Below are 56,330 nucleotides of genomic sequence, written 5' to 3' on the forward strand. Positions count from 1 at the left end.
GCGCCCCGCCGCCCCCGGCGGTGGCGCCGCGCGGGGGGGGGTGTCTTTGGCCGTGTCGACTACCCCCCCCCCGCCCTCCGGGCAACGACGGGTGTGCGACGACAGGACCCAGGCGCCGTCGCCGGTCCTCAACGTGCCTCGGCGTACAGCTCCTCCACCAGCCGGGCGACCGTCTCCGGCTCGCGCAGCGTCGGGTAGTGGTCGGAGCCGGCGAGCCGGGCCAGGCGGCAGCCGGGGATGCGGGCGGCCATCCGTTCGTTGCAGCGGACCACCTCGGGGCGGTCCTGCTCGCCGAGGGCGAGCACGGTGGGGGCGGCGATCTCGCCCAGTCGGTCGTAGGCGGGCGGGTCCGGCTGCTGGTGGCCGATGTTGGCGAACCAGGCGGGCAGCACGGCCCGGAAGTGGGCGGCCGCCACGGGATCGGTCTCGGGACTGCCACCGGCGGCCCGCCCCCACAGGCCGAGACCGAACCGGACGATGCCCTCCATGTCGTCGGCCTTGGCGAGCCGTTCGACCTCCTGGTAGAGCTCGGTCTCGTCGAGGTCGTCGTATCCGGTGACCGCGGGCACGAAGAGCGCGAGGCCCGCGACGCGCTCGGGCTGGTCGAGCGTGAAGCTGATCGACGCGGCGCCGCCCATGCTGGAGGCGACGACGACCGCGCGGTCGAGGCCGAAATGGTCGAGCACGCCGGCGAGGTCGGCGGCGGGGCGGTACGGGGTCACGGGCGCGGGGGAGCGGCCGTAGCCCCGTGCGTCGTAACGGATCAACCGGTGTCGCCCGCCGAGCGCGGGCAGCACCGGGTCCCAGATCGTGGAGTCGCCGACGCCCGGGTGGACCAGGACCATCGGCAGCCCCTCCCCGCCCGTGTCGTCCGCCCAGAGCTCACCGCCGGCTACCGGCACCATGGTTTCCATGGGCCCAGTCTGGGCGGCGGGAGCCGCCGTGGGCCAGCGGGTTCGCGGCCGTGTCGGCGTCAAGTACCGGGTCGGGCCAACCTTCCTGACGCCTCGTCAGTAGTGGCGGGATTCGTACCTGGACACCCCTACCGGCCGGTTCTACTCTCAAGTCACTTTGCGCGTACCCCCCACCCCACGCGCCCGACCACGCGCACCGGCACCGCGTATCCGCTCCACGCATCCGCACCTCCTCGCTCCCCACACTCCGACACCGAGGAGATCCCCATGTCCAAGCTGCTCGTCTCCGCGACCGGCCTCGCCGCCGCCGCTGCCCTCACCCTCGGCGCCGCCGGCCCCCAGGCCGCGGAGCCGACCACGCTGCAGCCGGCCGGTCACTCCTTCTCCGCGCAGCTCACCGGCAAGGCGACCTTCGTCGCCGGCTCCACCACGATGACCTGTACCGTCTCCGCCTCCGTCCCCACGACGGGCGCCAACAACGTGGTCCCGGCGGCTCCCGCCAACCACAACGCCGCCGGGCCGGTCTCCGCCCCGATCAACCCGCCGACCTTCAGCGGCTGCACCACCAGCATCGTCGGGGTGAGCGTCACCGTCACGGCCAACTCCACCAACGGCGCCTGGACCCTCTCCGCCCAGAACGGCGCCCCCGCCACCGGCGGGTTCACCATCCCGAAGGGCGGCGTCGTCCTCAAGACCAGCGGCTTCGCCTCCTGCACCATCACCGCCTCGCCCACCGGCCCCACCGCCGTCAACGGCACCTGGACCAACGGCGCCCCGTCCACCCTCGCCCTCTCGGGCGCCCCCGTCCCGGCCACGGTCACGGGCGGCTTCCTCTGCCCGACGGGCAACCAGTCGGCCACCTTCACCGCCACCTACCGGATCACCGACACGACCGACTCGACCCAGCAGATCACCGTCACCGGCTGACCCGACTCCCGCGCGCCCACCGGGCCCGATCCGACCCGACCGGGCCCGATCCAACCCCACCTGGCCCGGCCCTATCCGGCCGGGTGCGACCGGGGGCCGGTCACCGCCCCGCCCGGCCCGGCACCGACCGTCCGTCCGCTCGCCCCCGGACGCCCGTCGGTGCCGGGCCGGTGACGGCTCGGCGCGCACTCGGTCTCAGCCCGCTCCCGCTGCCGCGACCAGGCCCTTGGTCTCCAGCGGCAGCTCGACCACCCGTTCGAGGGCCAGCCCCGAACGGCGCAGCAGGGCCCGGTAGTCGTCCAGGGAGCGCTCCCGGCCGCCCTCCACCACCAGCAGGTGCAGGTCCCACAGCGCGGCCAGCATTCCGGTGCCGTCGTCGGTCGGCATCCGGTCCAGGACGAACAGCCGGGCCTCCGGCTTGAGCTCGTCCCGCACCCGGCCGAGCAGGCGCACGCAGTGCTCGTCGTCCCAGCGGCCGAGCACCCGCGACAGCAGATACACGTCGCCTTCCGCCGGCAACGGCGCGTCGAACATGTCCTGGCCGAGCAGCTCCACCCGGTCGAGGCCGACGGTGGCGGCCAGATGGTCGCGGGCCGGCGGCAGGGTGTGCGGCAGGTCGACGAGCACCCCGCGGGCGTCCGGGGCGGCCGCGAGGACGGCGGCGAGCAGCCGCCCGTTGCCGCCCCCGACGTCCACCACCCGCTGCCGGCCGGACGGTCCGAGGGCGGCCGGGACCGCCTCGAAGACGGCGTTCCCCGCGTCTCCTATGGCCCGCTGGAAGCGCCCCGCCGTCTCCTCGTGGCCGGCCAGGTAGGCGAGGAGGGGCTCGCCGTGGGCCAGGTCGAAGCCGGGGGTGCCGGAGGTCAGCGATTCCTCGGCGTGCCCCCATGCCCGGTAGAACTCCTCGCCGTACAGCAGGCACGTGTCACGCATCGACCCGGGCCGGTCCCGCAGCAGCTCGCCGACCGGGGTGATGCGCCAGCCGCCGTCGCCGTCCGCCTCGAACACGCCGAGCAGCGCGAGGAGTCGCAGCAGACGGTGGACGACGTCCTCGTCCACGCCGGTGGCCGCGGCGAGACGCGCGGTGTCGTGGTGGCCTGCGGCCACCAGGTCGGGCAGCCGCAGCCGGGCCGCGACGTGGACGGCCTGGCTGCGCCAGGCGCCGGTGACGAGCTCGATCGCGGCCCGGAGGGCCTGCGGGTCGGCGGTCATGACGGGGTCTCCTTCTCGACCTGCGGTCTGCCGATGCCCAGGCAGTGCAGGTGCTCGGTGGGGCTGACGGGCGCTGAGCGGGGACTCACGCATCAGGGGTTCCTTTCGGTACGGGCAGGGCCCGGGGTCACGGCTGGAGGCGGCAGGTCCGCCAGCCCTCGGGGCCGCGTTCGTAGCGCAGCCGCTCGTGCAGCCGGTCGGTGCCGTCGGCCCAGAACTCCAGCCGCTCGACGCCGAGTTCGAGGGCGATGTACGCGGCGGGGCGCGGCTGCGCCCCGGCGGCGGCGAGCCGCTCGGCCCGGGCGCGCAGCGCCGCCACCTCGTCGAGGCCGCTCAGCGGGGCGCTCTGGCGGGAAGCCACGGTCATGGCGTGGGTGAGGACGGGCCGGGCCGCCCACAGGGCCTCCGCCTCGGCGTCGGGGAGCCGCCGCACCCGCCCGCTCACGCTGATCTGCCGGCTCGTCTCCCGCCAGTAGAGCAGCCCCGACGCCCACGGATTGGCCCGCAGTTCGCGTTCCTTGCGGCTGTCGTGGTGGGTGGCGAAGACCAGGCCGGTGGCGCGGGCCCGGGCCACGGCGACCATCCGGGTGGACGGCCGGCCCGCCGCGTCGGCCGTCGCGAGGGCGAGGGCCCGTGGCTCACGGACGCCCAGCGCCTCGGCCTCGGCGAGCCAGCGGCGCAGCAGCGCCACCGGATCGGCGGGCGGGGCCGCGTACTCCGGGAACGGCAGGGCGACCGTGCCGGTCAGGGTCTCCGACCGGGTGTGCGGCTGTTCAGACATGGATCCTCCCGTGGGCCACGGTGACGGCCGCGCCGCTCACCTCGACGGACGTGACGTCCTCCCCGGACCCCTCGGCCCGGGCGAGCATCAGGGAGTCGCGGCCCAGCTCGACCCCCTGCCGTATCCGCACCGACCGGCCGTACGGCACCCGCCCGTGCCGGGCCAGGTGAACGGCGAGCGGGCCGGCGGCCGAACCGGTGGCGGCGTCCTCGACCACTCCGTACGCGGGCGAGAACATCCGGCTGCGCCAGCGCGTGCCGGACCCGGCGAAGCAGTTCACGGCCAGGTCCTCGAAGGCGGCGAGCGCCCGGTGGTCGGGTCGCAGCGCCGACAGGGCGGGGACGCCGTCGACACCGACGAAGACGTGCCGGGGTCCGTTGCGGTAGACCTCCACCGGCAGGGTGGAGGCGGTCACACCGAGCGCCGCGAGCAGCTCCGCGGTCCGGTCGAAGAGCCGCCAGCGGGGTAGGGGCTGCCGCATCCGGGCCGCCACGACCCGGCCCGCCCGCCGCTGGAGGGCGAAGGGAACGGAACCCCTCGCGGTCTCCAGGACCAGCCGGTCGCCGCGTACGTACGAACCGAGCGCGACGGCGGTGCCGAGCAGCGGATGCCCGGCGAACGGCAGCTCGCCGACCGGGGTGAAGATGCGGACCAGGGCGTCCCCGCCGGCCCGCGGCGGCAGCACGAAGGTCACCTCCGACAGGTTCATCTCGCGGGCGATCCGCTGCATCAGATCGGACGTCAGGTCGGCGCAGTCGAAGAACACCGCCACCGGATTGCCCCGCAGCGGCTCCCGGGCGAAGGCGTCCACGACGACGTACGGGCGCATCAGGGACCTCCTCTCATCGGCCGCGGGAGCCGGTGGGCTCCCGCAGCGCCTGTCGCGCGGCGCGGGCGAGGATGCCCGGCCCGTCGCGGGTCAGCACGGACTCGGGATGGAACTGGAGCGTGGTGAAGCGCGGCCCGCGCAGGGCGTGCACCTCGCCGCTCGCCGGGTCCCGGCACAGCTCCACCGGGCCCACCCCGTCGACCACGGTCCGGTCGGCGGAGCCGCGCGCGGCGAACGTGTTGTAGAAGCCCACCCGTTCCCGCCGGCCGAAGAGGTCGATCTCCTTCTGCACCCCCTGGTGCGGCACGTCCTTGCGGACCAGCGGGAGGCCGAGCTCCAGGCTCACGATCTGATGACTCAGGCACACCGCGAGGAACGGACGCCGGCGCGTGAGCAGCCGGCGCGCCACCGCGCGGATCGTGTCCATCCGGGGGTGCCCGGCCTCCGCCGGGTCGCCGGGACCCGGTCCGAGGACCACCAGGTCGTAGGCCTCGGGGGCGTACTCCTCGTCGTACCGTCGCACCGTGACGTCGAGGCCGAGCGAGTCCAGTTGGTGCCCGATCATGGCGGTGAAGGTGTCCTCGGCGTCGACCACGAGCACCGTGGGCCCGGCGAGGCCGGGCGAGCCGGTGGTCCGCCCCGCGCCGAGCCAGAAGCCCGACAGGTCGGCGTTCCGCCGCTCCAGGGCGGCCCGCACCTCCGGGTGGGCGCCGAACGGACCCGGCCCGTCGTCCTCCAGGGCCGCGAGCAGACCGGCCGCCTTGGCCCGGGTCTCGGCCGCCTCGGCGTCGGGGTCGGAGTGCCGCACCACGGTGGCGCCCACCCCGACGCGCATCCCGCCGGCGGCGTCGATCTCGGCCGTACGGATGAGGATGGCGGAGTCCAGGGCGCGGCCGCCCCGCTCGTCCCGCCCGATCAGCGCCAGGACCCCGCTGTAGTAACCGCGGCCCGTCCCCTCGTAGCGGGCGATCACCCGGCAGGCGCTCTCCAGCGGGGAGCCGGTCACGGTCGGCGCGAACAGCGTCTCCCGCAGCACCTCCCGCACCTCGCGGTCGGTGCGGCCCTCGATCAGGTACTCGGTGTGCGCGAGCCGCGCCATCTCCCTGAGGTACGGCCCCACGACCCGGCCGCCGCCGGGACAGATCCGGGCCATCATCTTGAGCTCCTCGTCCACCACCATGGACAGTTCGTCGCGTTCCTTCGGGTCCGACAGGAACGCCATCACCCCGGGCAGGCTCGGCCCCTCCGGTGGATGCCGGTAGGTGCCGCTGATCGGGTTCATCACGGCCGTGCCGGCCCGCAGGCTGACGTGTCGCTCCGGCGACGCGCCCACGAAGGTGGCGGCCCCGGTGTGCACCAGGAACGTCCAGTACGCCCCGGACTCCCGTTCCAGCAGCCGCCGGAAGACGGCGAGCGCGGTGTCGGGGCCGTAGTCGCCGAACTCCGCGAGGAAGGTGCGCCGCAGCACGAAGTCGGCCCCGGCGCCCTCGCCGATCGCCTCGCGGACGACCCGGCCGACCGTGCGCGCGTAGGCCTCGTCGTCGAGGTCGAAGCGCCCGCCGGTGAGCGTCGTCGGCCCGCGCGGCAGCCGGGCCAGGGCCTCGCGCACCGGTACCGTCGACTGCTCCGTGACGGTCATGGCGATCAGCGGCGCCCCGTCGTCGGCGCAGCGGAAGCCCCGCTCGGTGATCTGCCGGTACGGCACGACCACCAGGGACTCGTGGTGCGCGCCCCGGCCCGGCGCCGGCGGCCCGTCCGGCAGCGGGATCCCGGCGAGCGTGGCGGGCAGCGACACCCGGCCGACGAGCACGTCGAGCACGTCGCCGACGCCCGCCGCGCCGGACGCGCAGCCCGCGCAGCCCGCGCCGCCTGTGCCGCCGGCACCCGGGCGGTGCAGCAGCGCGTACGCGGCGGGCCGGGGGCCCGGGCCGAGGATCGCTTCCAGAGGTTCGGTCATGACAGGACCTCCTCGGTGCTGACGACCATGGCGCAGCGCTCGGCGGCGTACCGCAGGGCGGCGTCGTGGTGCTCCCTGGAGAAGTCGCCGACCGCGTCGGCGACGAGGAAGACGCGGATGTCGTGGGTGAACGCCTCGACGGCCGTCGCCAGGACGCCGACGTGGCCGTAGACCCCGCACAGGACGAGCTGGTCGCGGCCCGCCTCCCGCATCCGGCCCAGCAGCCCGGAGCGGAAGAAGGCGCTGTAGCGGCGCTTGACCAGGATCCAGTCGTCGGCGGCCGGCGCGAGCTCCGGCACGACCTCCCGGTCCTCGGGGGCCGCCCTCATGCCCGGGCCCCAGAAGTCCCGCAGCAGCCCGCGTTCCCGACGGCTCATCGACCCGGGCTGCGCGGTGTAGGCGACCGGCATCCCGCGCCCGGCGCACCGGTCGCGCAACAGCGCGGCCCGGTGCACCAGCTCCCTCCGGGTCGGCCCCGGGAACGGGGCGAGAAAGTAGCGCTGCATGTCGTGGACGAGCAGCACCGCACGCCCCGGCGCGACCCGCCACCGGGCGGTGTTGGCGGGCAGTTCACCCGCCGACGGCAGGGGATAGGCGGGGATCACCGGGATGCCGGTCACGGCTCCTCCTTCCAGGCCCGGACCACGTCGAGCGCCTGCCACGGATTGAGCCGCGGATCGCAGAACGTGGTGTAGCGCTCCCCGACGCCGTCCAGGCCGTCGTGGTTTGAGGCGCACTCCGTCACCTCGTCCGGTGTGGTCTCCAGGTGCAGCCCGGCCGCCACGCCCCCGCCGGCCGTCACCGCCCGCCGGAAGAGGGCGACCTCGCGCCGGACCGTCGGCACGACCCGGGTCTTGGTGCCGTCGCCCGCCCGCGTGGTGTTGCCGTGCATCGGGTCGCACAGCCAGCTCACCGGATGACCCGCCGCCCTCGCCGCCGCGACCAGCGGCGGCAGCCGGTCGGCCACCAGATCCGCGCCCATGCGGGCGATCAGCGTGAGCCGTCCCGGCGTCCGCCCCGGGTCCAACCGCTCGCACAGAGCGAGGAGTTCGTCCCGGGACAGCTCGGCGTCGACCTTGCACGCCACCGGATTGGCGACCCGGGCGAGCAGCGCCACATGGGCGCCGTCGACCGCGCGGGTGCGCTTCCCGATCCACGGCCAGTGCGTGGTCCCCAGGTACAGCCGGCCCTCGTCGTCCCGGCGCAGCATCGGCACCTCGTAGTCGAGCAGCAGCGCCTCGTGGCTCGTCCACACCGGGGGCTCCAGGCCACGCGCGATCGGGTGCCCGTGCCAGCCCAGGTGCTCCATGACGTCCCCGGCCGCGAGATAGCCGAGGAGGAGGCGCAGCGGATCGGGCGTGCGGCTCTCCGCGTCCGGTTCCGGACCGTTGACCATGTGCCCCCGGTAGGCGGGGAGTTCGCGGCCGTCCACCCGCTCGTACGGGCTGGACCGCGGCTTGGCGTACTGCCCGGCGATCCGGCCCACCCGCAGCACCGGCCGGCGGCCGGCCGTGCGCAGCGCCCCGGCCAGCAGGTCGAGCACCGCGACCCGGCGCCCCACGCTCCCCGCCGTGCGCTCCTCCGGGTCCTGGGCGCAGTCACCGGCCTGGACGACCAGGGCCCGGCCCTCGGCCACCCGGCGGAGCAGCAGCCCGAGCGCCCGCAGGTCCTCGGACCGCACCAGCGGCGGCCGGCCCGCGAGGGCCGCCCGGACCCGCCGGGTCTGGTGCGGATCGGGCCATTCGGGCTGCTGCGCGGCGCCCCGCCCGTGGAACTCCCGCAGCAGCTCTTCCGCCACGGTGTGCGGCCTCATGGCAGTCATGTCGCTCACTTCGGCATCTCCTCGCGGCGGACCGTGGGCACCGGGATCCCCAGGGCGCGCAGTTGCGCGAACGGGTTCATGAACTCGCGGTTGCGCACGATCCGCCCGTCGGACAGTTCGAACGAGTGCAGGAAGTGGTTCTCGTAGAACCCCTCCGGATAGCCGGGGAAGCGGATCCGGCCGTGGCCGTCGCACTCCACCCAGAAGTGGTTCGGGTCCTGCGTCTCGAAGACGCGGACGCCGTACCACCGCCAGTCGGGGAAGCAGCGGAGCGACCACACGGCGTGCTCGGCGAGCCGGTCCCGGCCCCGGATCTCGATGGGGGTGCCGGTGTCGTTGGTCCACAGGCCGGCGCTGCCGTCCTTTGTGAACAGCTCGTGCCGGCGGAGCCGCTCCGAGCCGTAGGTCCCCATGTACGTCTCGACGGTGCGGCGGTTGCGGCGGCGCAGCTCGTCCGCGTCGGCGAAGCCCTGCTGCGGTTCGGTGCCGGCCATCTCGGGCCTCCAGTGGTGCGCGACGGTCGATGTCCGACACCCACCCTCCGCGTCCCGGGGACCCGGGCACCCGGTGCGCCGGCCCGGCTCCGGACCCGACCGCGACCGGGACGCCCGGCCCGCTTCCGACCGGGACACGAAGGGGCCGTCCGCCCCATGCGCCCGGTCCGCCGGGACGGCGAGGCTGGCTCCTCACAGGTCGTGAGCACAGCTACGAGCTCCCCGGCAGGGGCTACGGGCCCGGGCCGGCCTACGCGTCGGGAGGCGCCCCGCGGGTCACGCCGCGGGGCGGGCCTCGGGACGCGCCGTGAGAAGCGCCGCGAGGCGCGCCGTCAGACCGGTCGCGATCCGGAGGAGGCACCCCATGGGGCGCGGGTCAGTCGTGGCCGGGCGGGACCGCACCGTCGGTGCCCAGGCCCGCGTTGCGGGCCCGGACGATGGCCTGCGCCCGGTCGTTGACCTGGAGCTTGCTGAAGATGTTGGTCACGTGGTTGCGGACGGTCTTGTCCGAGATGGTCAGCCGCCGGGCGATCTGCCGGTAGTCGAGTCCGCTCGCGAGCAGGTCCAGCACCTCCAGCTCGCGCGGCGTCAGATCGGGGAACACCTCCCGTCCCGGCGCGGCCGCGAGCGCCCCGAAGAACGACTGCAGCCGCTCGGCGATCCGCGGCCCGAACACCGCGCCGCCGCCCGCCACCGTGCGGATCGCGCCGATGATCTCCTCGCGCCCCGCGCCCTTGACGAGATAGCCGCTCGCCCCCGCCCTTACCGCCGCCAGCAGATTGTCGTCGTCCTCGGACATGCTCAGGACGAGCACCCGTGTCTCCGGCCGGTCGCTGAGCACCCGCCGGGTGACCTCGATCCCGGAGGCGTCCGGCAGCCCCAGGTCCAGCACCACGACCTGCGGCGCGGTCCGCGCGCTCAGCGTCACCGCGTCCTCGCCCGACGACGCCTCGCCCACCACCCGGAACCCGTCCTCCGGCAGCAGCGCCCCGCGCAGACCGTCCAGGAACATCGGGTGGTCGTCCACCAGGAGCACCGTCACCGCGGACGCGGCCGAACCCTGGGAGCCTTCATCCATCATGTCGATTACTATAAGTAAGCATATGAACGCATGGAGTGAGAACGCGCCGTCGGGTTCCCGACGGACGGACGACGAGCGCCGGCTGGCCGCCGCCGCCCTGTGCGCCGCCGTCACCCTCGCCCTCAGCGGACTCTGGGTCTGCTACCTCCTCGTCAACCTGGGCTCGCCCGGGGTGTCGGAGAGCGCCCAGACCCTCCGCGTGCTCGTGTACGGGCTGCCCGCCGTGGCGGCCGGCGTCCTGATCCACGCGCACTGGCCCGGCCGCCCGGTCGGCTGGGTGCTCATCGTGTACGGGATGGCGGCGGTCCTGCCCTACGCCGTCGCCGCCCCGATGTGGCTGGAGCACCCCTCGGCGCCCGTACGGGCCGCCGCCCTGGGCCTCGAGGCGGCGGCCAACTGGGTGAAGATCACCCTCTGGTACTCCCTGCCGCTGTGGTTCCCCGACGGCCGGCTCACCCGCCGATGGCGGTGGTACGTGGCCGGCGTGGCCGTGTGGGTGGCACCCCAGGCGTTCTCCTACGCCGCCGCGCCCGAGCGGTTCGGCGCGCCGAACCCCCTGGCCTCCGGCTGGTGGGCCGAGACCGCCGCCCTGCTCGACGGCCACCTCGCCGGTGCCCAGAACATCAGTGACTTCGTCCTCACCGCCGTCGGCAGCGCCGTGCTGCTCCGCCGGATCCAGCGGGCCGGGCCCGGCCGCACGCGGCGGCTGCTCTCGCTGCTGCTGGGCACCTACCTCCTGTGGGCCGCCGCGCAGAGCGTCGCCTACTACCTCGACGAGCGGTGGCAGTGGCCGATGCTCTGGGTGAGGGTGGCGGCCTCGCTCGTCTGGCTGGCCTCGGTGAGCTACGTGGTGGTCCGCACCGGCACCTGGCGCATCGACCGCTCCGCGCGGCGCATCCTCGCCGGACTCCTCGTCGTGGCGCTGCTCACCGCCGCCGACGTGGGCCTGGTGGCCGCACTGGTCGGCGGGATCACCCCCGGCCGGTACGCCGACACCCTGCTCCTGGTGGCGCTCGCCTTCCTCATGGGGGCCGGGCTCCGCCGCCTGGTCGCCTGGGCCGTGGGCGTGATCGACCGGCTCTACTACGGGGACCGGGCCCACCCGTACCAGGTGCTGCACACCCTCGCCGAACGCATCAGCCACGCGGGCAGCGCCCAGGACATCCCGGCCACGCTGTGCGGCACCGTCGTGGAGACCCTGCGCCTGCCCGCCGCCGTCCTCGCCGTGCACACCCGTTCCGGGCCCCGGACCCTGGCCGCCGCGGGGCGCCTCGGGGAGCACCCGCACCACTTCGACATGCTCCACCACGGCACCGTCGTCGGCCGGCTCTCGGTGAGCCCCCGCGAGGGCCAGCGGTCGCTCGACGAGCAGGACACCCTCATCCTCTCCTCGCTCGCCAGCCAGGCCGCGCCCGCCGTCGCCTCCCTGCGGCTCCAGGAGGACCTGCGCAGCAGCCGGGAGCAGATCGTCACCGCCCGCGAGGAGGAGCGGCGCCGGCTGCGCCGGGACATCCACGACGGCCTGGGTCCCGCGCTCGCCGGGCTCCGGCTGCGGGTCGAGAACGCCACCGCCCGGCTGCCCGCCGAGGACACCCTGCGCGAGGCGCTGCGGGACGTCTCGGACGACCTCGGCATGGCCATCAAGGAGGTACGGCGGATCACCGACCGGCTCGGCCCCGCTCCCCTCGGCGAACTGGGCCTGGACGGCGCGCTGCGCCAGCTCGTCTCCTCCTTCGACAGCGCCAGGCCGACCGTGGGCGCCGTCCTCGAACCGTCGCCCCTGCCTCCGCTGCCGGCCGCCGTGGAGGTGGCCGCCTACCGGATCGCCGCCGAAGCCCTGAACAACGTCATGCGGCACGCCCGGGCCACCTGCGCCGAGGTCGGGGTGCGGGTCGACGGCGATGCGCTGATCCTCACCGTGGAGGACGACGGCGACGGCTTCGGCCAGGAGGCCGACCACCACGGGGTCGGCCTGCGCTCCATGGCCGAACGGGCCGCCGAGATCGGCGGCCGGTGCACCGTCGACACCCGCGTGCGCGGCGGCCGCGGCACCCGGGTCCGCGCCGTGCTGCCCCGGTCGGTCGCCGCCTCGGCGGAATCGCCCGCGACGCAGCTGCCGGCGCCCGGCTGACCGCACGGCGCGGCCGAGCGCACGAGAGAGCGCCCGCTGCCGGGTGACAGCGGGCGCCAGGGGTTTCGGCGAGGGGGACTAGGGCGGGCACCTCGGGCAGTCCCGGACCTGGTGCAGTGTGCAGGGCTGCCCGGTCCCGGCGGCCTTCGTCCCCCGCGCGGCCTTCGAGCCGAAGAGCGCGGCACTCGCGAGCGCCGCGAGGGCGAGCACCGATCCGATGATCTTGCGCTTCATCTCTGCTCTCTTCCTGCAGTCCTCCGCGGGTGCGGATTCCTGTTCCACTGTGACCTCGGAGGTGTCCCGGGCACATGAGGCGCCTGACCCACCCCGACCCCTTCCGCCCCGCCCCTCACGGGGGCGAGCGTCCGGCGGGTCAGGGCAGGCAGGCACCCTCACAGGGCGAGCGTCCGGCGGGTCAGGGCCGGCAGGTCGGCCGGGCTCTTCGCGCGGACCGGCGGCGGGACCGGGCGGCGCACGGTCACCCCGTACTCGTCACGCCACAGCTCGAACATCACGAGCGCCCAGACGGTGCTCGCGAGCCGCTCCGACGGCCGGGTCAGCTGGGCGGCGAGCAGCCGCTCCACCGAGCGCCGGCTCAGCAGTCCGGAGGCCCGGAGCCGGGACGGCGACAGCGTCTCGCGGACGAAGTCCATGAGCTCGCCACCCGGCACGAGCAGCCCGGAAAGCGCCCGGGCCGGTCCCGGACCCGTGGGGGCGACCGCGGCGGTGTACGGCTCGGCCGCCGACCACAGCCGGCGCGCCGGCCAGGGCAGGACGCCCCGGACGCCGTGCGCGCCGCCGAGATGGGCCGTGCGGCGCAGTCCGCGCGCCGGCAGCAGCTCGTCCAGCTCGAAGGCCGTCAGCGCCGCCCGGCGTGACCAGCGGTCCGCCGCCGCGCCGAGCCGCTCCGCCAGGCCCCGCGCCGCGTCGCCCCGGTCGGCGAGATATGCCGCGTAGTCACGGGTGTAGAGCCGGGTCCGGTGCACGGCGGGCACCGGCGCGAGGGCCTCGACATAGCGGGCCGCCCAGTCCTGGGCCGGGTCGGCGACCGCGGACTCCACCCGCAGCCGCCCGCCGACGACCCCGTCGGCGGCGTCCGAGGCGAGGACCGTAGCCAGCCCCTGGCGCCGCGCGGCGGCGTAGGCGGCGTGCGTGACGAGGACACCCGGGTCGGCCTCCGGCAACCCCAGCCGCCACGCGAGCGCGGGCAGCAGCTCGGGCAGGTCACGGGCCGCGCGCCGGGAGACCGGGTCACGGAAGCCGCGGTCGGCCGGCGCGCCACAGGGCGCGGGGGAGGGGGCGGGTCCCCTCCGCTCCCGTACGGCGTCCGCGGTGGGGCCGTACGGCGCCGGCCCGCCGCCCGGAAGACCGGAACCCGCCGGTTCCGGCGCCTCCGTTGCCCCGCCCGTCGACGCCCCGCCCGTCGACGCCCCGCCCGTCGACGGCCCGGCGGTCGGCGGCCCGGCGGTCGGCGGCTCCGGCCCAGCCAGCTCGCGCAGGAGGGCCGCGCCCGGGCCCGGCGTGCCCAGCAGCGCGTCCGCCGCGGGCCCGGCGCCCCGGTGCCGGGCCCGCTCCCCGAGGAGCTCGCGCCCCGGCGCGGGCGCGGGCACCTTCGGCGTCCCCGCCGGGGTGCGGCGGATCAGCCGGAGGTCGCGCCCCCGCTCGTACACGGCCGTCGTCGCCGGCGGCAGCATCCGCACGCCGTCGAGCACGGTGGCGCCGTCGAGCGGGGCGCCCACGGTGAGGTAGGCGTCGAGCCCCGGCTCCGCGAGCGAAGGGCGGTCGGGCAGCAGCGCGATCAGGGCCGGGAGCTCGGTCGCGAAGCGCAGCGCGCGGCGGACCGGGTCCCAGTGGTAGTAGAGCGGCACCGAACCGGCGTCGTCCGTCGCGAGCACGAGGAGCGGCGCGCCGCGCGTGTCGGCCACCGCCACGGCGTACCCGCCGCGCAGGCGCTCGGTGAGGCCGAGGCCGTCCGCCTCGTAGGCGGCCCGGATCAGGGCCGCGTGGTCGCGCTCGGCGACCGCGCGCCCCCGGGCCTCGATCCGGGACAGCAGCGGCAGCCGCACGTCGAGGGTGCCGGCGAGGACGGCCGCCACACCGCCGGCGGAGTTCGCCCGCCCTCCGGCGAGCGCCCAGCCGCCGCCGCGCAGTACGCGGCCGTCGGCCTCCGCGGGATCGGCCGCGGCCCGCAGGGTGGCGGGCGCGATGTCGGTTCCGAACTGGCCCAGGATCCGTGACATGGCGATCACGTTCCTTTCGCAGGGGGCTGATGAGATGCCCCTACGCTCGGCCGCCCGCCGTCCCGTCCACACGGGCACCCGGTCCGGTTCCGCACCCACCCGGTTCCCGGGACTCGTCGCGCGACCGGCCGATCTTGGGCATATTGGTGGCCTGAAGTAGGCCCCCGGAGGGGCGAGTCGGGGTGGGGAAGGGCAGGGGGGAGCCGTAGTCATGAGCGCGCGCGAACAGGCGGGGGAGCGGCGGACCGCGGAGACGAAGGCCGGGGAGATGAATACGGCCGGGTCGAAGGCCGCGGAGACGAACTCAGCGGGGCCGAAGGCCGCGGACGCGAGGGCCGCGGAGGGGTCCCGCCTGGAGACGCCCGGAGTGGAGACGCCCGGAGTGGAGACGCCCGGAGTGGAGACGCCCGGCGTGGAGGAGGCCGGGGCCGGGCTTCCCGCGCCCAGGACCGAATCCGCGGCCGCGGCCGCGGCCGAGGCGGAGCCGCGTGCGCCCGGTGCCGAGTCCCCGGCCCGGACCGAGGAGGCCCGGACCGAGAAAGCCCGGACCGAGAAGGCCGGGACCGAGGCCGAGCCCCCCGCCGATCCACCCGCCGAACCCCCGGTCGAGCCCGAAGTCGGGGCCGGGGCCCGGACCCCGAGGCGGCGGCGGCCCAAGGGGCGGACCGTGCTGCTCTCCGCCCTCGGTCTCTTCGTCACGGCGGTGCTCCTGACCGCCGGCGCCGGCTACTGGGCGTACCAGCACTACACCGGCCGCGTGCAGCGGATCCCGCAGACCTTCCCCACCAACGCGCCGGTGCCCGCCGCGTCCAAGGGCGGCCAGAACTTCCTGCTCATGGGGCTCGACTCGCGGTCGGACGTGCCCACGACCGGCAGCGACGCCAAGGGCCGGCTGTGGAAGTACGGCGACCAGCGCAGTGACGCGATGATGCTGGTGCACATCCCGGACGACCACTCCGCCGCGTATGTGGTGTCGCTGCCCCGCGACTCGTGGGTCGACATCCCCGGCCGGGGCCGGGCGAAGCTGAACGCGGCCTTCTCCTGGGGCGGGCCCCCGCTGCTGATCGACACGGTGCAGCGGCTCACCGACGTCCGCGTGGACCACTTCGCCGTCATCGACTGGAACGGCTTCCGCAAGCTCACCGACGCCGTCGGCGGCGTGGAGATCCTGATGGCGGACGGCGAGCGGCGGCACATGGACGGCGAGCAGGCCCTGGCCTACGTCGGCGAGCGCAAGAACCTGCCCAACGGCGACTTCGACCGCACGCACCGGCAGCAGAACTATCTGCGCACGCTGCTGGAGAAGGTGATGAGTTCCGCGTCCCTGAAGGACCCGCTGCAGCTGAAGAAGACCCTCGACATCTTCACCGAGACGGTGTCCGTCGACGAGCGCTTCGGCGACGACGAGATGCGCCAACTGGTCTGGAACATGCGCGAGGTCCGGGCAGGGGACATGACCTTCATGAACGCGCCCGTGAAGGGCACCGGAACGGAGCGCGGGCAGTCGGTGGTCCACCTCGACCGGGCGCGCTGCGCCGCCCTGTGGCAGGCCTTCAAGGACGACTCCCTCGGGCCGTACGTGGACACCCACCCCATCGACCGGCTGCGGCCCGCCACGAACTGAGCTTTGTGCCCGGGGTCTTGACGGAGGCATTGGTCCAGTCCAATCTGTGAGCGCTTCCCCCTCATCCCCCACTGGAGGCATGGTGCTCATCCGCAACCGCCTCGCGGCGTCGCTGAGCGCGGCGCTGCTCGGCGCGGCTGCCCTCGTCGCCGTACCCACCCCGGCACAGGCCGCCAATCTGCTGACCAACCCGGGCTTCGAGTCCGGCACCCTGTCCGGCTGGACCTGCACCGGCGGGCTCGGCTCGGTCGTGTCCAGCCCCGTCCACGGCGGCGCCAAGGCGCTGGCCGGCGCGGCGAGCGCGTCGGACAACGCCAAGTGCGCCCAGACGGTCTCCGTCCAGCCCAACACCACCTACACGCTGTCCGGCTGGGTCCGCGGCGCCTACGTCTACCTGGGCGTGGACGGCGGCGGCTCGGCCTGGACGCCGTCCGCCGCCTCGTACCAGCAGCTGTCGGTCAGCTTCACCACGGGCGCGTCGCAGACCAGCGCGACCGTCTACACCCACGGCTGGTACGGGCAGGGCACGTACTACGCCGACGACATCAGCCTCGACGGACCCGGCGGCGGTGGCGGCGACACCCAGGCGCCGTCCGCCCCGGCCAACCTGCAGTCCACCGGCCGGACCGCGTCCAGCGTGAGCCTGTCCTGGGGCGCCGCGAGCGACAACGTCGGCGTGACGGGCTACGACGTCTACCAGGGCGCCACGAAGGTCACCACCGTGACCGGGACCGGCGCCACCGTCGGCGGCCTCGCCGCGAGCACCGCGTACACCTTCACGGTGAAGGCCCGGGACGCCGCCGGCAACGTCTCCCCGGCCTCCAACGCCGTCACCGTCACCACCGAGGCCGGCGGAGGCGGCGGCACCGGCTTCAAGCAGGCCGCCCCCTACCTCTACCTCGGCTGGGGCGACCCGCCGTCCGCCACCTCGGTGATGAGCGCCACCGGCATCAAGACCTTCACCATGGCGTTCATCCTCTCGTCCGGCGGCTGCAACCCCGCCTGGGACGGCCAGCGGCCGCTCACCGGCGGCGTCGACCAGTCCACCATCACCGCCATCCGCAACGCGGGCGGCGACGTCGTCCCCTCCATCGGCGGCTGGCAGGGCAACAAGCTCGGCCCCAACTGCTCGACGCCGGAGGCCCTCGCCGGGGCTTACCAGAAGGTCATCGACGCCTACGGCCTCAAGTCGATCGACGTCGACATCGAGAACACCGACGAGTTCGAGAACGCCGTCGTCCAGGACCGCATCCTGAACGCCCTGAAGACCGTCAAGGCCAACAACCCCGGCCTGCGGACCATCCTCACCTTCGGCACCTCGACCACCGGCCCGACCTCCTGGGGCAACCGGCTCATCGAGCAGTCCAAGGCGCTGAACGCGAACATCGACGTGTTCACCATCATGCCCTTCGACTTCGGCGGCGGCGCCGACATGTACGGCAGCACCGTCAACGCGGCCAACGGCCTGAAGAACAAGCTGAAGGCGGTCTACGGCTGGGACGACGCCACCGCGTACGCCCACGTCGGCATCTCCGGGATGAACGGCCTCTCCGACCAGCAGGAGACCACCACCCCGGCCACCTGGACGCAGATCCGCGACTGGGCGAACACCCACCACATCGCCCGGCTCGCCTTCTGGTCCGTCAACCGCGACCGCGGCTGCCCCGGCGGCGGGGTCGTCGAGAACTGTTCCGGCATCAGCCAGACCGACTGGCAGTTCACGAGGATCACCGCCGGTTTCACCGGCTAGCCAGGAAGGTCCCGTCAGTCCGTCTCCGGGAAGTGGCAGGCCACCTCCCTCGCCTCCCCTGCCGCGGTGATCCGCAGCAGGGGAGGTTCCGTCCGGCAGATCTCCCGGGCCTTCGGGCAGCGTGGATGGAAGGTGCAGCCCGGCGGCGGCGCGGCCGGGCTCGGGGGATCGCCGAGCAGGGTGATCCGCTCCCGCGCCCGCTCGGCCGCCGGATCCGGCAGCGGTACGGCCGAGAGCAGCGCCCGCGTGTACGGGTGCGCGGGCGCCCCGTAGACCCGTTCCTTCGGCCCGATCTCCACGATCCGGCCCAGGTACATCACCGCGACCCGGTCGCACACCCGCTTCACCACCGACAGGTCGTGGGCGATGAAGAGATAGGCGAGTCCGAGCTCGTCCTGGAGGCGTTCCATCAGATTGACGATCTGCGCCTGCACCGACACGTCGAGCGCCGAGACCGGCTCGTCGGCGACGACCAGGCGCGGTCCGGTCGCCAAGGCCCGTGCGATGCCGATGCGTTGCGCCTGGCCGCCGGAGAACTCGTGCGGATAGCGGTCCAGATGCTCGGGGATCAGGCCCACCAGCTCCATCAGCTCGGCCGCCCGCTCACGCGCCGCGGTCGCCGAACTCCCCTGGATCAGCAGGGGATCCGCGATGATCCGGGCGACCGTCCGGCGCGGGTTGAGCGTGGAGTGCGGGTCCTGGAACACCATCTGGATCTCACGCCGCAGCGGCTTCAGCGCCCGCTGGGGGAGCCGGCCGATCTCGCGTCCGTCGTACGTGACGGAGCCGGAGGTCGGCTCGAGCAGCCGGACGATCATCCGGCCGGTCGTCGACTTGCCGCAGCCGGACTCGCCGACCAGGCCCAGGGTCTCGCCCCGCGCGATGTCGAAGGAGACGCCGTCGACGGCCCGCACCCGGGCCCCGCGACGGCCGCGCCCCGGGAACGTCATCGTGAGGTCCCGTACGGACAGGAGCGGAGAGGTGCTCCGTGGGGTCGGTGTGCCCGGGGTGCTCGTGGTGCCCGGTGTGGTCGGTGTGCCCGTGGTGCGCGGTGTGGTCGGGGTACGCGGTGTGGTCATCGGGGAGCGCCTTCGTACGCGGGGAAGTGGCAGGCCACCGGATGGGCGGCGGGGCCGGTGAGGACCGGGCGTTCACCCGCGCACCGCTCCCGCTCCGCCCCCGTGCCCAGGGCCGGACGCGGACAGCGGGGCGCGAACGCGCAGCCCGGCGCGGGGTCGAGCAGCGAGGGCGGGGAGCCGGGGATGGCCCGCAGCGGGACGTCGTCCCGGTCGTCGAGCCGGGGCAGCGAGTCGAGCAGCCCTCGGGTGTACGGGTGGGTGGGCGCGGCGAACAGCTCGTCCACCGGTGCCCGTTCGGCGGCGCGACCGCCGTACATCACCAGGACCTCGTGGGCCACCCGCGCCACCACCCCGAGATCATGGGTGATCATGACGACGCCGAGGCCGCGGTCCTGCTGCACCCGGGCGATCAGCTCCAGGATCTGCGCCTGGACGGTCACGTCGAGCGCCGTCGTCGGCTCGTCGGCGATGAGCAGCTCCGGTTCGCAGACCAGCGCCGTCGCGATCATCACGCGCTGCCTCATGCCGCCCGAGAACTGGTGCGGGTACTCGCCGGCCCGCCGCCGGGGTTCGGGGATGCCGACCTCGGCGAGCGCGTCCACCGCCAGCCGCCGGGCGACCGCCCGGCGGGAGCCGAAGTGCACCCGGTGGTGCTCGGCGATCTGCTCGCCGACGGTGTAGTACGGGTGCAGGCTGGACAGCGGGTCCTGGAAGATCATCGCCATCCGCCGGCCGCGCAGCCGGTTCAGCTCCCGCTCCGGCAGCCCGACCAGCTCCCGCCCGTCGAGCGTCACGGAGCCGGTCACCTCGGCCCCGGTGTGCAGTCCCATCACCGCGAGCGAGGTGACGGACTTCCCGGAGCCGGACTCGCCGACGATGCCGAGGGTGCGGCCCCGCGGCACGTCGAAGGAGAGCGCGTCCACGGCACGCACTGGGCCACGCCGGGTGGGGAAGACCACCGTCAGGTCCCGTACGGAGAGCAGCGGTTCGGTGGGCAGCGGTTCGGTGCCGGTCGGCCTAGCGTCGGGCATCAGTACCTCACTCGCGGGTCGACGACGGCGTAGAGCAGGTCGACGACCAGGTTGGCGACGACGATGAAGGCGGCCGCGAGCAGCGTCACGCCGAGGATCACCGGCTGGTCGCCGGTGGCGAGCGCCCCGTAGAAGAGCCGCCCGACGCCCGGGAGGCCGAAGATGGACTCGGTGATCACGGCGCCCGCGAGGAGACCGCCGAGGTCCATGCCGAAGATGGTGAGGATCGGCGTCATCCCGGCCCGCAGCCCGTGCTTGACCACCACGGTCCGCCGCGGCAGGCCCTTGGCGCGGGCGGTGCGGATGTACGGCTCCGCCATCGACTCGATCATCGAACTCCGGCTCTGCCGGGCGTACATGGCCGCGTACAGGACCGCGAGCGCCAGCCACGGCAGCAGCAGGTTCGACGCCCAGGACACCGGGTCGGTGCCGAACGGCACGTACTGCGGATAGGGCAGCAGACCGGCCACCCGGATCAGCCCGTAGATCAGCATCACCGAGGTGAAGTAGACGGGCAGCGAGGCGGCGGCGACCGCGCCGACCATCAGCGCCCGGTCGGTGAGCGTGTCCTTGCGCAGGGCCGCCGTGACCCCGGCGCCCAGCCCGAGCGCCAGCCAGATCGCCGCCGCGCCCACGGCGAGCGAGGCGGACACCGGCAGCCGGTCGACGAGCAGGTCCCACACGGGCTGGCTGTTCTCGTACGAGTAGCCCAGACAGGGGAAGTCGCACTCCAGCGCGTACGGACCGCTGCCCACCGTGCGGCCGGTGAAGATGCCGGTCACGAAGTCGCCGAACTGGCGCCACAGCGGCTGGTCGAGACCCATGTGCGCGCGGATCGCGGCGAGCCGTTCGGTGCTGCACGACTTGCCGCAGGCGGCGGCGGCCGGGTCGGAGGGCAGCACGTAGAAGATGACGAAGGTGATGGCGGCGACGGCGACGAGGACGCCGAGCACGCCGAGGATCCGGCGTCCCAGGTAGGCGATCACGCGCGGCCTCCCCGCGGGTCGAACACGTCCCGCAGCGCGTCCCCGAGCAGCGTGAACGCGAGGACGGTGAGGAAGAGGCAGAGGCTCGGCACCACGAAGTACATCGGGTCGGTGTCGTAGAAGGCGACGCTCTCGGCGATCATCTGCCCCCAGGACGGGGTCGGCGGGCGCACCCCGACGCCGAGGTAGCTGAGCGCGGCCTCGGTGGCGATCATCCCGGGGACGATCAGGGTGGTGTACGCGATGACCGGGCCGGCCACCCCGGGCAGGACGTCCCGGGTGAGGATGCGCCAGTCCGAGGCGCCGCTGACGCGGGCCGCGTCCACGTACTCGCGGTGCTTGAGCGAGAGCGTCTGTCCGCGCACGATCCGGGCGATGCCGGGCCAGCCGAACGCGCCGATGACCAGGGTCATGAGCACGATCCGGTTGACGTCCTTCGCCACCGACATCATCGCGATCATGAAGATGAGGGAGGGGAAGGACATGGTGAGGTCCATGAGCCGGGACAGGACGGTGTCGACGCGGCCCCCGAAGTAGCCGGCGGCGACGCCCGCCGCGACCCCGGCGACGACCACGATCGCGGTCGCGGCGAAGGCGATGAGCAGGGAGACCTGGGCGCCGTGCACGACCCGGGCGAACAGGTCGCGGCCGGTGACCGGTTCGACGCCGAGCCAGTGCTCGGCGGACATCCCGCCGAGCGGGCCGAGCGGCAGTCCGCCCAGGTAGGGGTCGACGGCCGACTTGTCGAACTCGTCGGGGGCCCAGCCGCCCAGGGTGCTGAGCAGCGGCGCGGTCAGCGCCATGAGGGCGAAGAGGACGACGACGGCGAGCGCGACCAGGGCGGAGGTGCGGCGGCGCAGCTCGGCCCGGGCGAGCCGCCAGGGCCCGGCCGGCGTCGGGGGCCGCGGGGCGGCCGGTGCGGAGACGGTGGTGGCGGTGGTCATGACGGCGGATCAGCTTCCGCTCTTGGCGGGGTCCTTGAGGCCGACCGTCGCGTAGTCGAGCTGCCCGCCGTACGAGGCGTGGCCGAAGGCGCCGGCGATGTTGGTGCCGACGAGCAGCGGCTTGCGCTCGACGACGGCGGGCGCGGTGGGGGCCTTGGCGAGGATCTGCCCGTCGAGCTCCTGCCAGGCCTTGTTCGCCTGGGCGGCGTCGGTCATGGCGGCGATCTCGTCCATCCGCTTCATCGTGGCCGGGTCGCGGAAGAGGGAGTGGTTCCCGGAGTTGCCCTTCTCCTTGATGTAGCGGCCGTCGAAGACGAAGGGGAGGAAGGTCGAGCCGGAGGGGTAGTCGGGACACCAGCCGGTGTAGACGAGGTCGGTGCGGTTCTTGGTGTCGCCGATGGTGTCGTAGAAGGCCGACGGGTCGACGGTCTCGATGACGACCTTGATCCCGGCGCGGCCGAGCGACTGCTGGATCGCCTCGGCGACGCCCTTGTCCCCGTTGGAGACGGTGATCCGGGTGCTGAAGCCGCCGGGCTTGCCGGCCTCCTCGAGGAGCCGCTTCGCCTTCGCCACGTCGCCGGTGAGCGGGATCCCCAGGGTGTCGGGCTGCTTGCCGCCGGCGAACAGGGAGCCGGGCATGAGCGCGGAGGCCGGGTCGTTGAGCGCGGGGCCGCCGGAGGCGGTGAGGACGGCCTCGCGGTCGAGGGCGTACTGCACGGCCTTGCGCACCCGTATGTCGTCGAAGGGGGCGCGGCCGGTGTGCATCTGCACCATCTCCGTGCAGCTGGTGGACTCGGCGAGGAGCCGGGCCCGGACGTCCGGCCTGGTGAGGACCTTGGGGGTGCTCTCGGGGCGGAGCTTGTCCCACGGGACGGCGGAGGCGTCGGCGCCGCCGGCCGCCACGAGCCGGTCGTCGATCTGGTTGGCCTTGAGGCCCATCGTCACGACGATCCGGTCGGGGTAGGCCTTGCGCACGGTGTCGGTGGACGGGTCCCAGTGCGGGTTGCGGACCAGGGTGAGCTGCTTGTCGCGTGCGTACGACTCGATCCGGTACGGCCCCGAGGAGAAGGGCCGGTTGTCGTACTGCGGGCCCTTGTCCTGGGAGGCGGGCACCGGCGCGAAGGTGGGGAGCACCGTCGCGTAGGGGAACTCGGCGAAGGGTTTGCGGAGTTCGAAGACGATGGTCCGCTCGTCGGGCGTCCTGATCGAGTCGAGGTGCTTGCCGGCGGCCGGGCCCTGGTAGCCCTCGGCGCCGGTGAGGTAGCGGGCGGCGTAGTCCGGGCCGCCGGGCAGGTCGGGGGAGAAGGACCGCTCCACGTTGTACTTGACGTCCTGCGCGGTGACGGGGGAGCCGTCCTCGTACTTCAGGCCCTTCTTCAGGCGGAAGGTCCAGGTCCTGGCCCCGTGGGACGGGGTTCCGAGGTCCTCGGCGAGGTCGGGGGCCAACTCGGTTCCCTTGACGCCCGGTTCGGCCTTGTAGGTGAGCAGGGTGCGGTAGAGCAGGCGGGTGCCGAAGTCCATGTCGCCCATCACCCAGTTGCGGGCCGGGTCGAGGTGGGTGAAGTCCTGGTTGGACAGCACGGTCAGGGTGCCGCCCTTCACCGGGGTGCCGCCCACGATCGTGCCGTTGTTGCCGGTGGCGGGGTTGGCGCCGGCATGACTGCCGCCCGCGGCGCCGCCGGCCGCGCCGGAGCAGCCGGTGGCGCCGAGGGTGAGGGCCGTGAGCACGGCGACGGCGAGGGCGTTTCTGGGGTGCTTGTCCATCAGGAGTCACTTCCGGGAGCAGAGTTCGGTCAGTCGCACGTGGGTGTCCATGGCGTCGGGACGCCGTCGACGGACGCGGACGGGACTGAAAATGTGACCCGTAACATAGTAATGTGAAATTGTACTGCGCAAGCCCTCGGACACCACAGAGAAGGTTCGCCGCATGACCGTCATCTCCCGCAACCCCGCCGACCCGGCCGACGTCCTCGTCGACATCCCGGCCCCCGGCGCCTTCGCCGTGGCCGACGCCGTCGAACGGGCCCGCACCGCGCAGGCCGACTGGGCCGCCGGCGGGGCCGCGGCCCGCTCCGCCGCCCTGGGCGCGGTGGCCGCCGCCGTCGAGGCCGCCGCCACCGAACTCGCCGCGCTCGCCGTGCGTGAGGTCGGCAAGCCGCTGGCCGAGGCGCGCGCCGAGGTGGCCCGCACGGCCGCCATCTGGCGCTACTACGCCCAGGCCCCCTACGAGCCCACCGGCGCCGTCCACGACACCGCGGCCGGCCCCGGCCTGCTGCTCACCCGCCGCCGCCCGCACGGCGTCGCCGGCCTCGTCACCCCCTGGAACTTCCCCTTCGCCATCCCCAGTTGGAAGGCCGCCCCGGCGCTCGCCACCGGCAACGCCGTCGTCCTCAAGCCGGCCCCCGAGGCCACCGCCTGCGCCCAGCGGCTCGCCGAGATCGTCAGCCGGGCCCTGCCCGAGGACGTGTTCACCGTCGTCCCCGGCGGCGCCACCGAGGGCGGCGCGCTCGTCTCCGCCGCCGACGTCGTCTCCTTCACCGGCTCCTCCGGCGTCGGCCGCACCGTCGTCCGCTCCGCCACCGCCCGGGGCATCCCCGTCCAGGCCGAGATGGGCGGCCTCAACGCGGCCGTCGTGCTTCCCGACGCCGACATCGCCCGGGCCGCGGCGCACATCGCCGCCTCGGTCGCCGGCTACGCCGGACAGAAATGCACCGCCACCAGCCGCGTCGTGGCCGTCGGCGCCGCCCTCGACCCGCTGCGCGAGGCCCTCGCCGAGGCGCTGCGGGCCGTACCCGTCGGCGACCCCGCCGAAGGGGCGACCGTATGCGGGCCGCTCATCACCGAGGCCGCCCGCGACGACACCGCCGCCGCGTGGCAGGGCCTGTCCGTCCTGGCCGGGGGCACCGTGCCCGACGCCCCCGGCTGGTACGCGGCGCCGACCCTCGTCGAGAAGGTCACCGCGGGCCACCGCCTGCTGCGCGAAGAGGTCTTCGGCCCCGTCGCGGCCCTGCTCCCCGCCCGCGACCTCGACCACGCCGTACGGATCACCAACGCGGCCCGGTACGGCCTCGTCACCTCCGTCCACACCGCCGACCTGAGCGCGGCCCTGCACGGCCTGGACCGCCTCGACACCGGCATGATCCGCGTCAACGCCCCCACCACCGGTGTCGACTTCCACCTGCCGTTCGGCGGCGCCAAGGCCTCCAGCTACGGCCCCCGCGAACAGGGCCGTGCCGCACTGGACTTCTACACCGCGTCCCGAACGTACACGCTGTCACCCGACCGGGCGCTGTGACGCCGCGGACCCGGCACGGCGGGTGAGAACGGCGCACCCGGCACGGCCCCGGTCGCGACCGGGGCCGTGCAACGGTTCCGATGGCGGTCGCGCCGGGGGCGTCGCAGCATGGGAAGGGAGCCGGTTCCCTTCCCATGCTGCGACCTTGGGGGCATCATGCCCATGCTGCTGATCAAGGGATCGTTCCATCTGTCCGGCCGCACCAGCCCCGACGGCGACACGCTCCCCTTCACCCCCGACTACGTCGGCGAGTGGCGACTCGTCCGCGGCTGCGAGAAGCCGCAGCCCGCGTGGGACGGCCGGGTCGGCGTGCGACTCGAAGGCGTCGACGCGCTGGAGACGCACTACGACGGGGTCTACGGGGAAACGGCACGCCAGCCGCGGGAGTTGGGTGACGCCGCGACCAACGCGCTGCTGAGGTGGCTCGGCTTCCGCGACATCCGGCGCGTCCCCGATCCCGACAAGCCCGGGGTCGAGAACATCCTCGCCATCCCCGAGACCGTACCGGGCTACATCCTCACCGGCGGCACCGACACCTACGGCCGCTGCGTGGCGTTCGTCGGCCGGGGCGCCCCGCCGGGGCCCAGCGGCTACGAGCTGAACGTGTCCAGGGGGCTGCTGCGGGAGACGGCCAACCACTACCTGCTGGCCCAGGGCCTGGTGTACCCGATGTTCTACGCGGGCCTGCCCAAGGAACTGCGCGAGGAGCTGACCGCGGCCGCCCTGCAGGCGAGGGCGGCGCCGGGGCAGGGCCTGTGGCGACGGGACGCGAACGGTGAGACCGTCGACATGACCCTCAGGGGAACCAAGGTCATCGGCATGGAGTCGATCACCGAGGAGGCGATCATCCTGCCGAAGCTCTTCCGCCGTCTGAAGGAGTACCTGTCCCTCGGGCACACCACGCTGGACTGCTTCCCGGCGTATCTGGGCGGGGCCATGGACGGGTTCCGCATCCTGGCTCCCGCTCCGTCGGACGAGCTGGTCGGCCTGCAGCACGTCGTCAGGGTCGTCAACGGCGGGACGGTCATGATGACCCACGCCTCGGAGGACCTCCTCTTCGACGAGAAATGAGCACGGCATGAGCGGACTGGTCGCCGTCACCGGGGCCACGGGGCGGATCGGCCGGCGGGTGGTGCGCCACCTCGCCGAGGCGGGGGCGCCGGTACGGGCGCTCGGGCGCGACCAGGAGAAGCTGGCCGCCCTGCCCGAGAAGCTGGCCGCCCTGCCCGCCGAGGACACCCGGACGGCGTCCTACGAGGACGCCGAGGCGATGCGCGCCGCGCTGGACGGCGCGGACACCCTGTTCCTCGTCTCCGCCCACGAGGGGCCGGGCCGGGTCAGGACCCACGCGACCGCGGTGGACGCCGCCGTCGCCGCCGGGGTGCGGCGGATCGTCTACCTCTCGTACCTCAACGCCGCACCGCACGCGACCTTCACCTACGCCCGCGACCACTGGCACACCGAGCAGCACATCCGCTCCACCGGCGTGGCCTTCACCTTCCTGCGCGACAGCACCTACCAGGCGGACCTGGCCGCGATGACCTCCCCCGAGGGGGTGCTGCGCGGTCCGGCCGGCGACGGCCGGGTGGCGGCCGTCGCCCACGACGACATCGCCGACGCGGCCACGGCGGTGCTGCTCGCCGCCGGCCACGAGCACGACAGCGCGACGTACGACATGACCGGCCCCGAGGCGCTGAGCTTCGTCGAGATCGCCGCCGCGCTGAGCCGGGCCAGTGGGCGCACGGTCAGCTACGTCCTGGAGACGCGGGACGAGGCCTACGCCTCGCGCGCCGTCTACGACGCGCCCGACTGGGAGGTCGAGGGCTGGATCACCTCGTACGAGGCGGTGGCCGTGGGCGAGATGGACGACGTCTCCGACGACGTGCGCACCCTCACCGGCCACCCGCCGCAGTCCTTCGAGGCCTTCCTGGCGGCCCACCCCCGGAGCTACCGGCACCTGCTCCCCCCTGATTAGCGCATACGTTCGATTGCCGAGGTAGGCTGGTCCCCATGACAGCGGCACGACCCGGCACCCCGCACCTCCCCGGATTCCAGGGCTCCCTCTTCGACCAGGGCACCGACATCGGCCCCGGTCCCCTCGACGGCGTCCGGCGCACCGAGCTGGGCGCGGGCGCCTGGGTCGACCACCTCCCCGGCTGGCTGCACGGCGCCGACGCGCTGTTCGAGGAGCTGGTCGAGGGCGTGCCCTGGCAGGCCGAGGAGCGCCGGATGTACGACAACGTCGTCGCCGTCCCCCGCCTCCTCGCGTACTACCGCGAGGGCGCCCCGCTCCCGCACCCCGCGCTCGTCGAGGCCCGCGAAGCGCTCGCCGCCCACTACGCCGCCGAGCTCCGCGAGCCCTTCGTCACGGCCGGCCTCTGCCTCTACCGCGACGGCCGCGACAGCGTCGCCTGGCACGGCGACCGCACCGGCCGCTCCGCCACCCAGGACACGATGGTCGCGATCCTCTCCCTCGGCGACCCCCGCGACCTCGCCTTCCGCCCCCGCGGCGGCGGCCCCGTGGCCCTCCGCCTCCCGTCCGGCCACGGCGACCTCCTGGTCATGGGCGGCTCCTGCCAGCGCACCTGGGAACACGCCGTCCCCAAGACCACCCGCGCGGTCGGCCCCCGCATCAGCGTCCAGTTCCGCACCCGCGGGGTGGGCTGAGCCCTCTCACAGCCGCCCGCGCCAAAGAAGCAGGGTACGGTCCGCTGCCGCCGACAGGAGGGACAGGCGTCCGCCCTCGTGACGCAGGTCGAGTGCCGTGACGTCACTCGTGTGCCCGATCAGACGCTCGTGGTGGTCCTCCTCCGGGAGCCACACGTGGAGCGCACCCCTCTCCCCGCCGTAGGCGACGACGAGCCTTCCGCCGACCGAGCACGCCGTCAGCACCATGGCCTGCGCGTATCCGGCGACGCTGGAATGCAGAAGGTCGAGGCCGGGCAGACCGACCACGCTCACCCAGTGGCTCATGCCGCACACGAGGACCTCCCGGTCGCTGGACACGGCCGGGACAAGCGGTCCGAGCAGCCAGCGCACGTCCGGCTCCCCGGACGCGGACGACGGAGTCAATTCCATGGTCCGTCCGCCGCCGTCGGGCTCCCAGATTCCGAGCGTGCGGTCGCCCGCGACGCTGAACACCCGCTGTTCACCCGTCGGCGCGCCGATGGTGACGTGCCGCACGGGTGATCCGTCGGGCGGGCTGAGGTACCGCAGCGGGGGGAGCACGGCGCGATCGGGTTCACACGGCGCCCACAGACTGACCGAGCCGTCGGCACCGCCCATCACCAGCGACTCGGCTCCCCACAGATCGCCCGCCGCCATGCTGAGGACCCGGGTGCCCAGCCCGTTCAGACTGCTCACGTCCCCGGTACTCGGGTCCCAGAACTGCACCAGCCCGTCGGAACAGCCGATCACCGCCCACGTCCGCCCGGAGAACGTCCCGAGGGTCACGCTCTCGATCTGTCTGCTGATCTTTCCCTGGGACGCGATCACGTCCGTGCGGGAGGCGAGGTCCCACGTCCGCAAGGTGCCCCGGTCCGCGAACAGAGCCGCCCGGCCGTTCCCGCCGACCGGGCCCAGAAAAGCGCCCAGCGGTCGGCCCAGCGGCGGGGAGTCAAGGACAGGATCCGCCGCCGTCCGGTGCTCGGCGTCCCACACCAGGACGGCGCCCTCCGCGTCACCGGCGATCACATGGGGGCGGCCTTCGAGCTCCGTGACGAGCACACAGGTGACCAGGGACGCCCGGGCCCGGAACCGCCGCAGCTCGATGCCGTCGTCGATGCCGAGGACCCGCACCAGGCCGTCCCGGCCGCCCATGACGACCACATCCACGCCGTCGAGCCGTCCGACCCACAGTGCCTGCACCAGGTACGTCGCGGTGGAATCCGGGATGTCCGCCAGCAGGTCGCCGCTCGACGCGTCCCAGACGTACACCGTTCCCTTGCTGTTCCTGGCCGCGACCAGGTCGCGCGGCCCGTTCCGGGTGGCCGCCAGGGCGAAGAGGGTTCCTTCCGATCCACGGAGGGTGCGCAGCAGCTCACCTGTCCCCGGGTCCCAGAGCCGGGGGCCCTGCAGAACGTCCGCGGCGACGAGGACGTCGGCGCCCGCCAGCGTTCCACCCGTCAGGACGTACGGGTTCGAGGCGCGCGCGGGCGTGAACCGCCCTCGCCTCAGGGGCCGGGGGGCCTCGTGGCCGGTGGGATCCCAGAGCTTGATCTTCTTGCCGTCCGTGGTGAGCGCGAGCACCGTGCGCCCGGAGACCCGGACGACGGTCATGGCCTTCACCTCGTCACGCGAATCGACCGGTGCCGCCGTGCGGGCGATCTCCTCTCCCGTTTCCAGATCGCACACGATCACGGTGCCCTCGGTGTCGCGGACGACCACTGTCTCGCGATCGCCCAGGGTGGCGAGTTCCACGTCCGCGACGGTCCGCGTGGTGGCCGGGACGGACCGCACCTCGCGGCCCCGCAGCGGATCCCAGATGTGGACGCTGCCCCACTGGCCGGCCGACGCGATGACCGGGCCCTGCCGCGCGTGGCCGACGGCGATGTCGCGGACCTGCCCCGAGTGCAGCATGGAGCGCTGCTCGTCCCCGGCCCACAGGGCCTTCGCGACCGTCCACCGACGGTCGTCCGGGAGGGCGCGTTCGACGGCCCCGGCCAGGGCGTCGGCGCCGCTGCGGCGGGAGTTGGCGTGCAGCCGCCGCAGGCGCTCGTCGTCCGGGGCCGCCCACGAGTGCAGGCTGAGCCGGTACGCGTCCAGAGCTGCCGAACCTGGGCCGGACTCCAGCGTCCGGCCGGTCGTCAGGAGTGCGAGCGGGTCGCAGGCGAGGAGGAAGCCGGGGTCCTGGAACAGCCTTTCGAGCCGCCCGTGGCCGCACTGCGCGGCGTGCGCCGGGAGGTGGTGACGGGTGTACGAGGACACCTGGGCCCAAGCCGACACCGCGTCCCCGGCCCCCTCGCGGGCCGAGCGCCGCCCGCCCTTGCGCCGCGCACCGGCGGGAGTCAGCGCGTCGACGATCCGGCGCTGGTTCTCGGCGAAGTCCCCGAGCACGCCGGCGCAGACGTGGTCCACGAGGGACTGGTGGAAGAGCTGGACGGTCTCCCGTCCCGTCGCGGTGGACAGCAGGAGATAGTCGCCGGACATGGACCGGACTCGTCGCACATCCGCCATCGACACGGCCCGTCCCGTCAGCGCCCGGGCGACGGCCTGCCAGGTCTCGTCGACGGGCAGGCCGGTCCCTTCGGCGTACGCGAGGGACAGCAGTACCTTCGCGTCCCGCTCGCCCAGCCGGGCGGTGATGTCGGCGACGAACGCCTCGCCGCCGCTCAGGGGTAGCCGCTCGCGCCAGTCGGCGTATCTGGTCAGCGGCCTCGCGTCGTTGGTCCGCGCGTGCGCGGCCGTCCTGGCGAAGAGGAAGTTGGCCGCACCGCCGGGGGAGCCCCCCGCCGGACCGTCCACGGTGTGAGCGAGTTCGGTGATCGCCTCCACCACCTCCCGGAGGGCGCCCGCGTCGTGCCGGTACGCGGCCCCCTGACGCAGGATCCGCTCGACGTACGACGCCGTCTCCTCCGGCGTGACCGCGTAGGCGGGGCAGTCGAGGTCGACGAGCACGTCCCGGGTGGCCAGGCTGTCCAGCAGGCCCCGGCGCGTGGCCACGACGATCCGCACCCCCGGCTCCTTCGCCAGGTCGCGCAGCAGATCCGCGATGGCCCGCGCCTCCCGGCGTACGGCCAGAGCCTGCTCCGGCACGTGGCGCGCCTCGTGCCGCAGCCCGGCCTCGTCAAGGGCGTCCACCACGACGCGTAAAATCCGGCCGTCCCTGGTGTGGGCGGCGACCCCTGCGAGCAGCTCGCCGAAGGTCGGCGCGGCCGACGGACCGTCCGGTGCGCCCAGCGACAACCCGCAGGCGTGGGCCAGCATCCGCGTGATGTCGCCCGCGGTGGCGCCGCGCGCCCACACCACGGTGAGCGGCTGCTCGGACGATGACGCAGACCACTGCCGGATGACCCGCCCGAGCACGGCCGACTTGCCGCCGCCCGCCTGTCCGGTGACGACCGCCAGCCCCGGGCCGTCCCCGGCCAGCCAGTCCGACAGGGTGGACACGGCCCGCTCCCGGCCGACGAACAGGTCCTCGTCCGTACCGTTCGCGACGCTTCGGCCGAGGCTCTTCGGCCCGAAGTGGTTGTACAGGGCCTCCCGTACGAAGTCGTCGATCTGCTGCGGCGACAGGCCGAGCGTGCGGACCAGTCCGTAGGCACGGTCCACGGCCGCGTCGAACTCCGCCGCCGGTACGGGCAGGGTGAGCGCCGCGGAGCCCGCGTAGCCGGCGTTCGGGAACTAGTCGACACCGTGGGAGTTGTCGTGGCGGTCGACCCAGCCGTCTTCCTCGCCGAGCCCTGTCTCGATGCCCGCGGCGATCTCGCCCAGCGGGAGGTACGCGAAGGACGCGTACCTCGGATCCCGTTCCAGCGCGTCCCAGGCGGACAGCAGGCGCGTGACGAACACGCCGTCGCGGACGGACTGGTAGCCGCGGCCGGCGGCCAGCAGAGCGATCTGCGCGGTGTTCCGCCCCTCGGCCGGGCCCCACGGGTCCTGCCGCATCCGCGCCAGTTGGAGGTCCCCGGCCGCGGCCCCCGCGAAGCAGCAGTCGAGGACGACGAGCATCCGGTGCAACGCCGCATGCCCCTCCAGCGCACGGTAGAGGTGCGCTGACGGCACGCATCCTGCCGAGATGACCAGGCCGGACGCATGGTCCACGCCGGCCAGACCCAGGCCCGCGGCGTCGTGCACCCCATGGCCGCTGAACCAGAACACGACCCGGTCCTCCGCGGCGAAGTCGCCCTTCCGCACGCGGCTCTCGAGCAGGGCGAAGATCTCGTCGCTACTGAGGTCCTTGTGCAGCTCCGTGAGGAATCCGGCGGCCTTGAACCGTTCGGCGACGAGGTCCATGTCCGGTCGCACCGCCGGGAGGTAGCGGCCGAGTCCCGGCGGATAGTCTGGGTAGAAACCGTTGGCGACACCGATGAAATGACCTCGAGGCACCGCGCACCCCCCTCGCCACGAGCACCTTCGATCGCAGGGAGCAGCATAGAGGGTCCGCCACCCAGCCCCTCACCGCAGTTGGCGCCGCACCAGTTCGTGGAAGAGGCCGTTCGGGTCGGCGAGGAGGTCGGCCGGGGGGCCCTGTTGGACGACGCGGCCGTCCGCCATCGCGATCACGCGGTCCGCGTCCATGATCGTGGAGAGGCGGTGGGCGATGACGACGCGGGTCGCGCGGAGGGCTCGGGTGGACTCGATGACCACGCGCTGGGCCTCGTTGTCGAGGGCGCTCGTGGCCTCGTCGAGGAAGAGGACGCGCGGTTTGCGGATCAGGGCGCGGGCGATCATCAGGCGCTGGCGCTGGCCGCCGGAGATGGTGCCGCCGCCGTCCGAGAGCATGGTGTGCAGGCCCATCGGCATGGCCTGGACGTCCTCGGCGAGGCCGGCGAGCGTGAGGGCCTCCGCGACCTCCTCCAGGGTGAAGTCCTCCGCGCCGCGCACGCAGTCGAGGATCGAGCCCGAGAGCGGCTGGGCGTTCTGCAGGACGACCCCGCACTGACGGCGGACCGCCGCCTGGTCGAGGGCGGCGAGATCCTGGCCGTCGTAGAGCACGCTGCCCTCGGTCGGCCGGTCGAAGCCGATGAGCAGCCGCAGCAGCGTCGACTTGCCGCAGCCGCTGGCGCCGACGATCGCGACGAACTCCCCGGGTGCCACCCGCAGGTCCACCCCGTCGAGCACCAGCGGGCCGTCCTCCGCGTAGCGGTACGACAGCTGCCGGGCCTCGACCGCGCCGGTCAGCACGCCGGGCCGGGCCGCGCCGCCGCGCACCTCGGGCGCCGCGCTCAGGATCGGCTCGACCTGTTCGAAGACCGGCAGGACCGCCGCCACCGACAGCAGCGCGCCCGTCAGCTGGGTGACCGAGGACAACAGCATCGTCAGGGCGGTGCTGAACGTGAGGAACTCGGCCGCCGACATGCTGCCGCGGGCCGGACCGGCCAGCAGCGCGAACATCACCAGCGTGCACAGCGGCAGACACACCGCGCTCAGCACCGCGAGGGCGTTCTGGATCCGCCCCACGCGCTGCTGCAGCACCCGGGTCCGGGCGAACTCCCGCGCCCACGCGGCGTACGCGAAGCTCTCCGCCGCCGCGACGCGCAGCTTCGGCAGCCCCCGCAGGGTCTGGTACGCCTGGTTGTCGAGGCGGTTGCCGAGCTCGACGAGCCGGCGCTGGTGGCGCAACTGCCACAGGCCCAGACCCAGGAACACCGCGCCCACCACCAGGAGCATCGCGAACGCCACGAGCGCCAGCGGCACACTGTGCACCAGCAGCAGGACCAGGTTCATCACGCCGACCGTGACCGCCTGCAGGCAGACCGGCGCCACCCCCGACAGCATCCGCCGGACCGCGCTGATCCCCATGGCCGCGTTGGCCAGCTCGCCCGTCGACCGGCCGGCGAAGAACGTCGCCGGGAGTCGCAGCAGCCGGTCCCAGACGGCCGGCTGCAGGGTGGCCTCGATCCGGCCCTCCATGCGCAGCAGGGCCACGTTCTGCAACAGCAGGAACGCGGCGCCCACCACGGCGGCCCCGACCAGCGCGAGCGCCGTCCGCACGATCAGGTCGTTCTCCGCGGCCGGCACGAACTCGCCGAGGATCCGCCCCGTCGCCACGGGAACCGTCGCCCCCAGAACCATGGACACCAGCCCGCCCAGCAACAGGTCGCGCAGCTCCAGGCGGTTGCCCCGGACACAGAACCGCACCAGCCGCGGCAGGCTCATCCGGCCCTCGGGCAGCGGGCGGTAGAACATCACGGCCCGCCGCTCGAACTCCGCCTCGTTCCCGCCGTCGATCCGCTCCCGCCGGCCGGCCGGGTCGACCGCCACGTAACCGCCGCGCCGCCACAGCAGCGCCACCGGCGTCCCGTCCTCCTCGCGCCGGCCCACGAGCGGACCGCAGTTCTCCCGCCACCAGCGGCCCCGCAGCCCGACGGCCCGGGTGCGCACGCGCGAGGCGAGCGCGATGCCCTCGACCGGGTCGGTCCGCTCGTCGTCCGCCCCCGACCCCACGGTCTCGGACAGCGCGATACGGGCGTCCGCCGCGACCAGCCGGCACACGGCGAGCGTCGCGTCGACGCCGCCGCCCCGCCGGGCGCCCCGCCCCGAACGCCCGATGGCGTCGAGCAGCGCGCGGTCCGCCTCGCTGCCGGCCGCCCGGCCCGCCGCGAGACCCGCGGCCGTACGGTCCTCGTGAGCGCGCTCGCGCTCCTCGATCCAGTGGTCCAGGGCGTACAGCAGCCGGTACTGCTGCTCGACCATGCCCTGCCACATCGCCGCGTCGACGAGCAGCGTGCCCGCCGCCTCCGCCTCGTAGGCGGCTCCGTACCGGACGCTGCCGGGCTCGATCCGCATCCACACGATGTCGTCGTCCGCCCCGTGCGGCGAGGCGTCGGACGCCCCGCCGAGCGGGGCCTCGTACAGCACCCGCAGGCCGCGGCCGACGCCCAGCGCGAAGGCGCTCTCCAGCGGGCTCAGGGCGGCTGGCTCGGCGGCCCCCGGCCCGTACCACCGGCCGTCGGACCACTGTCCGTCGGCCCACTGCCCGTCGGACCAGCCGCCCTCGGACCAGCCGCCCTCGGACCACAGGCTGTCGTCCCCGTTCCCCCACCGGCTGGTCGCCCACCCGCCCTCCGGCCACGGCCCGGTCGGCCGGCCGTCCGTCTGCCACCGGCCCGGCTGCCCCTGCTCCTCGTACCCCGACCGGTGCAGCTCCCGCAGCTCCACGCGGCGCAGCAGACACTCGCGCGACGGGCGGCCGACCAGGGTGTGGCCGGCGCCCTCGGCCGGGCCGAGGAGCAGCGCGCCGGCCTCGACGCGGCCCAGGAAGTGCCAGGCGCCGAGCCGGTCGGCGGCGACGGCGAAGAGGTCGAGAGTGCCGTGCACGACGAGCCACAGCACGGACGGCCCCTCCAGCGACAGGCTCCGCAGTCCCGAGCCGTCGACCGCCGTACCGAGCCCGCCGAGCGCGGCGACCACCGGGTCATGGGCGACGGCCGTCTGCCAGGCCACGGCCTGGTCATGGGAGACGGCCGTCTGCCCGACCACGGCCTGGTCATGGGCGGCCGTCGGACGGTGGGCCGTGACCTGGTCGTGAGCGGCCGTCTGGTGGTGTGCCACGGCCTGGTCCTGGGCGACCGTCGCGTGCTGAGCCGCGGCCTGGCCATGGGGGACCGTCGGGTGCTGCGTCGTCGCATGGACGTACGGGGCCGTCGGGTGGTGCGCCGCGGGCTGGTCGTACGGGCCGGCCGGGGCGTAGGGGCCGGAGCGGTCCTGGGGCGGCAGGGCGGGGTGCGGGGTGGTCACCTCAGTGCTCCTTGACCAGTTCGGCGTACGGGCCGCCCGCGGCCACCAGGTGTTCGTGCCGGCCGCGTTCGACGACCGTGCCCCGGTCGAGGACCAGGATCTCGTCGCTGTCGCGGACGGTGCTCAGCCGGTGCGCGATGACCACGCACGCGCAGCCGCGCCGCCGCAGGTTGTCGATGACCTCGCGCTCGGTCACCGCGTCCAGGGCGCTGGTGACCTCGTCGAGGACGAGCACGCTGGGGTCGCGGACCAGCGCCCGGGCGAGTTCGAGGCGCTGGCGCTGGCCGCCCGAGAAGTTCCGACCGTCCTGTTCGACCCGGCTGTGGATGCCGCCGGGGCGCCGGGAGACGACGTCCAGGACGGCGGCGTCGGCGAGCGCGGCGACGACCGCCTCGTCCGGGACGGAGGGGTCCCACAGCGCGATGTTGTCGCGGACGGTGCCCTCGAAGAGGAAGACGTCCTGGTCGACGAAGGAGACGGACGCGGCGAGGGCGCCGCGCGGGATGTCCTCCACGCGCATCCCGTCGACCCGTACGGCGCCCTCCCACGGCGCGTACAGGCCCGCGATGAGCCGGGAGACCGTCGACTTGCCGCTGCCGGAGCCGCCGACGAGGGCCACCTGCTGCCCGGGGCCGACCGCGAGCGAGAAGTCCGTCAGGAGCGGCGCGTCGAGCGGGCTGTAACCGAAGGTGACGCGGTCCAGCTCCACATGGCCGGTGAGGCGCCGGGCGCCCCCGGGGTCGCGCCGGGTGTGGACGGGGTCGACCGGGAAGTTCTCGACGTCCTTGAGCCGGGTGACGTCGGCGGCGAAGTCCTGGATCCGGCCGGCGACGCCGTTGAGCCGGGTGATGGGCGCGGTGAAACCGGTCACCAGGGCCTGGAAGGCGACGAGCAGTCCGACCGTCAGGTGCCCCTCGACCGCCCGCAGTCCGCCGATCATGAGGATGAGCGCGCTGTTCAGCGCGGCCAGGGTGGGCGCGACGACCGCCAGCCACGCGCTGGGCACGCCGAGCCGCTGCTGCACGTCGAGGGTGACCGCGTGCTGCCCCGACCAGCGGCGGAAGAAGCCGCTCTCGCCGCCGGTGGCCTTGATGTTCTCGATGAGCTGCAGACCGCTGTACGAGGTGTTCGTCAGCCGGGCGCTCTCGGCGCGCAGTTTGCGCGTGCCGGTGGCCCGGACGTGGATCGTGATCCGCATGGCGACGACGTTCAGCAGCGCGACGCCGATGCCCACGACCGTCAGCTGCGGGTCGTACGTCCACAGCAGCACCGCGTACAGCAGCACCACGACGGCGTCGACGCCGGCGGCCGACAGGTCGCGCGCCAGGGTCTCGGCGATCGCGTCGTTGGACCGCAGCCGCTGGACCAGGTCGGCCGGGCTGCGCTGCGCGTAGAAGGCGACGGGCAGCCGCAGCAGATGTCGCAGGAAGCGGGCGCCGCCCAGGGTGGAGGAGACGATCCGGCCGCGCAGCAGGTTGGCCTGCTGCAGACCGGTGAGCGCCGCCGTGAGCACGAGCGCGGTGGCCATCGCGGCGAACAGCGTGCCGAGGAGCGAGGACCGCCCGCCGATGAGGAACATGTCGATGTACGTCCGGCTGAGGGCCGGCACCCACGCCCCGACCGCCACCAGCAGCAGGCTGGAGAGCACGGCCGCGGCCATGGTGCCGGAGGTCCCGCGCAGCCGGCCCGGGACGGCGCCGAGGACGCCCGGCCTGCGGCCGCCGCGCCGGAAGGAGGGGCCCGGCTCGAAGACGAGCACGATGCCGGTGAAGGCCGGGTCGAACTCCTCCATGGGCACGAACCGGCGGCCCTTGCCCGGGTCGTTGACCCACACGCCACGGCGGCCGAGACGCCGGCCCATCCCGTCGTAGACGACGTAGTGGTTGAACTCCCAGAACAGCACGGCCGGGGCGGCGACCTCGGCGAGCGCCGCCAGGTCCATCTGCATGCCCTTGGCCTGGAGGCCGTAACTCCGCGCCGCCTTCAGCAGGTTGCTCGCGCGCGAGCCGTCCCGCGAGACGCCGCACGCGATGCGCAGCTCCTCCAGCGGCACGAAGCGCCCGTAGTGGCCGAGCACCATGGCGAGCGCGGCGGCACCGCACTCGACCGCCTCCATCTGGAGCACGGTGGGGGTGCGCACGGTCCGCGGCCGGCGGCGCGGGATCGCGCGGCCGCGCGGGGCCGGGCGGCGGCGCGGGGCCGGGCGGGTCCGGGCGGCGCGGGTGGTCTTCTTGCGGGGGTTCACGGAAGCAGCCAGTCGACGGGGCGTTGCGAGGAGAGGTGGACGGAGCCGGAGACCGGGGTCCCGGAGTCGACCGGGTACGGGGGGCCGTCCGCGGACGACCACGCGTAGCCGGACTCGGTGGCGGAGGAGCGCTTCAGGGCCACCAGGACCGCCACCGGACTGCCCTGCCGGGTGAACTCCGCGGCGAGCCCGTCGTCACCGAGGAAGCCGCCGATCTGCGCCCGCGTCTGGGGGGCGCGGCCCACCGCGGTGACCCGGCCGCGCAGCACGCCGTACCGGTCGCGGGCGACGGACCGGACGTTCAGGTCGACGGACGCGCCCACCTGGATCGAGGAGGCGTCGCCGCCGGCCGGCACGTACAGGACGGCGACCAGCGGGTCGTCGGGGCCGGTGACGCGTTCGACGGTCGCCACGTCGGCGCCGGTCGTCACGACGGTGCCCGTCCGGGCGAAGAGCGCGGTCACGCGGCCGGCGGCCACGGCGCGCACGGGGCGGTCGCCCTGCTCGGTGCGGACGACGACGAGCGGCTGCCCGGCGGAGACCGGCCGGCCCTCCGCGACGAGGACTCCGGTCACCTGGCCGGCGACGGGGCTCTGCAGCAGATAGCGGCCCTCGGCGTGGACGAGGATGCCGGGCGCGCCGAGTTCGGAGGTCACGGTGCCGGTGAAGGCCCAGAACGCGGCGACGGCCGTCACGAGGACCGTCACGGCCAGCACGAGCCGCCCCTGCGGGCGTGCGAAGCGCACCGGGAGATCGAGTTCCTCGGGCGATTGCAGCTTGGAAAGCGCCTTTTGGCGAAACTGCATGGACTATTCCTTCGACTGCATTTCCTGAGCCGCCAAGGCCGGGCGCCTCGGAAGGGGTGTGAACCCCGGAGCGGGAAAGCCCCGGGGTTCACGACCGCGGGGTCGCTCAGAGGCCGGCGACGCCGAGGCCGGCGTTCACGTGCACGCCGGTGATGCCCTGGGCCAGGCCGGGGACGCCGTTCACGAGGCCCTCGGCGGTGGCCACGGTCTGCAGGGAGCCGACGGCGCCGAGGACGGTGTTGACGTCGCCGGTCACGGCGCCGACGAGACCGCCGCTGACGCTGACGACACCGCCGGAAACGGCGTCCAGCTCGGCGTCGTCGATCACACGGGTCTCGAGGTCGTTACGCATGAAGCGCACCTTTCATCTCAGTGGGGGGAATCCGAATTACCGCGGCGCCGCAGATCAAAGCACGCGAACGGGTGCCCGAGCGAATTCGGTTGACGCCTGATCAGCGCCGTTCGTGGACCTCGGGCACCCCGGCGTGCAGCATGTTTCACCGAATGGCGACAGCTTCTCCGCAGGGCGGAGTAACAGATTCCGGCGCCTCCCGAGGCCCCGGGGAGAAAACGGGCGCACTCCGGCAGAAGGGCGGCCCCGCGAGGCCGGCGCGCGCAGCCGCGGGGGAGGGCCGGTTCGCAGCACGCACACAATGTGCAGGTTTCCGGCAGGCGGTGCCGCGTTTCCCCGAAGGGTTCACAGCCACCCGGAGCGCTGCGCCTGGAGGGCCATCTGGAAGCGGTTCGCGGCCCCCAGACGCGCCATCAGGATCTGCAGACGGCGGAACAGGGTGCGGCGGCTGACGCCGAGTTCGCGGGCGATGACCTCGTCGCTCGCACCCCCCGCGAGCAGCCGCAACAGCCGCCGGTCGGCGGGGGCGAGCCCGGCCGGGCGGGTGGCGCGGCCGTGGAACGGCAGGGCGTTGTTCCAGGACTGCTCGAAGAGGGCCACGAGCGCCGAGAGCAGCCCGCAGGGCTGCACCACCAGCATCGTGTTCACCACGTCCGCCTCCTGGATCGACAGCGACACCAGCGCGTACGCGTCGTCGATGATCAGCAGCTTCACCGGCACCGACGGCAGCACCCGGGCCTGCTCGCCCGCCTCGATGCACGGCTCGATGACGTCCTTCAGATGCCCGGGGTGCTCCAGCGACTCCCGGGAGTACACGACCCGCTGCCTCACCCCGCGCGCGAGCGTCGCCAGCGCGTCCTCGGTCGCGCCGACCAGGGGCACGTACGGCGGCGACTCGAACTGCCGGATCTGCTCGCGCGCGCTCGCCCAGGCGTGCCGCATCCGGCGCCCGATCGCGTCCCCGGTGACGACCTCCACGAGACCGTCGTTGTACGCGGCGAGCCGGTGCCGGCGGAACGACTCGAAGGCGCCGCCGACCGCGATCCTGGACTCCTCCAGCTCCGCCGCCCGGTGCCGGGCCAGGATCTCCAGACCCGCCGCCGGCGGCACCGGCGCCACCACGTCCCCGTCACCGTCGGCCGCGCTGGCCAGACCGGCGTCGACCAGCTCCCCGTACGCCGCCGCGAGCGCGGCACCGGACACGCCCGCCGCCTCGCCGATCGAGCCGAGCGGGGCGGGCGCCCCGTCGAGCAGCGCCAGATAGACCCGGCCCGCTGCCCCCTCGATGCCCAGGAGCCGCAGTGCCTCGCCCAGTCTCTCGTTCGTCATACGCCCATTGTCGGCACCGCCCGGCCCGCCGCGTGTCCGATCAGTGCCACTGGCACTCCTCGGCACCCGGCGCCCCTTCCCCCGGCTAGCGTCCCTGCCGACGCGACGGGAACCGACCCGGACGAACACGAAGGGGTACGACGTGGCCAAGGGCCGAAAGAACGGTCTGTACGCGGGGATCTCCGCGGAACTGTCCGCGCTCATGCGCACCGGCTGGGCGGACACCGAACGGCACGATCTCACGCCCGACGAGCAGGCCCCCTACGCGGCCCGCCGCCGCGCCGCGCTCTCCGCGCGCTTCCCCGGCGAGCGCCTGGTGATCCCCTCGGGGAACCTCAAGGCCCGCTCCAACGACGACACCTACCCGTTCCGGCCGTACTCCGGCTATGTGCACCTCACCGGCGACCAGGCCCGGGACTGCGCCCTCGTCCTGGAGCCGCGCGCGGACGGCGGCCACGACGCCTACTGCTACCAGCTGCCCCGCGACAGCCGCGAGGACGACGAGTTCTGGAGCGGCTACCACGCCGAACTGTGGATGGGCCGGCGCCGCTCCCTCGCCGAGTCCGAGCGCGTCCTCGGCCTGCCCTGCCGCGACGTCCGCACCGCGGCCCAGGACCTCGCCGCCGCCACCGTGCCCACCCGCATCGTCCGCGGCGTCGACCCGGCCCTTGAGGCCGCCGTCAGCACCGACGAGGAGCGCGACGCCGACCTCGAGGAGGCGCTGAGCGAGCTGCGGCTCGTCAAGGACGCCTGGGAGATCGGCGAGCTGCGCAAGGCCGTCGACTCCACCGTGCGCGGCTTCGCCGACGCCGTCGCCGAACTCTCCCGCGCCGTCGACACCTCGGAGCGCTGGATCGAGGGCACCTTCTTCCGCCGTGCCCGCCTGGAGGGCAACTCCGTCGGCTACGGCTCCATCTGTGCCGCCGGCGAGCACGCCACGATCATGCACTGGACCGACAACGACGGCCCCGTGCGCCCCGGCGACCTGCTCCTCTTCGACGCCGGCGTCGAGACGAACAGCCTCTACACCGCCGACGTCACCCGCACCCTCCCCATCAGCGGCACCTTCACGCCCGTGCAGCGCGAGGTCTACGACGCGGTGTACGAGGCCCAGGAGGCCGGCATGGCCGCCGTGAAGCCCGGTGCCGCCTACCGCGACTTCCACGAGGCGGCCCAGCGCCACCTCGCGGCCCGCCTCGTCGAATGGGGCTTCATCGAGGGCCCCGCCGAGCGCGCCTACGAACTCGGCCTCCAGCGCCGCTTCACCATGGCCGGCACCGGCCACATGCTCGGCCTCGACGTCCACGACTGCGCGCAGGCCCGCAACGAGGAGTACGTGGACGGCGTGCTGGAGCCCGGCATGGTGCTCACCGTCGAGCCCGGCCTGTACTTCCAGCCGGACGACCTCACCGTCCCCGAGGAGTGGCGCGGCATCGGCGTCCGCATCGAGGACGACCTGCTCGTGACCGAGGACGGCCACGAGAACCTGTCCGCCGGTCTGCCCCGTTCCTCCGACGAGGTGGAGGCCTGGATGGCCCGCCACGCCGGCTGACGCACCCGACACTTCGCGGCGCCGGGCCCACGGGGGGCACGGCGCCGCGAACGGTCCGCGAATGGACCACCGCAGGGGCTGGAGCTAGTGTCGATACATAGGCCATAGGTGCGCCGACGCTCCCGCGGTCAGGCAGGTTCGCAAGCCTCGTAGCCCCGCGACGGAGGAATCGAGGGCGCCCGGAAGGAGCCTGACATGACCCGTACAGTGCGCGCGGCGATCGCCGTCGCGGGAACCGCGATCCTGTCCTTGAGCGTGGTGGCCACGAGCGGCGTCGCCCAGTCGGCGTCGGGCTCGGCGGAGCGCCAGGACATCAAGATCGGCCTGCTGCTGCCCGAGAGCAAGACCACCCGGTACGAGAAGTTCGACAAGCCCTACATCGAGCAGAAGATCCAGGAGCTGGCGCCCGGCGCGCAGGTCGACTACTACAACGCCGCCGAGAGCGCTACCACCCAGCAACAGCAGGTGAACACCGCGCTCGCCAAGGGTGACAAGGTGCTCATCCTGGACGCCGTGGACTCCAAGTCGATCCAGTCCTCCGTGGAGAAGGCCAACAAGGCGGGCGTGAAGGTCGTCGCCTACGACCGCCTCGCCCAGGGCCCGGTCGACTCCTACGTCTCGTACGACAACCACAAGGTCGGCGAGTTGCAGGGCAAGGCGCTGCTCGCCGCGCTCGGCGACAAGGCCAAGTCCGGCGTGATCGTGATGCACAACGGCTCGCCCACCGACCCGAACGCCGCCGACTTCAAGGCCGGCGCGCACTCCGTGCTCGACGGCAAGGTGAAGATCGGCAAGGAGTACGACACGCCCAACTGGGACCCGAACAACGCCAACCAGCAGATGTCCGGAGCCATCAGCGCGCTCGGCAAGGACAAGATCGTGGGGGTCTACTCCGCCAACGACGGTCTGGCCGCGGGAATCTCCACCGCCCTCAAGGCGGCCGGCATGAACGTGCCGCTGACCGGACAGGACGCCCAACTCGACGCCGTCCAGCGCATCCTGATCGGTGACCAGACGATCACGATCATGAAGCCGTACAAGCCCGAGGCCGACATCGCCGCGACGATGGCCGTCGACCTGGCCCAGGGCAAGGCGCTCCCGAAGAACCTCGTCCCCCTGACCGTCACCAACGGCAGCGGCGACAAGGTGCCGGCCAACCTGCTGACCCCGATCGTGGTCGACAAGACCAACATCAAGGACACCGTCGTCAAGGACGGCCTCTACACGGTCGACGAGATCTGCACGCCGACGTACGCGGCCGCGTGCAAGCAGGCCGGGCTCCAGTAACCGGCCCGTAAGGGCCCCGGTATGGGTCGGAGGCGGTTGCGGTGCCGGAAGCACCTGTGCTGACGCTTCGGGGGATCTCCAAACGGTTCGGCGCGGTCCAGGCCCTGTCGGACCTCGACCTGGAGGTGCACGCCGGTGAGGTCGTCGCCCTGGTCGGCGACAACGGCGCCGGCAAGTCGACCGCCGTCAAGGCGATCGCCGGGGTGAACCCACCCGACGACGGCGTCATCGAGTGGCAGGGGAGGCCGGTCTCCATCAACCGGCCCCACGACGCCCAGCACCTCGGCATCGCCACCGTCTACCAGGACCTCGCGCTGTGCGACAACCTCGACGTGGTCGGCAATCTCTTCCTCGGCCGCGAACTGCGCCGCTTCGGCGTGCTCGACGAGGTCCGCATGGAGCAGCGCTCCCGCGAGCTCCTGGAGACCCTGTCCATCCGTATCCCCAGCGTCCGCATCCCGGTCGCGTCCCTGTCCGGCGGCCAGCGCCAGACGGTGGCCATCGCCCGTTCCCTCATCGGCGACCCCAAGGTCGTCATCCTGGACGAGCCCACCGCCGCGCTGGGCGTCGAGCAGACCGCCGAGGTCCTCGACCTCGTCGAACGCCTCCGCGAGCACGGCCTGGGGACCATCCTCATCAGCCACAACATGGTGGACGTGATGGCCGTCGCGGACACCATCGCGGTGCTGCGGCTGGGACGCAACAACGGCGTCTTCGACAAACGCGCCACCAGCACCGAGGAGATCATCTCCGCCATCACCGGAGCCACCGAGAGCGCCGTGACCCGGCGGCAGGCCCGCATCCGCGAACAGCGGCAGGCCCGCGGGGAGGAGGAGCGATGAGCGGTGACCGGAAGACCGGTGGCCCCGAGGACCTCGGAGGCCCCTCCGGCCAGCAGGCCGCACCCGAGTCCGTACCCGCCGTCGACAGCCGGCTGATCGTCCGCGAGCAGGGCTTCCGCGGCTACCTCGGCGAGTTCCGGCGCAAGCTGCGCAGCGGCGAGCTGGGCTCCCTGCCCGTCGTCGTCGCCATCATCATCATCTGGACCGTCTTCGGCAGCCTCGACAGCACCTTCCTCTCCGCCCAGAACCTCTCCGACCTCAGCCAGCAGATCGTCGGCACCGGAATGATCGCCGTCGGCATCGTCTTCGTCCTGCTGCTCGGTGAGATCGACCTCTCCGTCGGCTCCGTCAGCGGCCTGTGCGCGGCCATCTTCGCCGTGCTCAACGTCCTGAACGGCATGAACGAATGGCTGGCGCTGCTGGTCGCCGTCGCCGGGGGAGCCGCGGTCGGCCTCATCCAGGGCTTCTTCTTCGCCAAGGTCGGCGTACCCGCCTTCGTGGTCACCCTGGCCGGCAACCTCTTCTGGAACGGCCTCATGCTCCAGGTGCTCGGCAGCACCGGAACCGTCAACATCCCCAGCGAGAGCATCGTCTCCAAGCTCTACTCGACGATCTTCCACAGCCCGGCCACGGCCTACGTCGCCGCCGCCGTGGGCGTCGGACTCTTCCTGCTCGCCTCCCTCCAGGACGCCCGGCGCCGGCAGGCGGCCCACGTGCCGTTCCGGCCGGTCGCCGAGATCGTGCTGCGCACGGTCGTCATCGGCGCCATCGCCTTCGCCGCGGCGTACATCCTCAACCAGTACCAGGGCCTGCCGCTCGCCCTGCTGATCTTCCTGATCCTGCTGGTCGTCCTCGACTTCGTGCTGCGCCGTACCCGCTACGGCCGCCAGATCTTCGCGGTCGGCGGCAACATCGAGGGCGCCCGACGGGCCGGCATCAGCGTCGCCTTCGTGCGGATGAGCGTCTTCACCATCGCCGGCACCATGGCCGCGGTGGGCGGCATCTTCCTGGCCGGCCAGATCCAGTCCGCCAGTCAGACCTCCGGCGGCGGCAACCTCCTGATGAACGTCATCGCCGCGGCCGTCATCGGCGGCACGAGCCTGTTCGGCGGCCGCGGCTCGGTCTGGTCCGCCCTGCTCGGCGCCCTCGTGATCGGCTCCATCCAGTCCGGCATGAACATCATGGGCGTCAGCAACGCCGTTCAGTTCATGATCACCGGCGCGGTGCTGCTCGCCGCGGTGGTCGTCGACTCCCTGTCCCGCCGCAGCCAGAAGGCCGCGGGGCGCGCCTGATCCCGCTCGCGGACGCGACCCGCGACCCTCGTGCCGGCTACGGCTGCTGGAACCGCACCTCCGGATGCGCGGGGCTCGGCCCCGTCAGCAGCGGCTGGGGGACCCCCTTCAGGTGCTCGTCGAAGAACGCGGCGAGGTAGGCGCGCGTCACGGCGAGTGCCCGGTCGGCCGGGATGGGCCCGGCGGGCAGTCCGAAGTGACGCTGGATCACCGGGGCGTCCGAGAACGTGAAGTGGTCCGAGCCCGCCACCGTCAGCCAGCGCTTCCAGCCGTCGAGCGCCCGCCACGTGCTGTCCCAGGTGGCGTCCACGCCGCCCGGGCGGTGGGTCTCGTCGTCCGTCCCCAGGAGCAGGAACGGGCGCCCGCCGAGGCCCCCGGCCGGCACGGTGTCCCAGAAGGAGCCGTCCATGTTCGCCCCGGCGTCGATCCGCCGGTCCGCGAGCATCGCCGTGGCGGCGCTCGCACCGCCGATCGAGTGCCCGGCCATGCCGATCCGGGTCCGGTCGATCGTCCGCGCGTACGCCCAGGCCGGGCGCGGACCGGTCAGCCGGTCGAGGACGAACCGGACGTCCGCCGCCCGCGCCGCCGTGACGTCACTGCCCTTCGCGCGCCCCTCCTCGAGCGCCTGGCAGGCCACGCACGTGAGGATCCGGCCGCCCGGCACGGCGGTGCCAGAGGTCTCGTAGGCGTGGTCCACGGACGCGACCACATAGCCGCGCGAGGCGAGTTCGACGGCGAGCGACGTGAGCGTGAACCGCGGCACGCCGAAGCCCGGGGACAGCAGCACCAGCGGACGGCGTCCGGGCGCCGGCCGCACGTCCAACGCGCTGTACGTGCCCATGGCGGCCAGCGCGCGCACCGAGGCCGGGTCGGTCACGCCGACCCCGCTCAGGACCAGCCGGGCCTCCTCCTCGGTCGCGTACGGAGCGGCCTGCCCACGGCCCTTGCGGGCGGCCGGATAGTGCAGGGTCACCATGAGCTCGCGTCCGTCGGCCTCGGGCACCCAGGGGTCGGGCCGGGAACGGTCGACGAGGTGGAGGACGGAGGTCCCCACGCCGAACCTCCCGGTCGGGGCGGGAAGCTCGAGCCGCCCGACGGAGGCGGGGGAGGAGACGGGGGCGGAGACGGACGGTGAGGGGGTCGCCGCCGTCGCGGGCAGGGCGGTGGCGGGTAACGCGACCGCGCAGGCGAGAAGGGCGGCCGCGGCCGCCCGAGTCGGTTTGATCATGTCCAGGACGCTACGGGGGCGGCCACGCGACCCGCGTCAGACCACGGTCGGAACCCGCGGCGCCGCCGTAGCCCCGCAGGCGGACGCCCTCCTCGCTCTCCGGTCGGCGCCGCCGAGCCTGCGGATGCGACCCGAGGCGGGGTCCGCGATCCTGAACGGGACAGGGGGGCCACTCTAGGAGGGCCGCGATGTCCGTGATGGACAAGCTCAAGCAGATGCTCAAGGGCCACGAGACCCAGGCGGGCCAGGGAGTCGACAAGGCGGGCGACTACGTCGACGACAAGACGCAGAGCAAGTACGCCCGCCAGGTCGACACCGCCCAGGACAAGCTCAAGCAGCAACTGGGCGACCCGGACCAGCCGCCCCAGGGCCCCCCGCAGACCTGACGCGCCGGCCAGGTCGTGGGCCGTCGCTCAGGCGGTCGGACGGTGAGCCGTGGGGGGGGGGCCCCCCCCCCCCCCCCGGGGGGGGGGCCCCCCCGGGGGGGGGGGGGGGGGCCCCCCCCCCCGCCCCCCCCCCCCCCCCGCCCACACCGGATTCAGCCCGTGGCGGTCCGAGGCCCGGCGCCCGCCCGTGTGCTCTCCTCCAGAGCGTCGACGATCGCCTGTGTGAACGCGTCGAGATCGGCCGGCCGCCGGGAGGTGATCAGGGGATGGCCCCCGGACGTGTCGACGACGACCTGCCGGTCCTGCCAGTTCGCCCCCGCGTTCTCCAGATCCGTACGCAGCGACGGGTACGAGGTGAGCTCACGGCCCCGGACCACTCCGCTCTCCAGGAGGAGCCAGGGGCCGTGGCAGACCGCGGCGACCGGCTTGCCGGCTTCGGCGAAGGCGGCGATCAGGCGCTGGGCCTTGCCGTCGGTGCGCAGTCGGTCGGCGTTCACCGTGCCGCCGGGCACGACGACGGCGTCGTACTCCTCGGGCGCGGCCTCGTCGAGCGTCGTGTCCGGTTCGACGACGAGCCCGGGCCGGCGGTCGGAGACCACCGTGAGGACGGGCTCGTCGCGCCGTGCGGCGACCGTCACGCGGGCGCCCGCCGCGCGCAACTGTGCCATCGGTTTCTTCAGCTCGTCCTGCTCGATGCCGTAGTTGGACGTCAAGAAGAGGACGTTCGTCCCGTCGAGCGTCACGATCGCTCGTCCTTTCGGTCGCCGTGGGTGGTGGCGGAGGCCTCAGTGGCCAAGCTCCCGCTTCAGTTCCGCCTTGTTCATCTGGGACCGGCCGTGCAGATTGCGCCGCTGGGCCTCCGCGTAGAGCTGGTCGTAGGTGGGTCCTTCGGAGCCGCTGTGCGAGCGCTTGCCGCCGCGGCGGGAGGAGGACATGTCCTGGGTGGAGCTCTTGCTGGCGGTCTTGGACTCGCCGGACCGGGCCCGTTCCTTGTTCACCGTGCGGGCCGCGATCTCCTTCGCGCGCTTCTCGCTCTCGCCCCGGTCCTGGGCGCTCTCCTTGATGTGCTCGTACTGCCGTTCGCGCTTGGCGTTCGATCCACGCGGCATCTGTCCTCTCCTTCCAAGGGTGAGATGTCCTGCCAACCGCCGCCTGCCCCCGCCGCCCAGGTTCATGCGGCAACCTGTGTCAAACCTACCCAAACCGGGAATCAACCCCTCAGGACGCTCGACCGACGGACCCCCGCCGCGCCTCCCGGCGCGGCGTAGGCCCACCACCCCCGTCGAAGGAGCCACATGTCCTCCCGCACCGCCCGTTCCACCGCCTCCTCCTCCCCGGGGGCCACGATCCGCCGCGAGGCCCTCCACGGCCTGCCCGAGATCGACCGGCCGACCCAGGTCTCCACGGACGACGCCCAGACGCTGTCCGCCGCGCTCCTGTCCCGGCTGCGGGAACTGGAGCCCGGCACACCGGAGCACGCCTACGTCCGCAACACCCTCGTGGAGCTCAACCTGAGCCTCGTACGGTTCGCCTCGCGCCGCTTCAGGAACCGGCCCGAGCAGCGCGAGGACATCATCCAGGTCGGCACGATCGGCCTCATCAAGGCGATCGACCGCTTCGACCCGGACCGGGGCATCGAGTTCTCGGCCTTCGCGCTGCCGACCGTCGTCGGCGAGATGAAGCGGTTCTTCCGCGACACCAGCTGGGCCGTACGGGTCCCCCGGCGGCTCCAGGAGCTCCGCATCGACCTGGCCAAGGCGGGCGACACCCTGGAACAGCGGCTCGGCCACCGGCCGACCCGCGCCGAGGTGGCCGAGCACCTGAACCTGCCGGAGGACCGGGTCGCCGAGGGCGAACTGGCCGCCCGCGGCTACACCGCCCGCTCGCTGGACGTCTCCGTCACCGACGAGGGCGACGGCCCGAGGATCGGTCCGCGCCGGCTCGCCGCGCCGGAACCCTCGTACGAGCTCATCGAGGACCTCACCTCCCTGAAGCCGCTGATCGCCCGACTCGACGAACGCGACCGGCGCATCCTGACCCTGCGCTTCGGCGAGGACCTCACCCAGGCCGAGATCGGCGAGCGCCTCGGCCTCTCCCAGATGCACATCTCCCGCCTGCTCACGCGCATACTCGACGAGCTCCGCACCGGCCTGCTGGCGGAAGCGGACGCGGACGGCCCGCCCACGGAAACACCCCAGGACACCTGACCGGCCCACCGAAACGCGGCCGCCCCCAAGGTGGCCCGTACACAGGACCGCGGCCTTCGGCCGCGGTCCGCCACGTTGCCCTTCTTCCCCGCCCCGCTCCGTCAGGCCGCCGCACCGGGGGTCAGCGGGTCCGGGCCCGTCCCGGGCGTGGGCGACAGGGGGGCGGGCATCACGGGCCGGTGCGTCATGGGGTCGCGCGGCATGGGCTCGGGCGTCATCGGCTCGTGCGGCGGGGCCGTCTGGTGCTCGATCCGCAGGTCGTGCTGCTCCACCGCCAGCTCCCGGCCCTCCCCGTCGGTGAACCGGCCCGTCACCTCGTAGACGCCGCAGTGCGCCCGCCCCACCGGCATCCGCTCCTGGGGCAGCCGCACCTCGTACGGGCCGCCCGGGCGGAACCCGCCGAGGACCGTCCGGGTGCTCGCGAGCACGACGCCGTCCCACATGCGGGTGTCCTCGAAGGCAAGGCCGTCGATCTCCCGCTCGAGCCGGAAGGTGAGACCGACACTGACCACGGCGCCCTCGGGGAGCACCAACGGCTCTCTCTTCCCGGTGCCGTGCCCCCCGCCGTGGTCCAGGGGCACTGCGACCCGCCCCAGCTCCTCCGTGTGCAGGGACACGTCCAGCAGTTCGAAATCCTTCGCGCCATGGTCGTTCACGAGGGGTCACCGCCTTTCGACGGGGGCGGTGCGCCGGGGCCGGACCGGCCGCGCAGGACGCGGGCCGCGAGCGCCGACACTCCCACCGCCGCACCCGCGGCAGCCCCCACGGCGGCCGGGTGGCGGGCGAGAGCGGTATACGGCGAGTGTACGGCGGCCTCGTCGTCGAAGGACCCGTGAGCGCCGTGATCCTCTCCGCCGGGTCCGTCGAGCGGCTCCCAGAGATTGTGCGGGGCGGCCGGAGCGGCCGGCTCGTCCGTCTGCTGGGCGTCGTACGCGGTCCGGGCCAGGTACCGGTCCAGGAGGCCGGGCGCGAGCCGACGCATGAGCACCGCCGCCGTGGTGGAGAGGCCCACCCGGTACTCCTTGCGCCGTGGCCGCCGGGCCGCGTGCAGCACGGCGCGGGCCGCGATCTCCGGCTGGAAGACCGGCGCCATCGGGCGCGGCCGACGAGGCAGCCGGGACAGCACCCAGGAGAACTGCGGGGTGTTGACGGCCGGCAGCTGGACCAGGGTGATCGCCACGTGGCTGTGCTGATGGAGCAGTTCGAGCCGGACCGAGCCCGTGAAGCCGTTGATCGCGTGCTTCGCCCCGCAGTAGGCCGCCTGCAACGGCACGGACGCCTCTCCGAGCGCCGAACCGACCTGGACCACCGCGCCGGAGTCGCGGGGAAGCATGCGCCGCAGGGCAGCCCGGGTGCCGTTCACGAAGCCGAGATAGGTCACGTCCGTGACCCGCTCGTACTCGTCCGCCTCGACCTCGGCGAAGGGCGCGAACACGGAGGTGAAGGCCGCGTTCACCCAGACGTCGACCGGCCCGAGAGCGCGCTCGACGCGGTCGGCGGCCTCCTCCACCTGGGACGTCACGGCCATGTCCACGGGGACGACCAGGGCCTCGCCGCCGGCGGCCACGACCTCCTCGGCCGCGGCCTCCAGGCCGACCCGGCCCCGGGCCAGCAGGGCCACCCGTGCCCCGCACGCTCCGAACGCGCGGGCGGTGGCCCGGCCGACCCCGGCGCTCGCCCCCGTGACGACCACCGTGCGCCCCGCGAACGCCCCCGGCCGGTCGCGCTCCTCGCGGACCGGGAAGAGACCTTCCAGGTACGACAGGAGATCGGCCGGCCGGATCATGACCACGCCCCTCCGGACATCACGTGCGCGGCTGGTTTCGCGTGGCTCACCATCGGTACCAGCGGGAACCGGAGCCACTGCGGAACAGGAAGCCGAGCAGCCAGACGACGAGCAGGGCGATGGCGATCCACCAGAGCAGGTGGAGGGCGAAGCCTCCGCCGAACAGCAGCAGAATCACCAGTAGAACGAGCAGAATCGCGAGCATGACGGCCTCCTTGGATCTGGCCGGTCGTGGTGGTGGTGCGGGACTACATGTGGCCCGGGGGCGTCGGCCCGGGGGCCATGGGGTCAGGGGACGGGGTGTCCGCGGACACCGAAGGCGTCGAGGGCGCGGGCGGGGTCTCGGGCGGGGCGTCGCCAGGGCGGAGCCTGCCGCGCCAGCCACCGGTGGCCCGGTCGCGGTCCTCCATGAACTGCTTGAACCGGTACAGGTCCCCCTGGACGCGGCTGTCGACCATGCCCATCGCCGCCCCGGCCTTGTCGGCGAGCGACTCGGGCTCGACGTCCATGGCCAGGCTCACCCGGGTGTGGGCGTCGTCGACGCGCCGGAAGGTGACCACGCCCTTCTGCCGGACGTCGCCGCTCACCGTGCGCCAGGAGATCCGCTCGTCGGGGAGCTGGTCGACGATCTCGGTGTCGAACTCGCGGGTCACACCGGCGACCTTCGTCCGCCAGTGACAGACCCGGTCGTCGACCTGCCTGACCTCCTCGACCCCGTCCATGAAGCGGGGGAACTCCTCGAACTGCGTCCACTGGTCGTAGACCTGCCGCAGTGGGGCGTCCACCTCGATCGTCTCGTGCACCATCGCGGTTCACCTCCCTCGGTCGGCACGGTTCCCGTCGGCAGCGCGGCTACCCCCGAGCGCGTTCCGTAATCGTCCCGACGGGGTGTCCGCCGAGGTCGGACGGCGCCGCCGCCCCGTGGACGGCCTGGTGGGCCGTCACGGTCACCCTCCGCTGCCGGACGCCGCGTCTCCCGCGCCGGTCACACCTCCTGCTCGGGCCAGCCCAGGAGGCGGGCGCCGACGACGGCGGTCTGCAGGGCGAAACGCTGGGCGGGGTCGCCCGGATCGGCACCGGTGAGCCCGGCGATCCGGTCGAGGCGGTACGTCACGGCCCGGACGCTCAGCGTCAGCCGCCGGGCGGCCTCCGCCGCCACGCAGTTGGCGTCGAAGTAGGCGGTGAGGGTGTCGAGGAGCGGGCGCGCCCCGCCCCGGGCCTGCCGGAGCGGGCCGAGGACGCTGAGCACCAGATCGGCCATCGCCTGCCGGTCCCGGGTCAGGACGGGATAGACGAGCAGGTCCGAGGCGTGCAGCACGGGATCGGTCAGATCCAGGCGGGCGGCGAGATCGAGGGCGTTGAGGGCCTCCTCGTACGAGGGGACCACACCGCCCGCGCCCGGATGGGAGCGCCCGACGGCGACCTGCCCGCCCCCGCCCTCGGCCCGCGCCTGCCGCGCGAAGTGCGCCAGCACCTCGGGCTGGTCCGCCGGCGCCACGCAGATCAGCCGCCCGTCCTTGGCGGTGAGCAGGATGCGCCGGGCGCCGAAGCGGGCGGCCAGCGAGGCGTCGACCGCCCGGGAGACGGGGGAGCCGTCCGTGTAAGGCTCCGGGCCCTGCGCGACGGCGACGGCGTACGCCCCGGACAGCAGCAGACCGAACCGCGCGGCCCGCTCCGCGAGCCGGCCCAGATCGCTGCGCCCGTGGAGCAGGTCGTCGATGAACTCCCGCCGTGCCGCCTCCTCCTGACGCACCGCCAGTCGCTGGGCGCGCTCGTGGCCCTCGGCGAAGGCGTCCACCGCCTGCTCCACGGCCGCGAGCAGGTGCTCGTGCGCGGCGCGGGGCAGCGCGCGGTGCGTCTCCCGAGCGGCCGACAGGTGCGCGCGGACCAGGGGCCGCAGTCCGATCCCGGCCTCGGCGGCCCGTTCCCCGCGTGCCCGCAGCTCCTCCAGTTCGGGCCGGGTCAGTCGCCTCCCGGTCGCGCACACGTCCGCCAGGACCTCGGCGTACCCCGCCAGGTAGGTGTCCGGAGGCATGTCGGCACACCCTCCGGCGATCGCTCTCTCCCCCACGCGTCCCTCTGCCCTCTCCTGCGTCCCCACGCGTCGCCGGCGGGATCCGGACGCGCGGAGATCAAGATTGGCATGACCGCTGCGAAAGGGCGCTCCCGGGCCCGGCTCCCGGGCTCACCGGGTGTGGGAGTGCGATCACGAGGGGCGTCTGCCAGCCTTGTTCGTACGCGCCCGTCGAGGCGTCGCCGGGGCCGTCGGCGGACCGTCGAGGGCCCCCTCACCAGCCCGCCCGCGACCTGTCGGGAGATCCTCCCGACACGCCCCGTGGAAGGATGCATGCAGCACGTTTCTCCCGATACTTGGTGAGCCGCCTGTCCCGAGCGGCCCCGCCCCGCGGCGGGGCCCGTCACGCGGCCGGAAGGAGATCGTCATGCTCATCAGTCACGCCTTCGAGGACGGCGTTCTGCACGTGTCGCTCCTGCGCGACCTCGACGTCACCAGCCGGGCCGCGGCGTTCCTGGAGACCGAGGCCCTGCTGCACACCCACCGGCCACGCCTGGTGCGGGTGCAGCTCCCCACCGCCGACCCGTCGCCCGCCTCGCTCAGCGCGCTGTCCCGGGCCCGGCGGCTCTGCGAGACGCTCGGCATCCCGCTCACCGTCGTCGGCCCCGCGAAGGCGCCACACCGGCCGCCCCACCCCACGGCGGCGTAGGGCGGCAGCCCGGGGAAGCGCAGGGCGGCAGGCCGCGGAGGCGTTAGGACGGCGGGCCACGGAGGCGTAGGACAGGCGGAGCCGACCGCCGCGGTGCGTGCCGGTCCGACCGGACCCTGACCGGGAGTTCGACCCGGTCAGGGTCCGGTCGGAGACCGGTCCGGGTCTCCTCAGGAGAGGAACTCGCCGTCGCGGGCCACCACGAGCCCGCCGTGCACCACCATGTCCCGCCGCGCATGTCCACCACGACGTGGGGCAGGCACCCGCCCCGCACGAGGACGAAGTCGGCCGGCGCGCCGGGCGCCGGCCCCGTCGGGGCGGCTCAGACCTCGCCGAAGAGCGTGCGCAGCGCCACCGCCCTGCTGTCGCGCACGTGCAGCAGCGTGCTCGCGGCCGCCGCCTCCGCGTCGCCGGCCGCGATGTGCCGGTGCATCTCGGCGTGCTGGGCCCGCATGTGCGCGGGCTCGGCACGCAGTCCGAAGAGCAGGCGCAGCTGCCAGCTCAGCTGCTCCATCGTGCGCGCGAGCAGCGGATTGCCCGCCATCGCGACGACACCCTCGTGGAACGCCGTGTGCGCGGCCACCTCACGCGTCCCCTCGTCCTCCGCCGCCGCCGACTCCGCCTGCCGCAGGCTCGCCTCCAGCCGGGCGAGTCCCGCCGCGTCCCCGGCCGCCCGCGCCGCCAGGCGCGACGCCTGGACCGTGAGGGGCTCCCACACCTCGTACAGATGCTCCACGTCGGCGCGCTCCAGGCGCCGGACCCGGACGCCGCTGTGCGGAAGCAGCTCGAGCAGCCCCTCCGCCACGAGTGCCCGCAGCGCCTCGCGCACCGGGACGCGGGACATGTGCAGCTCCTCGGCGACCTCCCGCTCGACCAGCCGCGCGCCCTGCGCGTACCGCCGGTCGACGATCCGCTGCAGGACGGCCTCGCGGGCCTGCGCGCTGAGTGAGAGGGCACCACCGCCCGTACGCGCGCCGCCGCCCGCCCCCGTGCCGTCGTCCCCGCCCCCGCCCGTCGCCGCCGTGCCCCCGCCGTCGACGTCCGTCGCCTGGTTCGACCTCTTCACGTCCACTTCCGTCCCTCGCCGCGCGTGCCCGCCGAGAATACGTCGGGACCACCGCCGCCACCGCTCGCCGGGCAGGACGGGGTCCGAGTCCGCCGACGCCCTCCGCTCACCAGCCGAAGCGGCGGTCCACGATGGCGGCGAACTCCTCGAAGCTCAGGACGCGGTCGCCGTTCTGGTCGGCCTCGTCGAACAGGGCCGACGAGTCGTCGGCGTCGCCCACGCCCCAGACCGGGATGACGCCCTGAGCGGCGAGGGTCGGACCCTTGGAGCGGAGGGCGGCGATGACCTCGGCGCGCGTCAGGGTGCCGTCCTGGTCGAGGTCGAGCGCGTCGAAGAGGGTCCGGGCCTTGTCGCTCATCGTCTGTCCTGTCCGCTGTGTGCTCCGGGCGCCGGACCGTCCGGCGCGGGGTCGTCCGGAAGGACGCCGGGACGGCCCGCGGAGTTGCCTCCGGCGGCCCCCGGACCCGATCGGGCCCGGTGGCCGCCGGCCGTACGGCGACGCCCTCACGCCGTCATGCGCCGAGGGCGGTCGGGGCGGACACCGTCATCGCGGTGGGCACCGCGTCACGGCGCACCGGCCTACCGGCGCGCACCGGCGTCACGGCGCACACGGATGTCACGGCGCGTTCCGCACCGTGCCCGTGAACTCGGGGCCCTGGACCCGCTCCCAGTTCCCGTCGTAGCTGAACGGCGCCGCCCGCAGCGACTCCACCGGCTCGGCGACGTCGTCCTTGACGGTGGGCACCCGCACCTCCGTGCTCGTCGCGCCCGCCGGCACCGAGAAGAACGCGTACGCGTCGTCGATGACCGGCTGGGAGAGCGGCCGGGGCGGATCCGGCACGACGGAGAAGTTGTCCTCGACCCAGCGTCGGTCGACGTCCGCGGTCGACAGCTCCGTGCCACCGGTGACCGGCAGGAACACCACTCCGCCCATGATGTCGGCGTCGGCCGCGGTGGACAGGTCCACCCGCCAGGTCAGGGCCTCGCCCTCGGCCACGTCGTCCGCCACGGGCGTCAGGGTCACCTTGGGCATCGGGTCGTCGTTCCGCGCGGTCACCCCGCCGCGGTGCGCGCCGACCACGGCGCCGCGCACCGCCTTGACGAAGGCGTCGTGCGTCTCGTCGTACCCGTACCGGGCGTTGCCCTTCACCTCGACCGGCACGTCGATGTCCTGGCGGCCCGGCCGGACCGTGACCAGGCGCGAGGTGACCTCGTCGGTGCCGGGCCGGGGCACGAACAGACGCACCTGTCCGCTGCCCTTGCCGGAGACGCGCACCGGAACGCGGTAGGTGCGGACCCCGGAATCGCCCTCGTCGACCGTCAGCCGGCCGACGTCCACGCGCGCCAGCGCGGCCGGACGCACCACCGGTGTGCCGGGACGCCAGCCCCAGGCGTCGACGAGCCACGCGCGGCCGCCCGCGGTGCGGGGCGTCAGTTCGAGCGCGCCGATCCGCTTGAGGTCCAGCCCCGCCCGGGCGGCGGCGGCCAGCGGCACGCGGATCTCGCGCGCCCAGTACGAGGCGGTGCGCTCGGTCCCCGGCAGACCGTCGACGCGGACCCGGCCGAGCCCCGCGCGGCGGCCCGACGCGTCGGTCACGGCGACGTCGAGGACGGTGCCGGCGCTGTTGGGCGGCACGACGAGACGCATGGCCAGGGACTCGGCGCCCGCCAGGGACACCGGCCGTACGGACCGGACCGCGGCCGGGGTGCCGGCGCGGGTCCAGTGCAGCG

General features: G+C 73.9%; 49 protein-coding genes (1 of these 49 running past the window's edge). 15 read left to right on the forward strand and 34 right to left on the reverse strand.

Annotation, left to right across the window (positions count from 1 at the left end; translation table 11 throughout):
* Positions 1-128: 128 nt before the first annotated feature.
* A complete protein-coding gene (locus ACIGXE_RS06445; protein ID WP_399744102.1) occupies positions 129-914 on the reverse strand; it encodes an alpha/beta fold hydrolase in 786 nt (261 codons plus the stop codon).
* Between the two features lie 267 nt (positions 915-1,181).
* Between ACIGXE_RS06445 and ACIGXE_RS06450 the strand changes: the two genes are divergently transcribed.
* The gene (locus ACIGXE_RS06450) at positions 1,182-1,841 is read left to right on the forward strand and encodes a hypothetical protein (RefSeq protein WP_399744104.1); all 660 of its coding nucleotides are present in this window, start codon (positions 1,182-1,184) and stop codon (positions 1,839-1,841) included.
* Between the two features lie 195 nt (positions 1,842-2,036).
* On the opposite strand, the gene ACIGXE_RS06455 is transcribed toward ACIGXE_RS06450, so the two are convergent.
* The 8 genes from ACIGXE_RS06455 to ACIGXE_RS06490 form a co-directional block, all read right to left on the reverse strand.
* Positions 2,037-3,053 carry a methyltransferase gene (locus ACIGXE_RS06455; RefSeq protein ID WP_399744106.1) on the reverse strand — a complete coding sequence of 339 codons (1,017 nt, stop codon included), beginning with the start codon at positions 3,051-3,053 and terminating at the stop codon, positions 2,037-2,039.
* A gap of 127 nt (positions 3,054-3,180) precedes the next feature.
* Complete coding sequence (gene phzG / locus ACIGXE_RS06460; RefSeq protein WP_399744108.1) at positions 3,181-3,834, reverse strand: phenazine biosynthesis FMN-dependent oxidase PhzG; 654 nt, start codon at positions 3,832-3,834, stop codon at positions 3,181-3,183.
* Positions 3,827-4,663 carry a PhzF family phenazine biosynthesis protein gene (locus ACIGXE_RS06465; RefSeq protein ID WP_399744110.1) on the reverse strand — a complete coding sequence of 279 codons (837 nt, stop codon included), beginning with the start codon at positions 4,661-4,663 and terminating at the stop codon, positions 3,827-3,829. The genes phzG and ACIGXE_RS06465 overlap by 8 nt, the downstream gene beginning before the upstream one ends.
* A gap of 13 nt (positions 4,664-4,676) precedes the next feature.
* A complete protein-coding gene (locus ACIGXE_RS06470) occupies positions 4,677-6,620 on the reverse strand; it encodes an anthranilate synthase family protein (protein ID WP_399744112.1) in 1,944 nt (647 codons plus the stop codon).
* Positions 6,617-7,240 carry an isochorismatase family protein gene (locus ACIGXE_RS06475; RefSeq protein ID WP_399744114.1) on the reverse strand — a complete coding sequence of 208 codons (624 nt, stop codon included), beginning with the start codon at positions 7,238-7,240 and terminating at the stop codon, positions 6,617-6,619. Before ACIGXE_RS06475 ends, ACIGXE_RS06470 begins: the two co-directional genes overlap by 4 nt.
* Entirely contained in the window at positions 7,237-8,442 is a 1,206-nt protein-coding gene (locus ACIGXE_RS06480) for a 3-deoxy-7-phosphoheptulonate synthase (protein ID WP_399745138.1), read from the reverse strand. The genes ACIGXE_RS06475 and ACIGXE_RS06480 overlap by 4 nt, the downstream gene beginning before the upstream one ends.
* A gap of 5 nt (positions 8,443-8,447) precedes the next feature.
* Entirely contained in the window at positions 8,448-8,936 is a 489-nt protein-coding gene (locus ACIGXE_RS06485) for a PhzA/PhzB family protein (RefSeq protein WP_399744116.1), read from the reverse strand.
* Between the two features lie 376 nt (positions 8,937-9,312).
* Positions 9,313-10,017 carry a response regulator gene (locus ACIGXE_RS06490; RefSeq protein ID WP_399744118.1) on the reverse strand — a complete coding sequence of 235 codons (705 nt, stop codon included), beginning with the start codon at positions 10,015-10,017 and terminating at the stop codon, positions 9,313-9,315.
* 22 nt (positions 10,018-10,039) lie between these two features.
* Between ACIGXE_RS06490 and ACIGXE_RS06495 the strand changes: the two genes are divergently transcribed.
* Positions 10,040-12,148, forward strand: a complete 2,109-nt coding sequence (locus ACIGXE_RS06495; RefSeq protein ID WP_399744120.1) for a sensor histidine kinase — start codon at positions 10,040-10,042, stop codon at positions 12,146-12,148.
* 78 nt (positions 12,149-12,226) lie between these two features.
* Here ACIGXE_RS06495 and ACIGXE_RS06500 read toward each other — a convergent pair whose 3' ends face one another.
* Together ACIGXE_RS06500 and ACIGXE_RS06505 are read right to left on the reverse strand one after the other, a co-directional pair.
* Entirely contained in the window at positions 12,227-12,382 is a 156-nt protein-coding gene (locus tag ACIGXE_RS06500) for a hypothetical protein (protein WP_399744122.1), read from the reverse strand.
* Between the two features lie 158 nt (positions 12,383-12,540).
* On the reverse strand, positions 12,541-14,388 hold the full coding sequence (locus tag ACIGXE_RS06505) for an asparagine synthase-related protein (RefSeq protein ID WP_399744124.1): 1,848 nt from the start codon (positions 14,386-14,388) through the stop codon (positions 12,541-12,543).
* A 211-nt stretch (positions 14,389-14,599) separates the two neighbouring features.
* On the opposite strand from ACIGXE_RS06505, the gene ACIGXE_RS06510 reads away from it, so the two are divergent.
* Together ACIGXE_RS06510 and ACIGXE_RS06515 are read left to right on the forward strand one after the other, a co-directional pair.
* A complete protein-coding gene (locus ACIGXE_RS06510) occupies positions 14,600-16,012 on the forward strand; it encodes an LCP family protein (RefSeq protein WP_399744126.1) in 1,413 nt (470 codons plus the stop codon).
* Between the two features lie 79 nt (positions 16,013-16,091).
* Complete coding sequence (locus tag ACIGXE_RS06515; RefSeq protein ID WP_399744128.1) at positions 16,092-17,762, forward strand: carbohydrate binding domain-containing protein; 1,671 nt, start codon at positions 16,092-16,094, stop codon at positions 17,760-17,762.
* Positions 17,763-17,776: 14 nt separating this feature from the next.
* Here the strand turns inward: ACIGXE_RS06515 and ACIGXE_RS06520 are convergent, their stop codons facing one another.
* From ACIGXE_RS06520 to ACIGXE_RS06540, 5 genes are all read right to left on the reverse strand, one after another.
* Positions 17,777-18,712 (reverse strand): ABC transporter ATP-binding protein, encoded by a 936-nt coding sequence (locus ACIGXE_RS06520; protein ID WP_399745140.1) that lies wholly within the window; start codon positions 18,710-18,712, stop codon positions 17,777-17,779.
* A gap of 125 nt (positions 18,713-18,837) precedes the next feature.
* Positions 18,838-19,872, reverse strand: a complete 1,035-nt coding sequence (locus ACIGXE_RS06525) for an ABC transporter ATP-binding protein (RefSeq protein WP_399744130.1) — start codon at positions 19,870-19,872, stop codon at positions 18,838-18,840.
* Positions 19,872-20,858 (reverse strand): ABC transporter permease, encoded by a 987-nt coding sequence (locus ACIGXE_RS06530; RefSeq protein WP_399744132.1) that lies wholly within the window; start codon positions 20,856-20,858, stop codon positions 19,872-19,874. Before ACIGXE_RS06530 ends, ACIGXE_RS06525 begins: the two co-directional genes overlap by 1 nt.
* Positions 20,855-21,802, reverse strand: coding sequence for an ABC transporter permease (locus ACIGXE_RS06535; protein WP_399744133.1), 948 nt, complete (start codon positions 21,800-21,802; stop codon positions 20,855-20,857). The genes ACIGXE_RS06530 and ACIGXE_RS06535 overlap by 4 nt, the downstream gene beginning before the upstream one ends.
* 9 nt (positions 21,803-21,811) lie before the next feature.
* Positions 21,812-23,566: an ABC transporter substrate-binding protein gene (locus ACIGXE_RS06540; RefSeq protein WP_399744135.1), complete on the reverse strand. Its 1,755-nt coding sequence runs from the start codon at positions 23,564-23,566 to the stop codon at positions 21,812-21,814.
* 163 nt (positions 23,567-23,729) lie between these two features.
* Here ACIGXE_RS06540 and ACIGXE_RS06545 point away from each other — a divergent pair, with 163 nt between their 5' ends.
* From ACIGXE_RS06545 to ACIGXE_RS06560, 4 genes are all read left to right on the forward strand, one after another.
* Complete coding sequence (locus ACIGXE_RS06545) at positions 23,730-25,097, forward strand: aldehyde dehydrogenase family protein (RefSeq protein ID WP_399744137.1); 1,368 nt, start codon at positions 23,730-23,732, stop codon at positions 25,095-25,097.
* A 156-nt stretch (positions 25,098-25,253) separates the two neighbouring features.
* Positions 25,254-26,168 (forward strand): nuclease, encoded by a 915-nt coding sequence (locus tag ACIGXE_RS06550; RefSeq protein WP_399744139.1) that lies wholly within the window; start codon positions 25,254-25,256, stop codon positions 26,166-26,168.
* A 7-nt stretch (positions 26,169-26,175) separates the two neighbouring features.
* Positions 26,176-27,072 carry an SDR family oxidoreductase gene (locus ACIGXE_RS06555; RefSeq protein WP_399744141.1) on the forward strand — a complete coding sequence of 299 codons (897 nt, stop codon included), beginning with the start codon at positions 26,176-26,178 and terminating at the stop codon, positions 27,070-27,072.
* A 35-nt stretch (positions 27,073-27,107) separates the two neighbouring features.
* Positions 27,108-27,764, forward strand: a complete 657-nt coding sequence (locus ACIGXE_RS06560) for an alpha-ketoglutarate-dependent dioxygenase AlkB (RefSeq protein ID WP_399744143.1) — start codon at positions 27,108-27,110, stop codon at positions 27,762-27,764.
* A gap of 6 nt (positions 27,765-27,770) precedes the next feature.
* Here ACIGXE_RS06560 and ACIGXE_RS06565 read toward each other — a convergent pair whose 3' ends face one another.
* The 7 genes from ACIGXE_RS06565 to ACIGXE_RS06595 all read right to left on the reverse strand — a co-directional run bounded on the left by ACIGXE_RS06565 (position 27,771) and on the right by ACIGXE_RS06595 (position 40,230).
* Positions 27,771-31,367 (reverse strand): hypothetical protein, encoded by a 3,597-nt coding sequence (locus ACIGXE_RS06565; protein ID WP_399744145.1) that lies wholly within the window; start codon positions 31,365-31,367, stop codon positions 27,771-27,773.
* 72 nt (positions 31,368-31,439) lie between these two features.
* A complete protein-coding gene (locus tag ACIGXE_RS06570) occupies positions 31,440-32,144 on the reverse strand; it encodes a caspase family protein (RefSeq protein ID WP_399744147.1) in 705 nt (234 codons plus the stop codon).
* Positions 32,145-32,213: 69 nt separating this feature from the next.
* Positions 32,214-35,171, reverse strand: a complete 2,958-nt coding sequence (locus tag ACIGXE_RS06575; protein WP_399745142.1) for an NHLP bacteriocin export ABC transporter permease/ATPase subunit — start codon at positions 35,169-35,171, stop codon at positions 32,214-32,216.
* Between the two features lie 328 nt (positions 35,172-35,499).
* A complete protein-coding gene (locus ACIGXE_RS06580) occupies positions 35,500-37,743 on the reverse strand; it encodes an NHLP family bacteriocin export ABC transporter peptidase/permease/ATPase subunit (protein ID WP_399744149.1) in 2,244 nt (747 codons plus the stop codon).
* The gene (locus tag ACIGXE_RS06585) at positions 37,740-38,549 is read right to left on the reverse strand and encodes an HlyD family efflux transporter periplasmic adaptor subunit (RefSeq protein ID WP_399744151.1); all 810 of its coding nucleotides are present in this window, start codon (positions 38,547-38,549) and stop codon (positions 37,740-37,742) included. Before ACIGXE_RS06585 ends, ACIGXE_RS06580 begins: the two co-directional genes overlap by 4 nt.
* 106 nt (positions 38,550-38,655) lie before the next feature.
* Positions 38,656-38,901 carry a hypothetical protein gene (locus ACIGXE_RS06590; protein ID WP_399744153.1) on the reverse strand — a complete coding sequence of 82 codons (246 nt, stop codon included), beginning with the start codon at positions 38,899-38,901 and terminating at the stop codon, positions 38,656-38,658.
* Positions 38,902-39,246: 345 nt separating this feature from the next.
* A complete protein-coding gene (locus ACIGXE_RS06595) occupies positions 39,247-40,230 on the reverse strand; it encodes a LuxR family transcriptional regulator (RefSeq protein ID WP_399744155.1) in 984 nt (327 codons plus the stop codon).
* A gap of 142 nt (positions 40,231-40,372) precedes the next feature.
* Between ACIGXE_RS06595 and ACIGXE_RS06600 the strand changes: the two genes are divergently transcribed.
* From ACIGXE_RS06600 to ACIGXE_RS06615, 4 genes are all read left to right on the forward strand, one after another.
* Positions 40,373-41,782 carry an aminopeptidase P family protein gene (locus ACIGXE_RS06600; protein ID WP_399744157.1) on the forward strand — a complete coding sequence of 470 codons (1,410 nt, stop codon included), beginning with the start codon at positions 40,373-40,375 and terminating at the stop codon, positions 41,780-41,782.
* Between the two features lie 195 nt (positions 41,783-41,977).
* Positions 41,978-43,069, forward strand: coding sequence for a sugar ABC transporter substrate-binding protein (locus ACIGXE_RS06605; RefSeq protein ID WP_399744159.1), 1,092 nt, complete (start codon positions 41,978-41,980; stop codon positions 43,067-43,069).
* 41 nt (positions 43,070-43,110) lie between these two features.
* The gene (locus ACIGXE_RS06610; RefSeq protein ID WP_399744161.1) at positions 43,111-43,911 is read left to right on the forward strand and encodes an ATP-binding cassette domain-containing protein; all 801 of its coding nucleotides are present in this window, start codon (positions 43,111-43,113) and stop codon (positions 43,909-43,911) included.
* Entirely contained in the window at positions 43,908-45,203 is a 1,296-nt protein-coding gene (locus tag ACIGXE_RS06615; RefSeq protein ID WP_399744163.1) for a sugar ABC transporter permease, read from the forward strand. The genes ACIGXE_RS06610 and ACIGXE_RS06615 overlap by 4 nt, the downstream gene beginning before the upstream one ends.
* Before the next feature lie 37 nt (positions 45,204-45,240).
* Here ACIGXE_RS06615 and ACIGXE_RS06620 read toward each other — a convergent pair whose 3' ends face one another.
* Entirely contained in the window at positions 45,241-46,431 is a 1,191-nt protein-coding gene (locus ACIGXE_RS06620; protein ID WP_399744165.1) for an alpha/beta hydrolase family protein, read from the reverse strand.
* A gap of 188 nt (positions 46,432-46,619) precedes the next feature.
* Between ACIGXE_RS06620 and ACIGXE_RS06625 the strand changes: the two genes are divergently transcribed.
* Complete coding sequence (locus ACIGXE_RS06625) at positions 46,620-46,817, forward strand: antitoxin (protein ID WP_399744167.1); 198 nt, start codon at positions 46,620-46,622, stop codon at positions 46,815-46,817.
* A gap of 152 nt (positions 46,818-46,969) precedes the next feature.
* On the opposite strand, the gene ACIGXE_RS06630 is transcribed toward ACIGXE_RS06625, so the two are convergent.
* Together ACIGXE_RS06630 and ACIGXE_RS06635 are read right to left on the reverse strand one after the other, a co-directional pair.
* Positions 46,970-47,560: a type 1 glutamine amidotransferase domain-containing protein gene (locus tag ACIGXE_RS06630; protein ID WP_399744168.1), complete on the reverse strand. Its 591-nt coding sequence runs from the start codon at positions 47,558-47,560 to the stop codon at positions 46,970-46,972.
* Positions 47,561-47,602: 42 nt separating this feature from the next.
* Complete coding sequence (locus ACIGXE_RS06635) at positions 47,603-47,926, reverse strand: plasmid stabilization protein (protein ID WP_399744170.1); 324 nt, start codon at positions 47,924-47,926, stop codon at positions 47,603-47,605.
* 186 nt (positions 47,927-48,112) lie between these two features.
* Here ACIGXE_RS06635 and ACIGXE_RS06640 point away from each other — a divergent pair, with 186 nt between their 5' ends.
* On the forward strand, positions 48,113-49,024 hold the full coding sequence (locus ACIGXE_RS06640) for a SigB/SigF/SigG family RNA polymerase sigma factor (RefSeq protein WP_399744171.1): 912 nt from the start codon (positions 48,113-48,115) through the stop codon (positions 49,022-49,024).
* A 101-nt stretch (positions 49,025-49,125) separates the two neighbouring features.
* Here the strand turns inward: ACIGXE_RS06640 and ACIGXE_RS06645 are convergent, their stop codons facing one another.
* The 5 genes from ACIGXE_RS06645 to ACIGXE_RS06665 all read right to left on the reverse strand — a co-directional run bounded on the left by ACIGXE_RS06645 (position 49,126) and on the right by ACIGXE_RS06665 (position 52,845).
* Positions 49,126-49,680 carry a hypothetical protein gene (locus ACIGXE_RS06645; protein ID WP_399744173.1) on the reverse strand — a complete coding sequence of 185 codons (555 nt, stop codon included), beginning with the start codon at positions 49,678-49,680 and terminating at the stop codon, positions 49,126-49,128.
* The gene (locus ACIGXE_RS06650; RefSeq protein WP_399744175.1) at positions 49,677-50,810 is read right to left on the reverse strand and encodes an SDR family oxidoreductase; all 1,134 of its coding nucleotides are present in this window, start codon (positions 50,808-50,810) and stop codon (positions 49,677-49,679) included. Before ACIGXE_RS06650 ends, ACIGXE_RS06645 begins: the two co-directional genes overlap by 4 nt.
* Positions 50,811-50,856: 46 nt before the next feature.
* Complete coding sequence (locus ACIGXE_RS06655) at positions 50,857-51,015, reverse strand: hydrophobic protein (RefSeq protein ID WP_399744177.1); 159 nt, start codon at positions 51,013-51,015, stop codon at positions 50,857-50,859.
* Positions 51,016-51,058: 43 nt separating this feature from the next.
* The gene (locus ACIGXE_RS06660; protein WP_399744178.1) at positions 51,059-51,616 is read right to left on the reverse strand and encodes an SRPBCC family protein; all 558 of its coding nucleotides are present in this window, start codon (positions 51,614-51,616) and stop codon (positions 51,059-51,061) included.
* Between the two features lie 179 nt (positions 51,617-51,795).
* A complete protein-coding gene (locus ACIGXE_RS06665) occupies positions 51,796-52,845 on the reverse strand; it encodes a PucR family transcriptional regulator (protein WP_399744180.1) in 1,050 nt (349 codons plus the stop codon).
* A 406-nt stretch (positions 52,846-53,251) separates the two neighbouring features.
* Between ACIGXE_RS06665 and ACIGXE_RS06670 the strand changes: the two genes are divergently transcribed.
* Entirely contained in the window at positions 53,252-53,533 is a 282-nt protein-coding gene (locus ACIGXE_RS06670; protein ID WP_399744182.1) for a hypothetical protein, read from the forward strand.
* Between the two features lie 322 nt (positions 53,534-53,855).
* Here the strand turns inward: ACIGXE_RS06670 and ACIGXE_RS06675 are convergent, their stop codons facing one another.
* The 3 genes from ACIGXE_RS06675 to ACIGXE_RS06685 form a co-directional block, all read right to left on the reverse strand.
* The gene (locus ACIGXE_RS06675; protein WP_399744184.1) at positions 53,856-54,599 is read right to left on the reverse strand and encodes a GntR family transcriptional regulator; all 744 of its coding nucleotides are present in this window, start codon (positions 54,597-54,599) and stop codon (positions 53,856-53,858) included.
* A 106-nt stretch (positions 54,600-54,705) separates the two neighbouring features.
* The gene (locus tag ACIGXE_RS06680; protein WP_399744186.1) at positions 54,706-54,957 is read right to left on the reverse strand and encodes an EF-hand domain-containing protein; all 252 of its coding nucleotides are present in this window, start codon (positions 54,955-54,957) and stop codon (positions 54,706-54,708) included.
* 258 nt (positions 54,958-55,215) lie between these two features.
* Positions 55,216-56,330, reverse strand: partial view of a hypothetical protein gene (locus ACIGXE_RS06685; RefSeq protein ID WP_399744188.1) — the 3' end only. Its footprint extends 1,687 nt past the window's final position; 1,115 of the gene's 2,802 nt are visible here — the last part of the coding sequence; its start codon lies beyond the right edge, outside the window; it ends in the stop codon at positions 55,216-55,218.

Origin of the sequence: Streptomyces sp. NPDC053431, from assembly GCF_044544925.1 — a bacterium.
Taxonomy (GTDB): domain Bacteria; phylum Actinomycetota; class Actinomycetes; order Streptomycetales; family Streptomycetaceae; genus Streptomyces.

Excerpts from the sequence above, each read along its gene's own strand:
- ACIGXE_RS06445 (WP_399744102.1), bottom strand. The coding sequence starts at position 914 with ATGGAAACCATGGTGCCGGTAGCCGGCGGTGAGCTCTGGGCGGACGAC.
- ACIGXE_RS06450 (WP_399744104.1), top strand. The coding sequence starts at position 1,182 with ATGTCCAAGCTGCTCGTCTCCGCGACCGGCCTCGCCGCCGCCGCTGCC.
- ACIGXE_RS06455 (WP_399744106.1), bottom strand. The coding sequence starts at position 3,053 with ATGACCGCCGACCCGCAGGCCCTCCGGGCCGCGATCGAGCTCGTCACC.
- phzG (WP_399744108.1), bottom strand. The coding sequence starts at position 3,834 with ATGTCTGAACAGCCGCACACCCGGTCGGAGACCCTGACCGGCACGGTC.
- ACIGXE_RS06465 (WP_399744110.1), bottom strand. The coding sequence starts at position 4,663 with ATGCGCCCGTACGTCGTCGTGGACGCCTTCGCCCGGGAGCCGCTGCGG.
- ACIGXE_RS06470 (WP_399744112.1), bottom strand. The coding sequence starts at position 6,620 with ATGACCGAACCTCTGGAAGCGATCCTCGGCCCGGGCCCCCGGCCCGCC.
- ACIGXE_RS06480 (WP_399745138.1), bottom strand. The coding sequence starts at position 8,442 with ATGACTGCCATGAGGCCGCACACCGTGGCGGAAGAGCTGCTGCGGGAG.
- ACIGXE_RS06485 (WP_399744116.1), bottom strand. The coding sequence starts at position 8,936 with ATGGCCGGCACCGAACCGCAGCAGGGCTTCGCCGACGCGGACGAGCTG.
- ACIGXE_RS06490 (WP_399744118.1), bottom strand. The coding sequence starts at position 10,017 with ATGATGGATGAAGGCTCCCAGGGTTCGGCCGCGTCCGCGGTGACGGTG.
- ACIGXE_RS06495 (WP_399744120.1), top strand. The coding sequence starts at position 10,040 with ATGAACGCATGGAGTGAGAACGCGCCGTCGGGTTCCCGACGGACGGAC.
- ACIGXE_RS06500 (WP_399744122.1), bottom strand. The coding sequence starts at position 12,382 with ATGAAGCGCAAGATCATCGGATCGGTGCTCGCCCTCGCGGCGCTCGCG.
- ACIGXE_RS06505 (WP_399744124.1), bottom strand. The coding sequence starts at position 14,388 with ATGTCACGGATCCTGGGCCAGTTCGGAACCGACATCGCGCCCGCCACC.
- ACIGXE_RS06510 (WP_399744126.1), top strand. The coding sequence starts at position 14,600 with ATGAGCGCGCGCGAACAGGCGGGGGAGCGGCGGACCGCGGAGACGAAG.
- ACIGXE_RS06515 (WP_399744128.1), top strand. The coding sequence starts at position 16,092 with ATGGTGCTCATCCGCAACCGCCTCGCGGCGTCGCTGAGCGCGGCGCTG.
- ACIGXE_RS06520 (WP_399745140.1), bottom strand. The coding sequence starts at position 18,712 with ATGACGTTCCCGGGGCGCGGCCGTCGCGGGGCCCGGGTGCGGGCCGTC.
- ACIGXE_RS06525 (WP_399744130.1), bottom strand. The coding sequence starts at position 19,872 with ATGCCCGACGCTAGGCCGACCGGCACCGAACCGCTGCCCACCGAACCG.
- ACIGXE_RS06535 (WP_399744133.1), bottom strand. The coding sequence starts at position 21,802 with ATGACCACCGCCACCACCGTCTCCGCACCGGCCGCCCCGCGGCCCCCG.
- ACIGXE_RS06540 (WP_399744135.1), bottom strand. The coding sequence starts at position 23,566 with ATGGACAAGCACCCCAGAAACGCCCTCGCCGTCGCCGTGCTCACGGCC.
- ACIGXE_RS06545 (WP_399744137.1), top strand. The coding sequence starts at position 23,730 with ATGACCGTCATCTCCCGCAACCCCGCCGACCCGGCCGACGTCCTCGTC.
- ACIGXE_RS06550 (WP_399744139.1), top strand. The coding sequence starts at position 25,254 with ATGCCCATGCTGCTGATCAAGGGATCGTTCCATCTGTCCGGCCGCACC.
- ACIGXE_RS06555 (WP_399744141.1), top strand. The coding sequence starts at position 26,176 with ATGAGCGGACTGGTCGCCGTCACCGGGGCCACGGGGCGGATCGGCCGG.
- ACIGXE_RS06560 (WP_399744143.1), top strand. The coding sequence starts at position 27,108 with ATGACAGCGGCACGACCCGGCACCCCGCACCTCCCCGGATTCCAGGGC.
- ACIGXE_RS06585 (WP_399744151.1), bottom strand. The coding sequence starts at position 38,549 with ATGCAGTTTCGCCAAAAGGCGCTTTCCAAGCTGCAATCGCCCGAGGAA.
- ACIGXE_RS06590 (WP_399744153.1), bottom strand. The coding sequence starts at position 38,901 with ATGCGTAACGACCTCGAGACCCGTGTGATCGACGACGCCGAGCTGGAC.
- ACIGXE_RS06595 (WP_399744155.1), bottom strand. The coding sequence starts at position 40,230 with ATGACGAACGAGAGACTGGGCGAGGCACTGCGGCTCCTGGGCATCGAG.
- ACIGXE_RS06605 (WP_399744159.1), top strand. The coding sequence starts at position 41,978 with ATGACCCGTACAGTGCGCGCGGCGATCGCCGTCGCGGGAACCGCGATC.
- ACIGXE_RS06615 (WP_399744163.1), top strand. The coding sequence starts at position 43,908 with ATGAGCGGTGACCGGAAGACCGGTGGCCCCGAGGACCTCGGAGGCCCC.
- ACIGXE_RS06620 (WP_399744165.1), bottom strand. The coding sequence starts at position 46,431 with ATGATCAAACCGACTCGGGCGGCCGCGGCCGCCCTTCTCGCCTGCGCG.
- ACIGXE_RS06625 (WP_399744167.1), top strand. The coding sequence starts at position 46,620 with ATGTCCGTGATGGACAAGCTCAAGCAGATGCTCAAGGGCCACGAGACC.
- ACIGXE_RS06635 (WP_399744170.1), bottom strand. The coding sequence starts at position 47,926 with ATGCCGCGTGGATCGAACGCCAAGCGCGAACGGCAGTACGAGCACATC.
- ACIGXE_RS06640 (WP_399744171.1), top strand. The coding sequence starts at position 48,113 with ATGTCCTCCCGCACCGCCCGTTCCACCGCCTCCTCCTCCCCGGGGGCC.
- ACIGXE_RS06650 (WP_399744175.1), bottom strand. The coding sequence starts at position 50,810 with ATGATCCGGCCGGCCGATCTCCTGTCGTACCTGGAAGGTCTCTTCCCG.
- ACIGXE_RS06655 (WP_399744177.1), bottom strand. The coding sequence starts at position 51,015 with ATGCTCGCGATTCTGCTCGTTCTACTGGTGATTCTGCTGCTGTTCGGC.
- ACIGXE_RS06660 (WP_399744178.1), bottom strand. The coding sequence starts at position 51,616 with ATGGTGCACGAGACGATCGAGGTGGACGCCCCACTGCGGCAGGTCTAC.
- ACIGXE_RS06665 (WP_399744180.1), bottom strand. The coding sequence starts at position 52,845 with ATGCCTCCGGACACCTACCTGGCGGGGTACGCCGAGGTCCTGGCGGAC.
- ACIGXE_RS06670 (WP_399744182.1), top strand. The coding sequence starts at position 53,252 with ATGCTCATCAGTCACGCCTTCGAGGACGGCGTTCTGCACGTGTCGCTC.
- ACIGXE_RS06680 (WP_399744186.1), bottom strand. The coding sequence starts at position 54,957 with ATGAGCGACAAGGCCCGGACCCTCTTCGACGCGCTCGACCTCGACCAG.